Below are 56549 nucleotides of genomic sequence, written 5' to 3' on the forward strand. Positions count from 1 at the left end.
CGCCATGCTGCCGTTCATCGGCTACAACGCCGGCGACTACTTCGGTCACTGGGTGGACACCGGCAAGCAGCACGACGCCAGCAAGCTGCCGAAGATCTTCTACGTCAACTGGTTCCGCCGCGACGAGGACGGCGGCTTCCTGTGGCCGGGCTTCGGCGAGAACAGCCGCGTGCTCAAGTGGGTCATCGAGCGGCTCGAGGGCACCGCGGCCGCCGTCGAGACCCCCGTCGGCCACGTGCCCACCGTCGACTCGCTCGACGTCTCGGGCCTGGACATGACCCCGGAGCAGGTCGAGGCGGCCCTCGCCGTCAAGCCCGAGGAGTGGCGCGAGGAGATCCCGCAGATCACCGAGTGGTTCGAGAAGTTCGGCGACAAGTTGCCCAGCACCATGTGGGACGAGCTGGAGATCCTGAAGAGCCGGCTCGTGTAAGGCGACCGACCTGGAGGGCCCGGACCGCAGCTGCGGTCCGGGCCCTCGTCGTCCGTGCCCCGCCCCGCCGCCTGCCCGCCACGATCAGCTGACTCGGGCCCAGGGGGTGGTCGCGGCACGGGTCGCCGTCACAGCGCGTCGGCCCCGGGTCGGTTAGCGTGGCTGGGCCCCTTCCAGCTCCCGGAGGCATCCCCGCTCGTGCCCAATCCCTACCTGCAGGTCCTCCGGACGCCGCACGCCCTGCCCATGGTGCTGGCCGCGTTCGTCGGACGGCTGCCGCTGTCCATGGTGGGCCTGGGATCGGTGCTGCTCATCGCGTCGGAGACGGGTTCCTACGGCCTCGGCGGTGCCGTGGCCGCGGTGGGTGCGGTGACCACGGCGATCGCGGGGCCGCTGCTCGGCCGCTGGGCCGACACGCACGGCCAGCGCCGGGTCCTGCTGCCGGTGCTGCTGGTCTTCGTCGCCTCCGGACTGGTCTTCCTTTTCTCCGTGCGCGAAGCCTGGCCGCTCTGGATCGTCTTCGCCTCGGCCGGGGTCGCCGGGGCCTGCATCCCGCCGGTCTCCTCGATGATCCGCGTGCGCTGGACGCACCTGCTGCGCGGCAGCCACCGGCTGCCCACGGCGCTGGCGATGGAGTCGGTCGTCGACGAGTTCGTCTTCATCGTCGGCCCGGTGCTGGTCACGTTCCTGTCGACGACGGGGCACGCGACCTCCGGCGTGGTCACCGCCTTCACCCTCGCCACCGTGGGCAGCCTGCTGTTCGCCGCCCAGCGCCGGACCGAACCCGAGCCACACGGGCACGCGAGCCGGCAGGGCCCGTCGGCGATCCGCACCAGGGGCCTGCGGGTGCTGTTCGTGGTCGGTGCGGCCGTGGGCGCCATCCTCGGAACGCTGGAGATCGCGCTGGTCGCGTTCGCCGACGAGCTCGGCTACAAATCCCTGTCCGGCGTGCTCATCGCCGGACTGGCGCTGGGTTCGATGGTCAGCGGCATCGGCTGGGGTGTCGTGCACTGGCGCGTCCCGCTGCGGCTGCGGCTGGCCGTCGCCCTGGTGGTCCTGACCGTGCTCACCGTGCCGCTGCTGCTGGTCCGGGACGTCTGGCTGATGCTGCCGTTCGTCGTGGTCGCGGGCATCGCCGTCTCGCCGTCGCTGATCAGCTCGTTCACCCTCGCCGAGCTGCTCGTCCCGCGGGCGGCGGTCACCGAGGCGTTCACCTGGATCGGCACCGCGCTCGGGCTGGGCGTGGCGCTGGGTGCCTCGGTCGCCGGCAAGCTCGTGGACGTCTCGGGAGCGAACACCGCCTTCGTCGTGGCCACGGTGGCGGCCGGGATCGCGGCGGTCGTCGTCGCGTGCTTCCAGCGGCTGCTGCACGTGCCGGCCGAGCACGTCTCCGAGCCCGCGCTGGCCGGCTGACCGGGCTCGTCCGCGCCTGCCCGATGCGCGCCACCGGGATGCCTGTGGTCGCTGCCCGGGTTTCCGCGGCTGCTCCACCTGGACCATCGGTGGCGCCGTCGACGGCCCGGAACAGTCGGGTTTTCGGCACGGAGCCCCCCGAGATAACACCTTGGGCAACCTTTGGTCTGACGGTTGACCCATTTGCCCCGGACAGTGTTGGGTTCCCTCTTATGACTCGGCGCACTGCGCCGCCGACCCCGCTCGTCGAGAGGAACACATGCTGTCCGACGCGATCAGCGGGCTGACGCAGGTCTTCCAGCCCGTGCCGCTGGCGCTCATGTTCCTGGGCATCGCCATCGGCTTCGTGGTCGGGGTGCTGCCCGGGCTGGGCGGCGCGGTCACGCTCGCGCTCATGATCCCGTTCACCTTCGACATGCAGCCGGTCGAGGCGTTCGCCTTCCTGCTGGGCATGTGGGTGGTCACCTCGACGACCGGAGACATCACCTCGGTGCTGTTCGGCGTCCCCGGTGAAGCGACCTCGGCGGCGACGGTCCTCGACGGCCACCCGATGACCAAGCGCGGTGAAGGTGGCCGCGCCCTGGGCGCCGTGCTGTTCAGCTCGGCACTGGGTGCGGTCTTCGGCGCGCTCGTCCTCGCCCTGTCCATCCCGGTCATCCGGCCGGTCGTGCTGGCGTTCGCTCCACCGGAGTTCTTCGCGCTGACCATGCTCGGGCTGACGTTCGTCGTCGCGCTGTCCGGCAAGACGCTGCTCAAGGGCTTCGTCATGGCGGCGCTCGGACTGCTGGTCGCCCTCGTCGGCCTGGACCCCCAGGCCGGGATCCCGCGCTACACCTTCGACCAGCTCTACCTCTGGGACGGGATCGGCATCGTCCCGCTCGTGGTCGGCCTGTTCGGCGGCGCCGAGGTCCTGCAGTTGATGCTGAGCAAGCGCAGCATCGCCAGTGGGGGCTCGGCGATCACGCCGGAGACGTCCCTGTCCGGCATCGGCCAGGGCGTCCGCGACGTCCTGCGGCACTGGGGAGTGGTGCTGCGCTCCAGCGCGATCGGCACCGGAATCGGCATCGTCCCGGGGCTGGGTGGGTCGGTGGCCCAGTTCATGGCCTACGGCGCGGCCCAGCAGAGCTCCAAGACGCCGGAGCTCTTCGGCAAGGGAGCGGTCGAGGGCGTCATCGCCTCCGGTGCCGTCAACAACGCGAAGGACAGCGGGTCGCTCATCCCCACGATCGGCTTCGGCATCCCCGGCGGTGCCGGCAGTGCCGTCCTGCTCAGTGCCTTCCTGATCGTTGGCCTGAACCCCGGCCAGGAGATGCTGACCACCGAGCTCGACGTCACCTTCTCCATGATCTGGGTGACGGTCCTGGCGAACTTCATCGCCGTGGCAGCAGCCTTCCTCCTCATCAAGCCGCTCACCAAGCTGACCTTCATCTCCGGCCCGCTGCTCGTGCCGTTCCTCCTGCTGCTCCTCGCGCTGGGCGCCTACACCGCGAGCAACAACTTCGCCGACGTCGTGGTGATGGTCGCCGCCGCCATCGTCGGGGTGCTCTGCATCCGCTACGACTGGCCGCGGGTGCCGTTCCTGCTCGCCGTCGTGCTGGGGTCGTTGGCCGAGCGGTACCTGTTCCTCTCCTACTCGCTGTTCGAGTGGTCCTGGCTGACCCGGCCGATCGTCCTCGGGATCGGCGCGGTCATCGCCCTTGCCGTCCTCGTGCCGGTCGTGCGCCGGCTGCGCGCGCGGTCGCGCGGTTCCCGGGGCACCGACGAGAAGAACGAGGTGGCGGCATGAGTGGCGGCGACGCGGTGCCCGGAACTCCCGCCGCAGGAGCGGGCGCGCCGGCTGCCGAGCGGGCCGCGCGCCGGCCGGCCGACACGGGGGCCACCCTGGTCATCACGGTCCTGCTGCTGGCGCTGTTCGGCTGGGCCTTCCTGGCGACCGGTGAGTGGCCGTCCCAGGCCGCGTTGTTCCCCCGCATGGTGACCGGCGCCGGCTTCGTCCTCTCGGCGCTGCTGCTCTTCCAGTCGCTGGCGGCGCTGTGGAGCGGGCGGTCGGCTGCTGCGCCTGCACCGTCGGGCCCCGGCGGGGACGGCTCCGGGGTCGAGGAGCTGAACGACGACGACGTCGAGTACGTCTTCCAGACCGCCGGTGCCCGCCGCTGGACCGAGGCGATCGGCTGGTGCGTCGGGTTCTTCGCCCTGCTGTACGTCGCCGGCCTCTTCGTCACCGCGCCGGTGTTCTCGTTCCTCTACCTGCGCTTCGCCGGGCAGCGGACGTGGCTGCTCAGCACCGTCTACGCGGTCGTCGTCGGAGCGTTGCTGTACGTGGCCTTCGAGCTCCTGCTCGCCGTCCCGACGCCGCCGGGGCTGTTCCTGGACTGAGCCAACCGCCCCATCTCGCAGGTCGTCACCCAGAAGGAGAGAACGCATGATGTCTGCAATGCCGCTGCGGCGGAGCCTGTGGCCCCTGGTCACCCTCGGTCTCGGGGCCGGTGTGCTCACCGGCTGTTCCGGCGACTCGGAGACCCCGGCTGCCGCCGGGGGCGACGAGTGCGCCTCTCTGGAGGGAGAGACCGTCTCCCTCGTCGTCCCCTACGACCCGGGTGGCGGCTACGACACCTACACCCGCATGGTCGCGCCCTACCTGGAGGATGCGCTGGGCGCCACCGTCGTCGTGGAGAACCAGCCCGGTGCCGGCGGGCTCCTGGCCCTGAACAACCTGCTGGCCGAGGACCCGGACGGAACGACGCTGGCGATCATGAACGGTGTGGGCGCGGGCGGGTCCTCCATCGCCGGTGCCGAGGGCGCGACCTTCTCGCTCGAGGACTTCACCTACATCGGCCGCGTGGCCAGCGACCCGTCGCTGATCGTCACCAGCGCCACAGGGCCCTACCAGACCTTCGAGGACATCCGGGCCGCCGACCAGTTCCGCTGGGGCTCGACCGGGCCGGGCGCCGAGGACTACGTGACCTCTTCGCTGCTGAGCGCGGTGTTCGACATCCCGGGCGAGGTCATCACCGGGTTCCCGGGCTCGGGCGAGACCGAGCTGGCCGTCATCCAGGGCAGCGTGGACGGCATGTCCGGCAACCTCACCAGCCGACGTGGCGCGGTCGAGGACGGGACGCAGACCCCGGTCCTCGTGGTCGGCGAGGAGAAACCCGACTGGGTGCCCGAGGACGTCCCCACGGTGGGCGAGCTCGACACGACCGAGGAGCAGGCGGCCATCCTGGACGCCCACCTGGCGCTCATCGAGCTCGGCCGGCCGTTCGTCGGCCCCCCCGGTATGGACGAGGACGTCACCTCGTGCCTGCGCGGCGCCATGGATGCGGCCATGAACGACCCGGACCTGATCGAGGAATCGGTGGAGCAGGAGCGCGAGCTGGCCTACCTCCCCGGTGATGAGCTCGAGGAGCTGGTGGGGCGGATCTCCGACGCACCGCCCGCCTACGGTGACCTGCTGAAGACGTTCTACTGATTCGCGAGCGCGGGTGGCCGGGTGGCATCAGCCGCCCGGCCGCCCGGCGCTGCGCGAGCCCCGACGTCGTTCTCGACGCCGGCAAGATCCGCGAGTACCTGCGCGGCCGCTGAGCGGCCGTCCGCCGTCGCCCCGGCTCCGCCTGCCCGGCGGGCCGGGGCGGGCGGCGTCCAGGAGGAGAGACCATGGACCCGATCGTCGAGCGGCACTGCTGGGACGACGTGATCGGCGACGACGAACGCCTGGTCGCCACCCGCTACCGGCCGCGGCCGCCCGGGCGTCGCCCGGCCCTGCTCCTGGTCGACTGCTACCGCAAGGTCTTCGGGGAACGGCCGCAGCCGCTCGCGGAGGCCATCGGGCAGTTCCCGTCGTCGTGCGGCCTGGCCGGCTGGACGGCGCTGCCGCACCTCGAGGCGCTGCTGGAACGGGCCCGGTCGGCCGGGGTGCCGGTGCTGCACACGACGGAGGACGTCCGCCCCGGGTTACCGGGCGGGGGGGTCACCCAGCGGGTGCCGGCAACCGGCCAGGACGACGCGGCCGGCCTGGAGTTCATCGCACCGCTGCGGCCCCGCGACGGCGAGGCCGTGGTGCGCAAGAGCCGGGCGAGCGCGTTCTTCGGTACCCCGCTGTCCACCTGGCTGCGGCAGTTGGACGTGGACACGCTGGTCGTGGCGGGGGAGACCACCAGCGGCTGCGTGCGGGCGACGACAGTGGACGCCTACTCGCACGGGTTCTCGGTCGTGGTGGTCGAGGAGGCGGTGTTCGACCGCAGCCCGCTGTCCCACAAGGTGGCCCTCTTCGACCTGCACCTCAAGTACGCGTCGGTCGTGCACGCGGACCGCGCGCTCGAGCTGCTCACGGCCGCCCGGAGCTGACCGGCACCGGTCAGCGGGTGCCGGCGAACTCCCGCAGGACGGCGCGACGGGCGGACGGGCCGTGCGCGCCGTCGTAGGTGCGGCCGGCGGCGAACGAGCGGCCGACCAGTGCGACGGTGGCGGCGACGCTCGTGCGGAGCCGGGCCGGGAACGTGAACTCCGGCGTCCGGAGAAGACCGGCGGCTACGTGGGGCTGGGCCCCGGTGATGCTCGACAACTCGTGCTCCTCGATACGTCTCCAACCATGTGGACAACCAATGGTAGGACCATTCGAGGGGCTCGTTCGGCCATTGCCGCGTGAGGGTCCTCACGCGGTCGAGGCCCGCCATCGCGCAGGTCACACAATGGCGCCGGAAATGGCTCGGAATCGTGCTCCGGGTCTCAGGCGGCGCCTGTCGCCCTGCCGAGCACGCGCTCCGCGTCCTGCGGTGCGGCGTCCCCGGTCCAGGCCACGAACTGGTCGGGCCGCACCAGGACCAGTCGTGCCCCGTAGTCGACGACCTCCCCGGAGCAGGTGTCGCGCAGCACCGTCAGGGGGACGCCGAGCGCCCGGGCGGCCTCCTGGAACAGCGCCACCGCGGCGTCGTCGACGTCGAGAGCCAGCAGGGTGAAGCCGGCCCCCAGCTCTTCGAACACGGACCGCCCGGAGCTCAGCCTCCGTGGCGGCAGGTGGTGCCCGGCGCGAGCCACGAAGGTGTGCTCGCCGTGCGCGCTGCTCACCCCGCCGGCCGGGCCGAAGACCGCCGGCGAGCCCTCGTAGTGCGGCTCGAAGCTGCGCAGCCGGCGGCCGAACCCACGGGCCGCCTCCTCGAAGGCACGGGCGAACTCCTCGCGGTCGTCCTCGGGGCGGTACTTCTCGAGCATCGCGCGGTCGTCCCGGATCCAGCCGCCGATGATGTCCTCGCCGACGTCCCGGAAGACCGGCTGCCGCTCCAGGCTGTAGGACTCCAGCAGCGCGTCGCCGCCCCAGCCCTGCAGCGTGGCGGCGAGCTTCCAGCCCAGGTTGGCGGCGTCCTCCAGGCCGTTGTTGAGCCCGAAGCCCCCGTACGGCGGGTGCGTGTGTGCGGCGTCGCCGGCGATGAACACCCGGCCGGCGCGGTAGCGGTGCGCCACCTGGACGCGGAGGTCCCAGAAGCCGACGTGGTCGATCTCGAGCGCGAAGGGGAAGCCGGCCGCCCGGTGCAGCAGCTCGACGATCTCCGGACCGTCGGCCGTGGTCCCCGGTGGTACGGGCGCGTGGAAGAAGAACTCGGCGCCGACGTCGACCCGGCCGAAGAACATCCAGTAGCCCAGCAGGTCCGGATGCATCACGCGGTAGGTCGACCGGTCCGGGAAGCGGCTCAGCGCCTCGTGCAGCTCCGGGGAGCGGAAGACCACGAGAGCGACCAGTTCGTCCCAGTCGGTACCGCTCCGCTCGATGTCGGCCTGCTCGCGGACCACGGAGTGGCCGCCGTCGCAGCCGACCACGTAGTCGGCTTCCAGCACCTCGCGCCGGCCGTCGCGCTCGACCACGACGCGGGCGCCGTTCTCGTCCTGGTCGACCTCGGTGGCCCGCCAGCCCAGGCGCAGCTCGACCCCCGGCAGCTCGGCGAGGCGGTCGCGGAACACCTCCTCGGTGCGGTACTGGGGTAGGCGCTCGTTGGCCTGGGCGTAGTAGTCCTGCACCAGTTCGCGGGCCGGCGGAGCGCTCCAGAAGTCGCCCAGGAGGTTGTCGTAGACCGTCACCTGCCCGATGGGGTGCCCCTCCGGCATGGTGCGCGCCGCACGCAGCCGGTCCGCCACGCCCCAGCGCCAGGCGTGCTCCATGGTCCGCTGGGACAGCCCTTGGCCCTTGGGGATGCCCGACAGCTGGGGGCGCCGCTCGATGACGACGCAGTGGACGCCGCGCAGGCCGAGGTCGAGCGCGAGTCCCACGCCGACCGGGCCGCCGCCGACGATGATCACCTGGTGTCGTTCGGTCATGCCGTCCTCGGTCGTCGGCGGGTCCGTGCAGAGCGGGCGAATGATAAGACCTTTCGCACTCTCATGGCGAGGCGCTGATCAGGAGATCGCGCCGACGGGGGTGCCGCGGCGCGGGTCGGGGCCCTCGCGCCCGCACGGCACCGCTCTGCCCTCGCGCGCCGCCGCCGCGCCGTGCGCCCGCGACGGGGAGGGGGGTGTCCTTTGACACACCCCGGGGCTGGTCTTATGGTCCTACCGATCAAGCTCGGCGGCATGCCTGCCGCGCCGTTCGTGGGGTTCACCCCATCCGTCGACCAGGGAGGCCCCATGGCCAAGGATGCCATCGTCAACGAGAGCCTCGCGGCGAAGTTCGCCACCGAGAAGGACTCGCCGTACACCCGCTGGGTGGCCGACGAGGGTCTCGACATCATCGCCGCGCACTACGTGCCGGACCTGAAGACCGTCGAGCTCAAGGACTGGGCCCGCCGCGGCGGCAGGGGCGTCTTCATCAACCACGAGGCCAGCCGCACCTCGAACGACTGCTACGTGGCCGAGATCCCGGCCGGGGGCGAGCTCGCCCCGCAGCGGCAGCTGTTCGAGGAGATGATCCTGGTGCTCTCGGGCCACGGCTCCACCAAGGTGTGGAACGACGCGGGCGCCGAGGTGACCTTCGAGTGGGGCCCGGGTGCGCTGTTCGCCATCCCGCTGAACGCCAACCACCAGCACTTCAACGGGTCGGGCACCGAGGTCGCGCGCTTCGTCTCCTCGACGAACGCCCCGGGCATCATCAACCTCTACGACGACATCGACTTCGTCTTCGGCACCGCCCACGACTTCCCGAAGCGTTTCAACGGTGAGCCCGACTACTTCGCGCCCAAGGGCGAGCAGAAGGGTCTGCTGCTCGACACCAACTTCGTGGCCGACTCGATCAACCTGCCGTTGATCGAGGCCAAGGAGCGCGGCGCCGGAGGCGGGCACATCCGCTTCAACATGGCCAAGGGCTCGATGAACAGCCACATCTCGCAGTTCCCGACGGCCACGTACAAGAAGGGCCACCGGCACGGCCCCGGCGCTCACGTGATCATCCTCTCGGGCGAGGGCTACAGCCTGATGTGGCCCGAGGGCGAGGAGCCGCGGCGTTACGAGTGGCAGGCCGGCAGCATGATCGTCCCGCCGAACATGTGGTACCACCAGCACTTCAACACCGGCACCGAGCCGGCCCGCTACCTCGCCTTCAAGCACGAGGTGGTCTCGATCCGCAACGCGCAGGGCGTGCCGAAGGCCTGGATCAGCCAGCGCATCGGTGGCGACCAGATCGACTACGCCGACGAGTCCTCCTACGTGCGCGAGACGTTCAAGGAGGCCCTGGCCAAGCACGGCCTCGAGCCGCAGATGGAGACCGCGTACGAGCAGGAGAAGGAGAACCTGCCGCCCAAGTCGGCTGCCTGATCACTCTCCCGTCCCACCTCGACGTGCGGTCCGCCTCCTGCCGGCGGGCCGCACGTCGTCGTTTCTCCCCGTCCTCTGGAGCGCACCCGTGACGCACACCCACTCCGCCGAGCCGGTCTACGGCCGCGAGCACGCCCCGCCGCGGACGGTGCACTCGCCGCACACCCCTGACCACGACCACGACCACGACGACGCCGAGCTGCCGCTCGAGGACAACCCGATCTGGCAGCAGGACAACGTCACCCTGCACAGCGTCGGGATGGACATCGGCTCCTCGGGCACCCAGGTGGTCTTCTCCCGGCTGCACCTCCGCCGCATCGGCGAGGACCTGACCAGTCGCTACATCGTCGTGCGGCGGGACACGGTCTACCGCTCGCCCGTGGCACTGACCCCCTACGCCAGCGCCGAGCACATCGACGCCGAGGCCCTCGGCACGATCATCGACCGGGCCTACGGCGAGGCCCGGATCGGTCCGGAGGACGTGGACACCGGTGTCGTGATCCTCACCGGGGAGGCGCTGCGCCGTCGCAACGCCGAGGCCATCGCCGGGGTCCTCGCCGAGCGCGGCGGAGAGCTCGTGACCGCGACCGCGGGGCACCACATGGAGGCGATGCTGGCCGGCTACGGCTCCGGAGCGGCCCGGACGTCCTACGAGACCGGTCTGCGCATCCTCAACGTCGACATCGGCGGCGGCACGACGAAGCTCTCCGTCCTCGACCGTGGTCGCGTGGTGGCCACCGCGGCGGTCCACATCGGCGGTCGGCTGCAGGTCGTCGACCGGACCGGGACGATCGTGCGCCTCGATCCCGCCGGCCGGGCGCACGCCGCCCGGGCGGGTTTCACCTGGGACCTGGGCGACCCCACCCGCCCCGAGGAGGTCGACCGGGTCGCCGAGGGGATGGCCGACGCGCTGGTCGCCGCGCTGGGCGACGCCCCGGCGCCGGACGTGGCCGCGCTGTACCTCACCGACCCCCTGCCCGACGTCGGCCCGATCGACGGGGTGGTGTTCTCCGGCGGGGTGGCCGAGTACGTCTACGGGCGGGAGGCCGAGTCGTTCGGCGACCTCGGCCGGCCGCTGGGCGAGGCGGTCCGGCGGCGGGTCGACGCCGGCATGCTGCCCTACCCGCTGCTGCCCGCCGGAGAATGCATCCGCGCGACCGCACTCGGTGCGTCGGAGTACAGCGTCCAGCTCAGCGGCAACACCGGCTGGATCTCCGACCCGGACGCCCTGCTGCCGCGCCGCAACCTCCAGGTCGTGCGCCCGGTCCACGAACTCGGCGAGACCGTGGACGCCGCGGAGGTGGCGGCTGCGGTCCGCCGGCACCTGGTCGCGCTCGACGCCGCGGACGCCGACCAGGACGTGGCGCTGGCGATGTCGTGGTCGGGCCTGCCGAGCTACCACCGGGTCGCCGCCTTCGCCCGCGGGGTGCGCGACGGCCTCGCGGAACGGATCGCCGCCGGCCGGCCGGTGTACGTCGTGCTCGACGGGGACGTCGCGATGACCCTGGGCCGGCTGCTCCAGCACGAGCTCGGGGTCACCTCGGACCTGCTGGTCGTCGACGGGCTCACCCTGCGGGATTTCGACTACATCGACATCGGCCGGCTGCGGCACCCGTCGCGGACCGTCCCCGTGACGATCAAGTCGCTGGTCTTCGGGGAGGAACCGGGCGCCTGACGGGCGGTCCCGGGCTCAGCTCGGGGCTGCGCCGTCCATCGCCCCGACCCGCTCGGCCGTTCGCATCAGGTGGGTGCGCATCAGGGTCGTCGCCGCCTCGATGTCGCGGTCGGCGATCGCGTCGACGAGGGCGCGGTGCTCCTCGACGCCCTGCCGGCCGTGCAGCGGCGCCGCCTCGCGCGCCCGCTCCAGGGAGTGCACCAGCGGATCGTGCAGGGATTCGACCAGCATGGCGACGGCCCGGTTGTGCGTCGCGACCGCGAAGCGGGTGTGCCACTCGGCGGAGAGCTCGAGGGGGTACTCGTCGCCTTCGAGCGCGGCGCTGCTGCGATCGCAGATCTCGCGGAGCGCGGCGATGTCCTCGGCGGTCGCCCGCTCGCACACCAGGGCGACGACGCCGAGCTCGAACACCATGCGCGCCTCGGTGACCTCCACGGCGGTCAGGGTCGCCAGCGAGATGAGATCTGCGATGCCGGCTCCCACCAGGCGGCTGCTGGGGGCGGTGACGAAGGCGCCACCGCGCGCGCCCACCCGGATCTCGACCAGGCCGTTGGCCTCCAGCACCCGCAGGGCCTCGCGAACGGTGACCCGGCTGACGCCGAACCGCTCGCAGAGCTCCCGCTCGGAGGGCAGGCGGTCGCCGGCGGTCAGCTGGCCCTGGCGGATGAGCACGCGGATCTGGTCGACGATGACCTCCGAGATGCGCCCGACGCTGACCCGGCTGAGCAGGTCGCCCTTGTCGGCCGCGGAGCTTCCGGGGGTCTCTACTGCGAGGGGTCCCTGCATCGTCACCCTCGCATCCTAGGTGACCGGCGGGCGAGACCGTTCCGTCCGCCGGGGTCCGGTCACGCTCCCGGGTGGACGGTCGGTGCCGTTCCGCCCGGTTCGGGCTCGGCGCGGACGTACCGGCCGCCGGGGACGACGGGGCGCAGATGGCTGTCCAGCGCGTAGTGCAACGGGGTCGCGATCGGCACCTCCAGGTCGACCACCTCCTCCGGGCCGAGGTCGTCCAGGAGGGCGATCAGGGCCCGCAGCGAGTTGCTGTGCGCGGTCACCAGCACGGTGTGGCCGGCCCGAAGATCCGGGGCGAGCACGTCCTTCCAGCAGGGCAGCAGCCGGGCGGCGACGTCCGCGAGGCTCTCTCCGGGCCGGTGCGTGCCGCCGGCGCATCCCGGCGGCGGCGCGGCGTCCCAGGACCGCCGCCACCGCCGGTACTGCGCGCTGCCGTGGCGAGCCAGCACCTCGCTGCGCGCCAGGCCCTCGAGCACGCCATAGCCGCGTTCGTCGAGCCGCGGGTCCTGGCGGGCCGGGACCCGCGGTCGCCCCGCGGCCGCCAGCGCCAGCTCGCCGGTGCGCACCGCACGGGTGAGCGTGGAGGTGTGCAGCCGGTCCGGCAGCAGGCCCGATTCGCGCAGCAGCACCCCGCAGCGCCGGGCCTGGTCCTCGCCGCGCGTCGTGAGATCGACGTCCACCCGGCCGGTGAACCGGTCCTGCGCGTTCCACGCGCTCTCGCCGTGGCGGAGGAGGACGAGCGAGAACATGTCGTGACCCTAGCCACACATGTGGTCTAATGGACATACCAATGAGCAGGCCCGGAAAACGGGTACGGGACGACGGAGGGGGCAGGGCGTGCCGAAGGTGGTCTACGTCGGGGACGCCGGTCAAGAGCACGCGGTCGATGCGACCGTCGGGGAGTCGGTGATGGCCGCGGCGGTGAAGAGCGGTGTCCCCGGCATCATCGCCGAGTGCGGCGGGAACGCTTCCTGCGCGACCTGCCACGTGTGGGTCCGCGACGAGTTCCTGTCCGCCGTCGGCGAGCCGAACGAGCTCGAAGAGGACCTGCTGGAGATGGCGGTGTCCGAACGCCGCGACGGTAGTCGGTTGAGCTGCCAGATCCCCGTGTCCCCGGAGTTGGACGGGCTCATCGTGGACGTCCCGCCGCAGCAGCCGTGAATCGACAGTTGACGCCGTCCACGATTGGTATGACAGTCAGCCCAACGCGCGGCTGAGGAGAGAGAGACACCGGTGCTTCGTCAGGACATCAACGAGCTGCTGACCCGGACGGGTCCCGGGACGCCGATGGGCGAGCTGTTCCGGCAGTACTGGATGCCCGCCTGCCTCGCGGAGGAGCTCCCGGAGGACGGCGCCCCGCCGATCCGGCTCAAGCTCCTCTCCGAGCGGCTGGTCGCCTTCCGGGACAGCTACGGCCGCTACGGCCTCATCGACGAGTTCTGCGCCCACCGTGGCGCGTCCATGTGGTTCGGCCGGAACGAGGAGGGCGGCCTGCGCTGCCCGTACCACGGCTGGAAGTACGACACCACGGGTCAGTGCATCGAGGTGCCCTCCGAGGCCGACAACTCGAGCTTCGCCGAGAACGTGCGGCTGACCTCGTACCCGCTGGTCAAGATCGGTGACGTCCTGTGGACGTACATGGGCGACCCGGCCAAGCAGCCGCCCCTGCCGGAGTTCGAGTTCGCGCTCACCCCGGCGGAGCACCACTACACCTCCAAGCGCTGGCAGCAGAGCAACTGGCTGCAGGCCTTCGAGGGCGGGATCGATTCCAGCCACGTGACCTTCCTGCACTCCGGTGGTCTCAAGAGCGATCCGCTGTTCAAGGGCGCCAAGGGCAACCAGTACAACCTCAACGACAAGAAGCCGTTCTTCGAGGTGGCCGACAGTGACGGCGGTCTGTTCGTCGGCGCCCGGCGCAACGCCGAGGAGGGGTCGTACTACTGGCGGATCACGCCGTGGGTGATGCCGTCCTTCACGATGGTCCCCCCGCGCGGTGACCACCCGATCCACGGGCATTTCTGGATCCCGATCGACGACGAGAACTGCTGGGCGTACAGCTTCGACTACCACCCCATGCGGCCCCTGACCGAAGCCGAGCGGCAGGCCATGATCGACGGCCACGGGGTGCACAGCAAGAACATCCCGGGCACGTACCGGCCCGAGGCGAACATGGACAACGACTACCTGATGAACCGCGAGAAGCAGCGGACCGGGGAGTGGTACTCCGGCGTCGAGGGCATCGCGATCCAGGACTCATCCCTGCAGGAGAGCATGGGCCCGATCGTCGACCGCACGAAGGAGCGTCTGGTCCCGGCCGACAGCGGGATCATCAAGGCCCGGCAGAAGCTGTACCGGGCCGCGGTCGGGCTGCGCGACAAGGGCGTGACCCCGCCCGGGGTCGACCCGGCGCACCACCACGTCCGCTCGGCCGCCGTCGTCCTGCCGCAGAAGGAGGCGTTCCTCGACGCCGCCCGCGATGACGTCACGGTGCGCCCCGGCATGCCGATCTCCTCGGTCTGATCATGGCTGTCGAAACCCAGACACTGAGCAGCTGCGCCCGGGCGGCCACGGCCGAGGAGGCGCGTTACCGGATCGACCGGCCGATCGCCCCTTCCCGGGCCGGGAGGGTCGTCGCCCTGGACCCCGGCGCCGCCGAGGTGCTGCGCCGGACGGCGCAGCAGGAGTGGGCCAACGCCCGCTTCTACATCTGCGAGCCGGCCGGGTCCGGCGCCCAGGACGTCGTGCTGCGCGGCATCGACGGCGGCCCCGCAACGCTGGCCGACGAGCTGGCCAGTGCCTCGGTCGTCGTCATGGTCGCGACCAGCGACGCCGGCGCCGACTGCGCCTACACGCTGGGCAAGGCGTGCTGGGAGCGCGGCATCCAGACGGCCGGCCTGGTCGTCGGCGACGGCACGCAGGCCGGAACCGCGGCCTCGGCGGCCGTGGCGGCGCTGCGGCCGCACGCCCGGGTGCTGCTGCCCTCGGCCGACGAGGCCGACGTCGTGGACCTGCTGAGCGCGCTCCGTGTCTGAGCGCGTGGGGCTGCGCGACCTGCAGCGGATGAAGGACGACGGGCGCAAGATCGTCGGCGTCGTCGCCTGGGACTACCAGATCGCACGGATCATCGACCGCGCCGGTGTCGACCTCGTCTCCGTGGGCGACACGGTGGGCGTCAACCTCTGGGGCCACTCGAACCCCTTCGAGGTGACGATGGAGGAGATGCTCGTCGTCGCCAAGGCCGTGCGCCGCGGCGTCTCGCGGGCGCTGGTCAGCGTCGACTTCCCGTTCGGCCCGCTGCAGGAGGGCGCCGACAGCGCCGTCCGCGCGGCGATCCGGTTCGTGAAGGAGGCCGGCGTGGACATGGTGAAGCTCGACGCCGCCTCGGACTACCTCGACGCGGTGGAGGCGGTGAACCGCGCCGGTATCCCGGTGTTCGCGCAGTTCGGCATCACGCCGCAGACGGCGCTGCGCTACGGCGTGGAGTACAAGTCCGTCCCCTCGGCGGCCGACGCGGTGCCGGCCGAGCTCCAGGACGAGATGGTCGCCGAGGCCAAGCGGCTCGAGGAGGCCGGAGCGGCCCTGCTGAACTTCACCAACTCCGGCCCGGTCGTCGGTGCCGCGGTCGCCGCGGCGGTCTCCATCCCGGTCGTGGGCGGCTTCGGCGGCGGCCCGTGGCTGGACGGCCGCATGCGGATGGTCAACGCCGCGATCGGCTACGCGGCCACGGCTCTCGACGGGGCGTCCGACACGTACGTCAACGTCGCGCGGCTGACGCTGGACGCCATGACCACCTACGCCGACGACGTCCGCGCCGCCCGGCAGCTGCCCGGCGGCATCCCCGTCCCGCCCGCGCCCTGACCCGACCGACCGAGAGGACGCCCATCGTGCCCACCGCCGTCATCGACGGGATCGAGACCCGCTACGAGGTGAGCGGCTCCGGGCCGGCGCTGCTGATGTTCTCCCCCGGGGGGTTCGACTCCACGCTGGAGAGCTGGCGGACGGTGGGCGTCTACCGGCGGCTGTCCCTCCTGGACCACCTGAGCGGCAGCTACACCTGCATCACCTTCGACCGGCGGGAATCGGGCCACTCCGGCGGGCGGGTGCAGCGGATCCGCTGGGCCGACTACGTCGCCCAGGCCGTCGGGCTCCTGGACCACCTCGGCATCGCGTCTGCCCACCTCATGGGCGGCTGCGTCGGCTGCTCCACGGCCGCCGCCGTCGCCGTCGCGCACCCGGAGCGGGTCGCCAGCATGGTGCTGTACTCGCCGGCAGGTGGGGTCAAGTACCGCATGAAGCAGCACGCCCGGTTCGCCCAGCACCTGTCCTTCGTGGAGGAGCACGGCCTCGGGGCGCTGGTCGAGCTGATCCGCGGCACCGACCTCGGCTTCAGCAAGGACCCGCGGGTGGGTCCCTGGAACAGCGTCGTCCGGACCGATCCGGGGTTCGCGGTCCGGTACGCCGAGCTCGACCCGGAGCGGTACGCCCTGCTGGTCAGCGGGACGGCGCGGCTGATGTTCGACCGCGACACCGTGCCCGGCGCCGAGCCGGAGGACCTGCTCGACCTGGCCACGCCGACGCTGATCGTGCCCGGCCAGGACGACTCGCACGCCCCCTCGGCCGCCCGCTACCTGCAGGAGTGCCTGCCGCACGCCGAGTACTGGGACGCGCCCGTCGCGGAGCAGACCGAGGACACCGCCCCGGCGCGGATCCTGCAGTTCCTCGACGCGGTGCGGTCGCCCGCCGGCTGACCACCCACTCGGTCCCGGCGACCGCCGGGTCCGGCTGCCCACGACGAAGGAGCACGATGGGAACGATGACGACGTCCAGGCGGTCGGCCGGCCGGAGCGCGGCCGTGGCGGTGGCGCTCGCCGGAGCGCTCACCGCCTGCGGGTCCGACGGCGGCTCCGGCGGCGGGGCCGAGGGCGGCTCCGCGGCGGCCGAGGGGCTGTTCGAGGGCGAGGATCTGGATCTCGTCGTCCCCTACGAGCCCGGTGGCGGCTACGACGCCTACGCCCGGGCCATCGCTCCCTACCTGGAGGAGTGCACGGGCGCGCGCGTCGTCGTCCGCAACGAGCCGGGTGCCGGCGGCCTGGTGGCCACCAACCAGACCGCGGCGGCACCTGCCTCGGAGAACCGGCTGCAGATCGTGAACACCGTGGGTCTGGTGTCCGCGCAGATCGCCGGCGCCGAGGGCGCCAACTTCGACCTGAACGACCTCAACTGGATCGGCCGGGTCTCCGCGCCCCCGAACGTGGTCGTCGTGTCGCCGGACAGCCCTTTCCAGACCTGGCAGGACATCGTCGACGCCGAGGAGGCGGTGCGCTTCGTCGCCCAGGGGCCGGGTGCGAACGACTACATCGCGCCGACGATCCTGGGCGAGGCCTACGGCTTCCCCTACGAGATCGTCACCGGCTTCGCCGGCTCGACGGAGGCCCGCCAGGCCGTCGTCGCCGGGAACGCCGACGCGCACGCGTTGCCGGTGGACAGCCAGCTGGGTGCGATCGAGTCCGGTGATGTCCGCCCGGTCGTGACCGTCGACGACGAGCCGGACCCGCTGCTGCCCGACACCCCCGCGATCAGCGACACCGAGGCGGCCGACGCCGACGCGCAGACCATCGTCGACAACCTCATCGCGATGGGAGAGACCGGTCGCTCGCTGATCGTCTCCCCGCAGATGGAGGAGGACCGGGTCGCGGCGCTGCGCGAGGGCTACCAGTGCGCGATCGAGAACCAGGAGCTGGTCGAGGAGCTGGAGAGCCAGCAGCGGCCGCTGGACCCGCTCAGCGGCGAGGAGACCGCGCAGCTGGTGCGCGAGGTGCTCGACTCGCCCGAGGAGTTCCAGCAGCTGGTCGTCGACAGCTACTGATCCACGGGCGCCAGAGGGGGTGGTTCCCCCGGGTCGGTGACCCGGGGGGACCACCCCCTCTGACCGTGTCCGTGCCGGAGCAGGCGGGGACGACGGACCGCGTCAGGAGGACGCAGCCGGGCCCGACGCGCGACGGCGCCCCGCGGGAGTTCCGCGGGGCGCCGTCCGGTCGGGCAGTCGGCGGTCAGGCCTGGCCGGCGAGCTCGCCGATCTGGGCGGCCGACGAGGTGTACTCCGGCGCGTCCTCGAGGTAGGCGACGTTGTCGTAGCCCAGGTGCTTGAAGAGGCGGTTCTGGAAGGAGAGCACCCGCAGCGGCGTGCCGTCGGCGGCGAAGATCTGGCAGATGTGGTTCTGCGGCACGTAGACCGTGTCGCCCTGGCGGAACTCGTGGCGGGTGGGCTCCTTGGCGATGCGGGCGTAGTACTTCTCCGCGATCTCCGCCTCCACCTCCCACATCAGGGCGTAACCGTCGCCCTCGAGGATGTAGTGGACCTCGTCGGCCATCTTCCAGTACTTGCCCGAGCGGCTGCCGGCAGGCACCTGCAGCTCCAGGGCGTCCACCGAGAACTGGCGGGCGTCGGTGCGCTCCGGGGCGTTCATGACCCGGACCCGGCCGAGCTGGGTGGTCTCCCACGTGCAGTCGGAGGGCTTGATGACCTTCTTGCGGTCGAGGACGCCCGGCGTCCAGATGGCCGACCAGTCCTCGCGGGGCCCGAACTTCTCCTCGTTCTCCACCGGGCCGCTGCGGCCCTGCTGGATCAGGCCCATGAACATCCAGGAGCACTTCGCCTTGACGACGAGGGCGACGGCCTTCTCCGGGTAGGGGTTGAAGTGCCGGTGCACCGAGTCGGTGTGGACGAAGACGAGGTCGTCCTTCTCCCACTCGTAGCGCTGGTCGTCGTGGATCTCGTAGCCGCGGCCCTCGAGGATGTAGAAGGCGGCCTCGTTCTGGTGGCCGTGGCCGTGGTTGCTCGTCTCCCCGGGCAGCTCCACGAAGTGGACCTGCAGGGTCTGGGTGAGGAAGTCCTCGTCACCCGGGCCGATCCGCCACCAGGTGCGGCTCTGCTCGCTGTCGCCGGAGTGCCCGATCTTGGCGTCGTCGGTGACGATGCTGTCGTCGCGCACCCGCTCGGCGGCCAGCTGCGCCTTGCGGAAGTGGCCCAGCCCGTAGGTCTCCGAGGTCAGTCCCCTGACGAAGACGCGGCCCTTTTTCCCCATGTCTGCCTCCTTGTCGACCCGGGGCACGCTCGTGCGCGTGACCTCCCGTGGCCGCCCTGTAGCCTGCGTGTGAATGGTATGACCATCATGTCATGTCGTCCGTCACACTCCAAGACCTCGGCGACAGTTGGTGGGTGACGGCCGGGCGCCGGGCACCCCCGCGCGCCGACCGGCCCAGGCCGGGCGACCGGACGAGTCGGACCGCGGCGGCCGTCGGCATCACTCGTCCCGCCGTCACCTCTCCGGCGAGCAGGTCAGCCTGCGGCGGGTCCCGCCGATCGGGGGACGGTGGGCGGCCGGATGGGCATCGATCCCTGCGCGAGCGCGTCGTCGAGACCAGGCCCCGGAGTGAGGGTTCCGATCGATCCCCCTTCCTGGAGCCCGCGGGCTGACGGTATAACCATCAGACCGAGAGCCAGATCACAGGTGTGACCGTGCGCGAGGTGGCGCGCTGTGCGGCGTCTTCCGGTCCGGCCCCGACAGAACACCCCGCCGTCCACCGACGGCTTCCACCGCCACTCCTGAGACGAGGAGCTCGATCCCGTGCTGCTGATCGACAACGCGACGACAGCGAGCGTCCTGGAGACGCCCGCTGTCGTGGAGGTGCTGGAGCGGTCCTATCGCGATCTGGCGGCGGGGGAGGTGATCTGCCGGCCGCGGATCGACATGCGTTTCCCGGTCGACGGGGAGTCGATCTACCAGTGGGGGACGATGGAGGGTGGTTCGGCTTCCACCGGTTACTACGCGATCCGGATGAAGTCCGACGTGCTGACCGAGGTCGAGTACGGCGGGACGCGCAGTCAGGAGAAGCACTGCGTGCAGCCGGGAACGTTCTGCGGGCTGGTGTTCCTGTTCTCGACGCGGACCGGTGAGCCGCTGGCGATCCTCAACGACGGTGTCCTGCAGCACATGCGGGTCGGGGCGGACTCGGCGATCGGGGTGAAGTACGCCGCGCGAGAGGGCGCGCGGGTGCTGGGGATGCTGGGTTCGGGTGGGATGGCGCGCAGCCACCTGGAGTCGATGCTGACGGTGCGGCCGCTGGAGCGGGTGCAGGTGTACAGCCCGACGAAGGCCAACCGGGAGCGGTACGCCGCGGAGATGAACGAGAGGCACGGCATCGATGTGGTGGCGGTCGGCGAGGCCCGGGATGCCTTCCGCGGTGCCGACATCGTCTCCGGCTGCACCGACGCCGCCGGCGACGTCATCGTCGGCGACTGGCTGGAGCCGGGCACCCACGTCACCTCCATCGGCGGCCGCCCCGACCCCCGCGCCCGGGAGATCTTCGACGTGTGGTTGCGGCTGGGCAACGTGCCCGCCCCGCTGAACGACCCGACCTGGCGGCCGACCGACGAGTACCTCGCCTACGCCGCCCGCCCGCAGGACCCGGTGTGGGCCCACCACACGCATGGCAAGGGGCGGCGCCCACCGGAGGGTCCGGGCACGCCGCGGGTGGTCAGCCTCGAGGACGTCCTCAGCGGTGCGGACAAGGCTCGCACCAGTGACACGGAGATCACCTTCTCCGAGCGGGGCAACATCCAGGGCGCACAGTTCTTCGCCGTCGCCGGCCACGTCTACGAGCAGTGCCGCGAGCGCGGCCTCGGCCGCGAACTGCCGACCGGGTGGTTCCTGCAGGACATCCGGGACTGAGGCATGCGACTGCTGACCAACGCCGACGTCGCTTCGGTGCTCACCATGGCGGAGGGCATCTCAGCGCTGCGCACCGGTTACGACGACCTCGCGCGCGGCGACGCCGCCTACGTCCCGCGCATCGACCTGTACGCACCGACCGGGCGGGAGGACGACTACTACCAGTGGGGCTCGATGGCCGGCACCTGCCGGTCCTACGGCGTCGTGGCCGTGCGCATCAAGTCCGACGTGACGTCGTGGCCGGCCGGGCGGACGAGCGAGAAGTACTGCGTCGAGCCGGGCACGTACTCCGGGATCATCCTGCTGTACAGCATCGCCAACGGTGAGCCGCTGGCACTGCTCCAGGACGGGTACCTGCAGCACGTCCGCGTGGGTGCCGCAGCCGGCATCGGCGTCGACCTCATGGCCCGCGAGGACGCCGACACGCTCGGCCTCATCGGCTCGGGCGGGATGGCGCAGACGTACCTGGAGGCGATCGCCGAGGTTCGACCTCTGCGCCGGGTCCGGGTCTACAGCACCACGCCGGCCAACCGGGAGAGGTTCGCGGCCGCGGCCCGCGAGGAGCTGGGGCTGGACGTGGCGGCCGTCGGCTCGGCGCGGGAGGCGGTGGAGGGGGCAGGAATCGTGGCGACGGCCACCGACTCCATGACGGCCACGTTCGACCCGGCCTGGCTCTCGCCCGGCACCCACGTCACCTGCGTGACCCGCCGGGAGCTCTCGCACGAGCTGATCGACCGGGCCGACCGGACGCTGCAGCTGGGGATCAACACCATCCCGCACGGCACGCCGGTGCCCGGGATGGAGTGGAAGGCCGGCGGGATCGCCTCCTACGTCGCCGGCCAGCCGCACGAGCGGGCGCGGATCCCCGCCAGCAGGGGCGCCCAGACGGGGGTGTTCCCCACGCTGGCCGACGTCCACCAGGGCCGGGCCCAGGGGCGGACGAACGACGACGAGATCACGCTCTTCGTCACCACCGGGACGCAAGGGCTGCAGTTCGCCGCCGTCGGCGGCCGGGTGTGGCAGCTCGCGCGGGAGCGTGGCCTGGGGCATCCCTTCCCGACCGAGTGGTTCCTGCAGGACATCCGTGACTGAGTCCACACGGGACTGGGCGCTCGAGGCCCGGCCGGACCCGGTCGTGGCCGTGGTGCGGCCGGCGTGACCGGTTTCCGCCGGCACCTGGGCGTGTTCGGCACGTTCCTCAAGGTCGGCGCCACGACCTTCGGCGGGATGTGGGCAGCCACCGACAAACTGGAGCGCGACCTCGTCGACCGCACCGGCTGGCTGCCCAAGGAGGAGCTGCGGGCCTCTTTCGTGCTCGCCACGCTGATCCCGGCGCCGCGATTCCTCGGCCTCGGCGGGCTGGTCGGGTTCCGCGTGGGCGGCTGGCTCGGGTCGTTCCTGGGGGCGCTCGGCCTGATCCTGCCGGCCTCCCTGCTGGTCCTGGCCGGGGCGGTGCTCGTCGGCCCCGAGCTGCTGGCCGGCCCCCTGGAGCCGATGACCCGGGCGGTCAGCATCGCGATCGTCGGCATCCTGTTCGGCAACGCCTACCGGCAGGTCCGCGGCGAGAAAGGCAGCCGGCGGCACCGGCAGATCGGTACCGCCCTGAGCGTGGCGATCTTCGCATCGGTCGTGCTCGGCGTGCCGTTGGTGGTCTCGGCGGTGGTCGGCTTCGTCGTCGGCGCGCTCCTGCTGCGCCCGGAGCCGAAGGAGGGCGACCGGTGACGGACGACGTCGGTGTGGTCGAGATCTTCCTGCTCATGCTGTTCTCGGCCCTGTTCTCCTTCGGTGGCGGCAGCGGCCAGATCCCGCTCATCCAGGGGCGCTGGGTCGAGACCGGGAAGCTGCCGCCCGAGCTGTTCTCCTTCTCGCTGGCGATCACCTACCTGGCCCCGGGCCCGCGTGCAGGCTTCCTCGCCGGCGTCGGGTACTACCTCGCCGGCCTGCCGGGAGCGGGTGCGGCCATGCTCGGCATCCTCGTGCCGACCGTGCTCGGGGCCGGAGCGGTCAATGCGGCGCTCGGCCGGATGCAGCGGATCCTGCGCCGGCTCAAGCCGTCGTCCGGATTCGTCATCGCCGGGCTCATCGCCGCGGCGGCCTGGGGCACCGCCCGGCCGTTGGACCTGCTGCCGGTGGAGATGCTGGCCGTGGCCGCGGTCGCCGTGGCGGTCGCCTGGCGGGACGTCGAACCGCTCAAGCTCGTGCTGGCGGCGCTGTCCCTCGGCCTCCTCTGGTCGCTCGTGGCGGGATGACCGCCGCGGCCGCGAGGCGCGGCCGTTTCCCCGGAAGGAACCCGCTACGGGGAATCCGGGAACGGCGGCCGCCCGAGGGGTCGCTGCCCATCCGGCTCGATCAGGTCGCCCCCGTCCGGACGGTCCTCGGCGAGCAGATCCAGGAGCCGCCGGGCCGGCGCCGCGAGCGGTCGCCCTCGGCGCCAGATCGCCCGCAGTGGCCGGCGCAGGTCCACACCGGCCAGAGGCACCTCGACCAGGGAGCCCCTCGACAGTTCCGTCTCGACCGCCAGAGCGGAGAGGACGGCGGGTGCGAGACCGGACAGCACGGCACTCTTGACCGCTGTGGTGGATGCGGCCTCCAGCGCGGGGGGCGCCAGCGGCCCCGCGTCGTCCAGCGCCAGCGCGAGGGTCTCGCGGGTGCCGGAGCCGCTCTCCCGCACCACGAGGCTGGTCCGTGCCAGCTCTCCGGGTGACAGTGGCTGGTCCAACCGGCTCCAGGGATGGTCCGGAGGAACGACCAGCGTCAGCCGGTCGGTGGCCACGGTCCGCCAGGACAGCTCTTCCGGCAGCGCGCCGAGGGTCTCGACGAAGCCCAGATCGGCCTCGTCGCGGCGCACCGCCTGCACGGTCGTCGCGGAGTTGCCCATGGCGAGGCCGATTCCCAAGGTCGGGTAGGTACGGCGCAGCTCCACGAGCCACCTCGGCAGGAGGAACTCCGCCGTCGTCAGACTGGCGACCAACCGCAGGGGCGCCGAGTTCCCCTCCCGGAGCGCCTCGGCACCGGAGGTGAGCCGGTCCCGGGCGATCAGCACCGATCGTGCCCATCCCACGACGAGGGCACCATGGGCGGTCAGCTCCGAGCCTGTCCGATGCCGGTCCAGGAGGGTGAGCCCCAGGGCCGACTCCAGACCGCGCAGGCGCTGGCTCGCGGCCGGTTGGCTGATGCCCAGCTGCCGGGCACCCAGGCCGAGACTGCCGGTCTCGGCGACGGCGACCAGCAGCTCCAGCTCCCCCAGCGTGGCGCCGGTCATAACCGCCGCTTGGCGGTGAGTGGCGGAGGCGATGGGCGGTTCGGCCGCCCATCGCAGACTGCCTTCATGACCGGACGAGCCGTAGCGGAGGGGCGGGCGCTCTCCTCGGCGCGTCCACTCCTGCCTGGGCTGGCCGTGGTCGCCGCAGCCGTCGTCGCCGCCATGTCGGTCACGGCCCTGCTTCCCACGGTGAGTTCGCTGCTCGTGGCCGTCGCCCTGGGTGCCATCATCGCCAACTGCGGTGCCCTCCGTGCCGGGATGCGTCCGGGTCTGGCATTCACGCAGCGTCGGGTGCTGCGATTCGGCATCGTCCTCCTGGGGCTGCAGCTGGCGGTCGGGGACATCATCGGTCTCGGCGCCTCAGGCATCGGCATCGTGGTGATCACCGTGGTGCTCACGTTTCTCGGCAGCCTCCTCCTGGGCCGGCTGCTCGACGTCGGCAGGGATCTGTCGGTCCTGGTGGCCAGCGGTTTCTCGATCTGCGGTGCGGCCGCTGTCGCGGCCGTGCAGGGGGTCACCGACTCCGACGAGGAGGACGTCGCTCTGGCCGTGGCGCTCGTGACCGTCTACGGCACCCTTGCCATGGTGGCGTTCCCGGCGCTCGGCATCGCGCTGCGCCTCTCCACCGAGGAGTACGGCGCCTGGGCGGGTGCCGCCGTGCACGAGGTGGCCCAGGTGGTGGTCGCCGGGTCCGCCGTTGGGTCCACCGCCCTGGCGGTGGCCGTCGTGGTCAAGCTGAGCCGGGTGGCGCTGCTGGCGCCACTGGTCCTGGGGCTGGGGCTGTTCCGGCGCTGCCGCGCAGCCCCGAACGCCGGCAGGCCTCCGCTGGTACCGCTGTTCGTCGTCGGCTTCCTGCTCTCGGCCGGTCTCCGCAGCACGGGGCTCGTGCCGGACGCCGCGCTGGACGTCGCCGCCACCGTGCAGCGTCTGGCGCTCACGGCCGCCCTGTTCGCCCTCGGCACCGGCGTACGGCTCACCGTCCTGCTCGGAACGGGCCGGCGCGCGATGCTGCTGGGCGCCGGATCGACCCTGCTCGCGGGCGGGACCGCCCTGATCGCCGTGCTGGTCCTGCTGTGACGCGGCACCCTCCGCTCCCGGGCTGATCAGGTCGGGGTCGTGCGGGTTCCCGGTTCGACCACGGCCGGAGGACCGGCCACCTCGGCCCGTCGGCGCAGGCGCCGGAGCGTGGGCAGCAGGGCGAGGGCCGCGGCGGCGGGTGCCAGGCCGCTGAGGAGGAGCCCCACCCGGGAGCCGAACTCCTCGCAGACCCACCCGAGCAGCGGCCCTCCGATCGGCGTGCTGCCGAGGAAGACGGTCGCGTGCAGGGCGATCACCCGGCCCTGCATCGAGGCGTCCACGCTCAGCTGCAGCAGCACCCGGGCGAGGGTGTTGAAGCTGATGTTCGTGATGCCCAGCCCCACGAGCAGCGCCAGGGCGACGACGAGCCCGGGGGCTCCGGCCAGGAGCACGCTCACGACGGAGAAGCCCCCCGCCCACAACAGGAGCGACCAGGAGCTGATCCGCTCCCGGCCGGCGTTCGCGAGGGCGCCGATGACCGCTCCGGCCCCCATCGCCGACGTGAGCCACCCGTAGGTCGCCGCGCCACCGCCCAGGGCGTCCCGGGCGAACAGCGGCAGGACCACCCGGAAGTTCTGGCCGAAGAGGGCGATGACGGCCACGAGCAGCATGCAGGCCCGCAGGTCGGGGCGGTGCCACACGTAGCGCAGGCTCTCCATCGCCTGGCCCCGCCGGCGGGGGACGGGCGCACTGCGGCGGAGGCGGTGGGCGTCGACGCGCCACAGGCTGAGCAGTACTCCCACGAACGAAGCGGCGTTGACGGCGAAGGCCAGTCCGCTGCCTGCCGAGGCGATCAGGATCCCCGCCGCGGCGGGACCGAGCAGGCGACCCAGGTTGTGGATCGTGGAGTTGAGCGACTGCGCGTTGACGTAGTCCTCCGGGCCGACCATCTCGGTGACGAAGGCCTGTCGCGCCGGTACGTCGAGCACCGTGACCAGACCCAGGCCCAGAGCCAGCCCGAAGACCATCCACAGCTGAACCGTCCCGGTGAGGGTGAGCGCCGCCAGGACCGCGGCGAGGACGGCGCTGGCCGCCTGGGTGCCCATGATGGTGCGGCGCCGGTCCAGCCGGTCGACGAGCACGCCACCCCACACCCCGAACAGCAGGGTCGGCACCGCCTGGAGAGCGGCGGCCACTCCGACGGCGACCGCGGAGTCGGACAGCTCCAGCACGAGCCAGTCCTGTGCCACCCGCTGCATCCAGGTGCCGATGACGCTGACTGCGTGGCCGGCGAAGAAGGTGCGGTAGTTCGGCACCTTCAGGGACCGGAACGTGCGCCGGCCCCAGGAGCGGAACCGGCCGGTGCCGTCGGTTCCCGGCGGGCGTCGCCGGCTGGACGAGGGACACCGCACGATCGGGCCCCCCTCTTGACGCCTGGTCTGAAGGTATTACCTTAAGCGCAATGTGACGGTGCACACGCTGCCGCCCCGCTCGAAGGAGATCTCATCGTGGCTGATCCCGCGCTCGTCGCCGTCATCGGGCTGGGCGCGATGGGCGCTCCCGTCGTGCGGCACCTCCTCGGCCGCGGCGTGCCGGTGCAGGTCCACGACGTCGACCCCGCCGCCGTCGAGCGAGCCGTCGAACTCGGGGCGCGCCCGGTCGCCGCACTCGAGGACGTGGCGCGGGGGGCGGGCCTCGTGGCGATCTTCGTCCCCACCGACGACGACGTGCGCAGCGTCTGCCTCGGCGAGGGCGGGCTACTGGCCGGCTGTGCGGAAGGAGCGGTGGTGCTCCTGTGCTCCTCGGTGCGACCCGAGACCTGCCAGGCGGTCGCCGAAGCCGCGCCCTCCGGGGTGGCCGTCCTCGACGCCGCCCTGACGGGTGGGGTGCGCGGAGCCGAGGCCGGCGAGATCAACCTCCTCGTCGGGGGTGACGCCGACGTGCTCGCCCGGATCGGGTCGTTGCTGGAGCCGTGGACGAAGGCGGTGCACCACCTCGGTCCCCTCGGCGCCGGCCAGGTCGGGAAGACCGCCAACAACCTGGTGCACTGGGCGCAGATCTCCGCGATCACCGAGGCCCTGGAGCTGGCGCGGCGCGGTGGGGTGTCGGTGCCGGTCCTGCGGGCCGCTCTGCAGGACGGTCCGACCGACTCCCGCACGCTGCGGGAGCTGGAGCAGATGCGCCTGACCTGGCACGCCAAGGACCTCGCCAACACCGCCGACCTGGCCGCGCGGGTCGGCATGGACATCCCCGTCGCGGAGACCGCCCGGGAGGTCATGGCCGCGACGACGGTCAGCGACGTCGCCCGCCTGCTCGCGGACGGGCCGTTGCGCGCACCGGAGGCGGTGTAACGGTCCCATAACGGCCTGGTCGAATGGTTAGACCATGTCGACTTCGGTGTGTTGACTGCATCACACCCCGCACGAGAGGGACCCGGGCCGCGCCCGGGACGGCACAGGAACTACCCCCGTTCACGGGCCCACGGGCCCCGTCCTCGATGGAGAGGCACATGCGGAACCGCACCCTGGTCCCCCTGGTCAGCCTGACTGCAGTGGCATTGGTGACATCGGCGTGCGGCGGTCCGCCGACCGCCGCCCCCGAAGCCGGCGGGAACGACCGGGAGTCCTCCGCCGAGGCCACCGCCGCGGTCGAGACCTACGACCGGATCAACGGCCTGTCCGGCCAGGAGCGGACGGACGAGCTGGTCGCCTGCGCCGAGGAGGAAGGCGAGCTCAACGTCTACACCTCCAACACCGACATGGACGACCTCGTCGACGCGTTCCAGGATCTCTACGACATCGACGTCAGCGTCTACCGTGCGGGCTCCGAATCGGTCCTGCAGCGGATCCTGCAGGAGGACAAGGCCGGCTACTACGGCGCCGACGTCTTCGAGACCAACGCGCTCGAGCTCGGCGTGGCCGAGCAGGAGGGGCTGCTGTACCCCTACAAGAGCGAGCTGCGCGACTCCGTGCAGGAGGAGGGCCGGGAGGCCGAGGGCTGGACCGCGACCCGGTTCAACGCCTTCGTCGTCGGCTGGAACACCGACCTCGTCCCCCCGGGGCAGGAGCCCACGTCCTTCGAGGAGCTCGCCGAGCCGCAGTGGAAGGGCCGGGTCTCGATGGAGCTCGGCGACGTCGACTGGTTCGCGGCGCTGCACGACTACTACGTCGACGAGCAGGGCTGGACCGAGGACGAGTACATCGACATGATGACCCGCCTCGCCTCGAACTCGCAGGTCGCCAAGGGGCACACGACGCAGGGCGAGCTGCTCTCGGCCGGCCAGTTCGACGTGGCGGTGTCCTCCTACAGCCACACCATCGACAAGGCCGCCGCCGGCGGCGCCCCGGTGGCCTGGCGCCCGGCCAACGGCGAACCGGTGCAGCCGATCGTGGTCCGCCCCAACGGCATCGGGCTGGTAAAGACCGCGACCAACCCCTGCGCGGCCACGCTCTTCGTCGACTTCGAGCTGACCGGCGGCCAGGAGGTCTTCGCCGAGAAGTTCCGCATCGGCTCCATCGAGGGCACGGAGAACCCGCTCACCGAGCTGGACCGCTTCCCTGTCCCCGAGGAGAAGCTGCTCGAGGACCCCGACACCTGGAACAAGGCGTACGAGGACGTCGTGGCCAACGGCCAGGCGCTCGAGTGATCGCCCGATCCACTGCCCGACCGTCATCCCTCCTGAACTGCCCGAGAAAGTGAGCACATCCATGCGGAAGCCCCGCACCCTGGCCCGTACCGCTCTGGCCGCCGGCGCCGTCATGGTCCTGGCCGCCTGTGGCGGCAACCCGACCGCGTCACCGGCCGCCGGCGACGCGGTCGGCACCGAGGCCTCCGGCCCGACCGAGGCCGAGCAGCTCTACGAGGAGATCGCCGGGCTGTCCGGCCAGGAACGTCGTGACCGCCTGGTCGAGCTCGCCGCCGAGGAGAACGGCCTCAATCTCTACACGTCGATGAACGCCGACATGGTCGACGCCGTCACCGAGGCCTTCGAGGACGAGTTCGACATCGAGCCGAGCGTCTACCGCGCCGGGTCGGAGACGGTCCTGCAGCGCGTCCTGCAGGAGCAGGACGCCGGCTTTCCGGGCAACGACGTGGTCGAGACCAACGCCACCGAGCTCATGGCCCTCCAGCAGGAGGACGTGATGGCACAGTGCGCCTCGCCGGAGCGGATCCAGGAGGTGCCCGAGGCCGGCCAGTACGAGGACTGGGTCGCGACCCGGTTCAACCTGTTCGCCCCGAGCTGGAACACCGACATCATCTCCGACCCGCCGGAGGTGTGGGAGGACCTGGCCGACCCGAAGTACGACGGTCAGCTCGCCCTCGAGCTCGGCGACTACGACTGGTACATGGCCCTGACCAACTACTGGCTCGACCAGGGCAAGACCCAGGAGGAGGTCGACCAGCTCTGGGCCGACATCGTCGACGGCGCCAAGGTGGTCAAGGGCCACACGGTCATGGCCGAGCTGATGAGCGCCGGCCAGTACGGCCTCGCCTCGTCGAACTACACCTACATCGTCGAGGCAGCCAAGGCCGCCGGTGCCCCGCTGGAGACCCAGCCCTACGTCAACCCGATCATCGCCCGCCCCAACGGCGGCAGCTGCATGAAGACCGCGGAGAACCCCGCGACGGCCATGCTGTTCATGGACTGGCTGCTCACGGAGGGCCAGGAGGTCCTCGCCGCCGCGGAGGCGACCCCGTCGACCGCCGAGGTCGAGGCGGAGCTCATCGCGGTCGACGGCCAGAAGCTGCTCGACGAGGGCTCCGAGTGGAGCCAGCGCTACGACGCCGGCGAGCCGGGCCGTCCTCTACCCGCACCACCACAGACGAAGGAGTGATCCCCCGGGATGACCGCCAACCTGGCCGATCCGGCGGTGACGCCGGAGGAGCTGCGCCGGCCTGACGACGACACGCCGGAGCCCCGAGCGGCCCGGTGGCGCTGGCCGCTGACGCCCAAGATGTTCATCGTCGCCGGTGTGGCCGCAGCGATCGGCTACCTGGCGCTGGTGCCGCTGGGCTACCTCATCTGGGGCACCTTCTTCGACGCACAGGGCCTCGACCTCGGCAGTTTCCAGCGCGCCTACGGCGATGGCCGGATGGGGGAGCTGTGGGGCAACTCCCTCGCCTTCGCCGGCGGTGCGGCGCTGCTGTCGATCACCGTGGGCACGACCCTTGCCTACCTGAACGTGCGGACGGCGGTGCCGTTCAAGGCCCTCTTCTTCGCCGCGTCGATCGTGCCGCTGATCGTCCCGGGCATCCTCTACACGGTCTCGTGGATCTTCCTGGCCAGCCCGCAGATCGGACTCCTCAACGCCTTCCTGGAGCCCATCTTCGGTGCGGCCCCGTTCAACATCTTCACCATCTGGGGGATGATCTGGGTCGAGGGCCTGCACTCCTCGCCGATCGTCTTCCTGCTGATGGTGGCGGCGTTCCGGTCGATGGACCCCTCGCTCGAGGAGTCCGCACTGATGTCCGGCGCCTCCCGGATGCAGACCCTGCGCAAGGTGACCCTCCCGCTGGTGCGGCCGGCCCTGCTGTCCTCGATCCTGGTCATCCTGATCACCAGCCTCGAGTCCTTCGAGGTGCCGGCGCTGCTCGGGCTGCAGAACGGCATCTACGTCTTCACCAGCCGCATCTACTTCGTGCTCCGGAGCTACCCGCAGGACCTCGGCGCGGCCGGCGCCCTCGCGGTGAGCCTCCTCGCCGTCGCCGTCATCGGTGTCGCCGTCACCCGGCTGCTGGCCGGTAAGGGCAGCAAGACCTACCAGACGGTCACCGGCAAGGGCTTCCGCCCGCGGCCGCTGGACCTGGGCAAGTGGAAGCCGGTCGTCGGCGTCGGCATCCTGTTCTACTTCTTCGTCACCGTGGTGGGGCCGCTGCTGGTCCTCCTCTACGCCGCCCTGCTGCCCTTCTACCAGGCGCCGTCGTGGGAGGCGTTCGCCTCCTTCACCTTCGACAACTTCGCCCAGGTCTTCGAGATGAACTCCGCGGCACGGGCCCTGAAGAACAGCCTGATCCTGGGCCTGAGCTCCGCGGCGATCGTGATGAGCCTGATGGCGGTCGCGGCCTGGATCTCGGTCCGGTCCACCATCCCGGGGCGCGGCATCGTCGAGCAGCTGAGCTTCGTGCCGCTGGTCATCCCCGGCATCGTGCTGGGCCTGTCCATCTCCTTCGTCTACCTGCGCTTCCCGCTGCCGATCTACGGGACGATCCTGATCCTGCTGATCGCCTACTGCACCAAGTACATGCCGTACGGCATGCGCTACGCCTCGACGTCGATGACCCAGATCTCCGCGGAGCTCGAGGAGTCGGCGATGGTCAGCGGCGCCAGCTGGTGGACGACGTTCCGCCGGGTCCTGCTGCCGCTGCTCTCCCCGGGCATCACGGCCGGGTTCATCTACATCCTCGTGGTGAGCTTCCGCGAGCTGTCCAGCTCGATCCTGCTGTACAGCCCCGGCAACGAGGTGCTCTCCATCCTCATCTGGGAGCAGTTCGAGAACGGGTCCTTCAACGTCCTGGCCGCCATCGGCGTGCTCATGGTGCTGGCCCTGATGTTCATGGTCACGGTCGCCTACAAGCTGGGCGCCAAGGTGGGCCTCCGTGAGGACTGACCCGACCGCCGGCATCCCTGCCGGGCCCGCGAACCGCCCATTCCCCCCGCACGTGCTCCGAGTCGGAAAGGAATCCTGACCCCCATGCTCAGGATCGACAACCTCGTCAAGTCCTTCGGTGGCGAGAAGTCCCGAGGCAAGAAGAACGCCGCGAGCAACGCCGCGGTCTTCGCCGTCAACAACGTCACCTTCGAGGTCAAGGAGGGGGAGCTGTTCACCCTGCTGGGCCCCTCGGGCTGCGGGAAGACCACCACGCTGCGGTCGATCGCCGGGCTGGAGAAGCCGGACAGCGGCACCATCGCCGTCGGTGACCGGGTCATGTTCTCCTCCAGCGGCAACGGCCGCACGGTGAACATGCCGGCCAACAAGCGGGGCCTGGGCATGGTCTTCCAGTCCTACGCCATCTGGCCGCACATGACCGTGTTCGACAACGTCGCCTTCCCGCTGCAGGTGCGCCAGCGCTCCGAGCGACCGTCGAAGAAGGTGATCGCCGAGAAGGTCGAGCGCGTCCTCGCGACCATGCAGCTGTCCGAGCAGTCCGGCCGGCAGGCGACCAAGCTCTCGGGTGGCCAGCAGCAGCGTCTCGCGCTCGCCCGGGCGCTGGTGATCGAGCCGCCGCTGCTGCTGCTCGACGAGCCGCTGTCGAACCTGGACGCCAAGCTGCGGGAGTCGCTGCGCTACGAGCTCAAGCGGCTGCAGCGCGAGCTGGGGATCACCTCGGTCTACGTGACCCACGACCAGGTGGAGGCACTCGCCCTCTCCACCCAGATCGCCGTCATGGAGCGTGGCGGGGTCGTCCAGCTCGGCAAGCCGCGCGACATCTACGAGCAGCCGGCCAACAAGTTCGTCGCCGAGTTCATCGGCACCTCGAACTTCATCCCCGGCACGGTGGCTTCCCAGCGGGCCGGCCGGCACTGCGTCGAGACCTCCAACGGCATCCTCTACCTCGAGTCGGCATCCCAGCTGCCGGTCGGTTCGGAGGTCGTCGTCTCGATCCGCCCGGAGGCCGTCGAGCTCTCCACCACGAGCCGGGGCGAGCAGGCCGCCAACGAGTGGCAGGGCAAGGTCGTCACCCGCGCCTTCCTGGGCGACGCCGTCGACCACGTCGTCGCCGTCGGCGAGCACGAGGTCCGTGCCCGGGTGAACCCCTCGGTGTCCATCGAGTCGGGCACCCCGGTGTACCTGCAGCTGGACCCGTCGAAGATCTCGCTGGTCCCGGTGAACTGAGTGCCCCGCCCGGCGGTCTTCAGCAACCGCGACTTCAACCTCTACTGGGCGGGGGTGGTCCTCAGCCAGATCGGCACCCGCGGCACCGTTGCGGCGAACTACTTCCACGTCTACGCGCTGACCGACTCGATCGCCTATACCGGGCTGGTCGGCGCAGGGCAGGCGATCGCGCTGCTGCTGCTCAGCCCGCTGGGCGGGGCACTGGCCGACCGGTACGACCGCCGGCGGCTGCTGCAGGGGGCGCAGGCGGTGGCGCTGGTCGTCGCGCTGGCGCTGACCGTGGTGACCCTGTCCGGGGCGGTGGAGGCCTGGCACGTCATCGTGAGCGTGCTGTTCACCACGGCGGCGGCGACGTTCGACCAGCCGGCCCGGCAGGCGCTCATCCCGGCACTGGTGGGGCGCAAGCACATCGGCGAGGCGATCGCGCTGCTCAACCCCTCCCGCGAGGTGGCGGTCCTGGTCGGCCCGCTGCTGGCCGGGCTGCTCATCGCGGTGGGCGGCCCCGGCCTGATGTACCTGGTCGACGTCGTCACCTATGCCGTGCTGGTCGTGGTGCTCGCCTTCATCAGGACTCCACGGCTGGTGAGCGACAAGGCCCCGCCGACGTCGATCTTCGGCAGCATCGCGGAGGGGGCCCGCTACGTCGTCCGCCGGCCGCTGATCACCAGCCTCATGGGGCTGGACCTGTCGGCCACCGTGCTCTCGGCCTACCGGGTCCTGCTGCCGGCGATCGCCACCGACGTGCTCGCGGTGGGCGCGACCGGCTACGGGGTGCTCTCCAGCGCTCCCTCGGCGGGCGCGCTGCTGGCCACCTACACGATCTTCCGGGTGGTGCGGGACTCACGTCGGCAGGGCCGGATCCTGCTGACCGCGACGTTCCTCTACGGCATCGCGGCGATCGGCCTGGCACAGGCACCGGTGATCTGGCTGGCCGTCGGCGCGGCGCTGCTGGTCGGCGCCTTCGACGCGATGGCCACGACGATCCGGCACGCGGCGGTCCAGATCGACACCCCCGACGAGATCCGGGGGCGGGTCACCGCGTTCTACCAGATGTCGTCCCGCGGTGGCCCGGCGATCGGTGACGTGGTCATGGGTGCCTTCGCCGGGGTGGTCGGCCCCGTCGTGGCGCTCACCGTCGGCGGCGTCGGCCCGATGCTGGTGGCCCTGGGCTTCTGGTCGCGGCCCAACGTCGTCCGGAACTACGAGGGCGTCGTCGAGGAGGAGTCGCCGGTGGAGCCGGTGGCGCCGCCCGATGCGCGGCCGCTGGCCGGCGAGACCCGCAAGCCCACCTGACACCCCCCCCGAATCAGCGGGGCCCGGCTGCCGAACGGCGCCGCTCTCATCGAACATCGGAGAACCAGATGTCGTTCCGACTCCGCCCCCCGCTCGCCGCGCTGACCGCGGTCGGCCTGCTGACCGCCTGCGGCGGCTCTCCCACCTCCACCGGCGGCAGCGGAGGTGGGGAGGGGCGTGAGGACTCCGACGCCGCGGCCGCGGCCGCGGAGGTGTACGACACGTTCAACGGCATGTCCGGCCAGGAGCGCACCGACGAACTCGTGGCCTGCGCGGAGGAGGAGGGCGAGCTCAACGTCTACACCTCGAACTCCGACATGGACGCCCTCGTCGAGGGCTTCACCGATCTGTACGACATCGACGTGAGCGTCTACCGCGCCAGCGGCGAGACCGTCCTCCAGCGCCTGCTGCAGGAGGACGGCGCCGGCTACTACGGCGCCGACGTGTTCGAGGTCGACTCCATCGAGCTCGATGCGGCGGAACAGGAGGGGCTGCTCTACCCGTACGAGAGCGAGCTGCGCGATTCGGTGCGCGAGGAGGGCAAGCCGTCGGAGAACTGGACGGGTACCCGGTTCAACGCCTTCGTCGTCGGCTGGAACACCGACAACGTCAAGCCGGGCGAGGAGCCCACCACGCTCGAGGAGCTCGCCGAGCCCGAGTGGAAGGGCCGGGTCTCCATGGAGCTCGGCGACGTGGACTGGTTCACCGCCATGCACGACTACTACGTCGAGGAGCAGGGGATGAGCGAGGAGGAGTACACCGACCTCATGACCCGGTTGGCCTCGAACTCGCAGGTGGTCAAGGGCCACACCGTCCAGGGCGAGCTGCTCGCGGCCGGCCAGTTCGACGTCGGCGTCTCGATGTACAGCCACACGGTGGACAAGGCCGCCGCCGACGGCGCCCCGGTCGCGTGGCAGCCGGCCGACGGTTCGCCGGTCGAGCCGATCATCCTGCGTCCGAACGGCATCGGCCTGCTGAAGACCGCCACCAACCCGTGCGCCGCGACGCTGTTCGTGGACTACGAGCTGAGCGAGGGGCAGGACCTCGTCCGCGAGGCGAACCGGATCAGCTCCATCGCCGGCGCCGAAGACCCGCTGGAGGGGTTCGAGGTCTACCCGGTGCCCCTGGACAAGCTGCTCGAGGAGCCGGCGAGCTGGGACAAGGCGTACGAGGACGTCGTCGCGAACGGCCAGGCCATCGAGTGACGTCGGCGGTGCGTCGGCCGGGGCCCGTCGCACCGTGGACCCGGGCCGTACCGCACGGCCGCGCTCGCACACCGACGAGGGAGGTTCGCCCCACCGAATGCCGACGCTTCGGCCGCCCGGGTCTGCAGGTCAGCGCCTGCGGCCCCGGCGGCGGTGGGGAGAGCCGGCTCGGGCTGCGGAAGGGCCCGACCGAGGACGAGGCGATCGACCTTGTCCGGCGAGCGGTCGACCTCCGCACCACCTACTTCGACACGGCACCCAACTACGGCACCGAGGGTGTCATCGGGCGCGCCCTCGAGGGATGCCGCCACGAGGCGGTCGTCTCCTCCAAGACCGTGGCACGCCGGCCGGACGGGTCGATGGTCGACGCGGCCGGTGGTGACCTTCGAGCGGGGGATCGGCGTCGAGATCATGGCTTCGGCGCGCAGCTACTTCAGCCGGGCCCGAGCAGCTGGCTGCGGAGATCGCGCGGCTGGCCGACGACGGTGTGGTGGACCGTGGCGAGGTCGACCTCGGGAGCCCGCTCGGTTTCCTGCTCGACGAGGTGGACGTGGCCTCCCTCACGAGGCGTCCTACCGGTTCGCCGCCCACGAGCCGGTGCTCTCCGGCCGGACCTTCGGCGAGGACTGAGGATCCCGGCCGTCCGGTCGGGGTTCTCCGCAGGAGTTCCCCACCGGTGGTGGACGGGTGCCGGCGACGGGCCGGCGCCGCCCCGTCCCCTGCCCAGGCGGACGATCATGCTGCCGGCCCGTCAGTCGTCGCGCCGGGACTCCTCCCCGTCGGGCCACATCAGGCGGTAGCCCTCGCCGGGCAGGATGATCACGTGGGCCCACCGCTGAACCGCTTCGGGGAGTCGCGCGCCGTGCCGAAAGGGATTCCACGTCGTCGTAGAGGTCCAGCGCGGGTGGCAGGTTCGACGTCGCCACGAAACGTGCCGGCTCGGTCCGGATGGCCCCGGCCCGGCCCCGCCCTGCGCTCGCGAAGGTGGGGAGGGCGGGGTCCTTCTCCTACTTGGGCTGGCAGATGACGTCGACGAGCGCCGGCGTGCCCGTCGCGAGCACGTGCTCGGCCGCCCGGCGAACGGCGTCCTGGATCTGGTCGGGATCCTCGATCGGCCCTTCCGCCCACCAGCCGAACGACCGGGCCAGCGCGGCGAAGTCCGGCGCCGGGGTGTCGATCGCCATGCCGATGTGCGCGCGGGCGACCGGGGTCCCGCGCTGGCGGGCCAGCCGCTCCTGGTGCTCCCAGTCGTTGTAGTACGCGCGGTTGTTGAACATGACCACCAGCAGGGGCAGCTCGTAGCGGCTGGCCACCCACAGGGCACCCGCGTCGAACATCAGGTCGCCGTCGGGCTGCAGGTCGACGACGAGCTTGCCCGAGCCCTTGTGGGCCAGCGCCACACCCAGGGAGATGCCGATCTGGGTGGCGGTGCCCAGCTGCTTGCCGGGGTGCCGGTAGGGCTGGTCGAAGTCCCACGTGCGCAGCGCCCACTCGGCGGCGGTGCCGGCGGTGAGCACCCAGTCGTGCTCCTTCACGACCTCCCACACGTCCGAGGCAAGGCGGGAGGTCGCGACCGGCACCTCGTCCCGCTTGGCGTCGGCCTTGGCGCGCCAGCCGGCCCAGACCTCGTCGTGCCGGCCGGCCAGGTCGTCCCGCCAGGCCTGGCGCTCCGCCGCTCGGACGTCGTCGTCGCCGGCCACGACCGCCCGGCACTCCTCCAGCAGGAGCGGCAGGGCGATCGCGGTGTCGGCGGTGACCGACAGGTCCGTGGGCAGCAGCTCGGCGTAGTCCTCGCTCCATGACGAGATGCCGACGTCGTTGAACCCGATGTCCAGAACTGTGGTGCCGGGCGCCAGCTTGGAGGAGATGGTGCGGGTGGTCGACTCGAGCTTCTGGGTCGGCTTGCCCATGTCCTTGACGTCGACGAACAGCACGCAGTCGGCGTCCTCGAGCACTGCACTGCCCGTGACGTTGAGCGGGTGCCGGTTCGGGAAGTTCAGCCGCCAGTGCGTCTCCACCACGCCGATGCCGACGGTCTCGGCCAGCTCGACCAGCGTGAAGAAGCTCTGCGGGTCGCGGCCGGCGTAGGACGGCACGAGCACCGGACGACGGGCGGCGCAGAGCTTCTCGGCCAGCTGCCGGAGCGCGGTGGGCTCGGGCGCCAGGGGCGAGGGGACGGCGGCGAGGCGGGGCAGGTCGGAGAGGTCGACCGGCGCGTCCAGGGGCGTCTCCTGCAGGCCGGCGTCCAGCGCGACGTAGACCGGGCCGCGAGGCTCCTCCATGGCGATCCGGTAGGCACGGGCCAGCACCGTCTGCACCGAGGCCAGGCTGCGCGGCTCGTGGTCCCACTTCGTGTAGGCGCGCACCGCTTCGCCCTGCACGTTCGCCGCGTGGATCCAGTCGATGTTGGGCCGGCGGCGGTCGTGCTCGGCCGGCCCGGACCCGCCCAGCACGATGACCGGGGTCCGGTCGATGTAGCTGTAGTAGACGCCCATCGTGCCCTGCAGCAGGCCCACGAGGTCGTGCAGGATCACGCCCATCGGCCGGCCGGTGGCCTTCGCGTAGCCGTGCGCCAGGGCGACGGCGATCTTCTCGTGCGGGACCTCGATCATCTCGATCGCGTCGCCGCCGTAGTTGACCAGCGAGTCGTGCAGCCCGCGGAACGACGACCCCGGGTTGAGCGCGACGTAGCGCAGGTCCAGGCCGCGCAGGACGTCGACCATGACGTCGGAGCCCCACTCCGGCTTGTCGTAGGGGGCCATGTTGTCGCCGCGCTCGTGGTGCTTCTCGTACGACGCGGGGTGCTTGCCGCTGGCGTCGGGCTTGTCGGTCATGCGGGAGCTCCTGTCCGGGACGGGTGGCGGTCGAGTGCGGTGAGGATTTCGTCGGTGCTGCGGACCCGCGCGGTGCGCGGGAACACCTCCTGGGCGAAGAAGGTCCGCTGCTCCTCTCGGCCGGTCAGGCCCTCGGGGACGATGAACACCTGGAGGTCGAGGTCGCGTGCCGCGTAGGCCGTGGACGCGACACCGACGTGCGTGGAGCCGCCGACCAGGATGAGCGTGTCCGCGCCGCGCGAGCGCATGGTCGGGTGGAGGCAGGTGCCGTGCAGCGCCGACCAGCGGTGCTTCGGGACGTCGAGGTCCTCGGGCTGCTGCCCCAGCTCGGCCAGCGTGCGGTAGCCCGGGTCGCCCTGGCCGTGGGGCGGCCGGGTCGGCCGCGGGTGGTCGGGCCCGAAGACCCGGTGCTTGCCGTCCATGTCGGTCAGCGCGCGGGCGAAGTCCAGGCCGTCGGCCCGGTGATCGGCCCGCGCCCAGGCGACGACGACGCCCCGGGCGCGGCACTCGTCGGCCAGCCGGCGCACGTGCGGGATGGCCCCGGCCGATTCGGCGCCCTCGCGGTAGTTCTCGAGCATGTCGAAGGCGCACAGGAACGTGCGGGCGGGATCGAGCACCTCCTCGCCGCGGAACAGTGTCGGGTCGGACGCGCTCATGGGGTTCCTCTCATCGTGGGGCTGTTCGGACGTGCACCACTGCGGTGGCGTCGCCGCCTGGGCCGGCAGGGTTCACAGCAGCGTCACGGTGACGGCCTTCTCCCGCGTGTAGGACACCAGCTCCTCCGGCCCGTTCTCCTGGCCCAGCCCGCTGCGCTTCCAGCCGCCGAAGGGCATGCCGGTGGGCCGGCGTCCGGTGCCGTTGACGTACACGTAGCCGGCCTCGACGGCGGCGGCGGTGCGCACCGCGGTGCTCACGTCGTTGGTCCAGATGTTGGCGGTGAGCCCCAGCGGCAGCGCGTTGGCCCGCCGGACGACGTCGTCGACGTCGCGCCACCCGAGCACCGCCATGACCGGGCCGAAGATCTCCTCCCGGACGACGGTCATCCCGTCCTCGAGGTCGGTGAGGACGGTCGGCCGCAGGTAGAACCCGCGGTCGAGCCCGGCGGGACGGTCGCCCCCGTAGGAAACCGTGGCCCCCTCCCGGCGTGCCGTGTCCACGAAGCCGGTGACCCGCTCGTAGTGGGCGCGGAAGGACAACGGGCCGACCTCGGTCTCCTCGTCGTGCGGATCGCCGATCCGCAGCTCGTCGAGGCGGCGGTGGAGGGCGTCGAGGAACGGGCCGCGCACGTCGTCGTGCACGAACAGCCGCGTGCCCGAGCCGCAGGACTGCCCGGTCGAGCGGGCGATGTTCATCCCCGCCACCGCGGCCCGCGCGGCCCGGTCGGGGTCGACGTCCGGGAAGACCAGCACCGGGTTCTTGCCGCCCAGCTCCAGGGACACGTGCTTGATCTCGTCGGCCGCGGCGTGCAGGACCGCGCGGCCCGTCGGCACCGAGCCGGTGAACGCGATCCGGGGGACGTCGGGGTGCGCGACCAGCCGGTTGCCGACCACGTCCCCGGCGCCGGTGACCACGTTGAGCACGCCCGGTGGGAGGACGGCGGCGGCGATGCGGCCCAGCTCCAGCGCCGAGAGCGAGGTCTGCTCGCCGGGCTTCAGTACGACCGCGTTGCCGGCGGCCAGCGGCGCGGCGCACTTGCCCGCGGCGAACTTCAGCGGGTGGTTGTACGGGACGATCCGGCCGACGACCCCGTAGGGCTGGCGCAGGGTGTAGGAGAGGGAGCCGGCGTCCGGCGGCGCCGTGCTGCCGCGGGTCTGCGAGGCGATCCCCGCGAAGAACTCCAGCTCCTTGACGGCACCGTCCACGTCGGCCCGCATGGCCGTGATGGGCGAGCCACCGTCGCTGGTGTCCAGGCGGGCGAGCAGCTCGCGCTCCTCGCGGAGGGCGCCGGCCAGTTCCCGGATGAACTCGGCCCGCTTCGCCCAGCCCAGCGCCGCCCATGCGGGCGCGGCCTCCGCCGCGGCGGCCACCGCGGCGTCGACGTCGGCGGCCGTGCCCGCCGGGAAGGTACCGATGACCTCCTCGGTGGCCGGGTTCTCGGCCTCCAGGACGGCGCCGTCGGCGGCGTCGCGCCACTGGCCGCCGACCATCATGCGGCGGTGGACGGCCGGCCCGGTCATCGCGGCGCCGTCCGGGCGTGCACGACGGCGACCGCACCGCCGAGGGCGGCGTCCCGGCCGCGGGCCAGCGCGTCGGCCAGGTCCGCGGGGTCCTCGACCGGGCCCTCGGCCCAGCAGCCGTAGGAGCGGGCGAGGCCGGCGATGTCGACGGCGGGGTCGCTGATGCGCATGCCGATCCAACTGTTCTGCTCGGGACGGCCACGGTGCCGGGCCACCTCGGCCTGGTGCGGCTCGTCGTTGTAGAAGCTCGAGTTGTCGTTGACCACCAGGAGCGCGGGGATGCGGTAGTGCACGGCGGTCCACAGCGCGGAGGAGGCCATCAGCAGGTCTCCGTCGCCGACGATGCCCACGCCCAGCTGGCCGCGGTCCCGTGCGGCGAGCGCACCGCCGACCAGCGCGCCGGGCCCGTATCCGACGCCGCCGCCACCGGAGTGGCCGAGGTAACTGCCGGCGCCCGGCAGCTCCCACACGCCGTCGGGCCAGGTACGGGTGTTGCGCAGGCACAGCAGGTGGTCGATGTCGCGCACCGCGGCCCACGTCTCGGCCACCAGCCGGGCGGGGGAGATCGGCCGGTCGTCCCACCGGCGGCGCAGCTCGTCGGCCTGCTTCTCCCGCAACGCGCGCCCGCGCGCGACCACAGCACTGCGACGGTTGCCGACGGCCGCGTCGTCGAGCCGGTCGCGCAGGGCCGCCACCAGCTGCGCCACGCCGGTGAGCGGGTCGGCGAGCAGCTGGACGTCGCGTGCCAGCGGGGTGCCGAACGCGTTGGTCCACGAGGGCTGGGCGAGGTCGCCGTGCGAGAGGTCGACGACCAGCGGCCCCGCCCGGCGCTCGCCGGCGTCGGCACCGCGCGGTCCGCGGTGCCGGGTGCTCAGCAGGGCGTCCAGGTCGACGACGTCGATGGCGAGCACCACGTCGGCGTCGGCCAGCAGCTGCGCGTCGCCGGTGCAGTTCTGCGGGTGCCGGGTCGGCAGGACGACGACGTTGCGGTCGTCCCGGTAGGCGGCGCCGAGCAGCTCCACCAGCTCGCCGACGGCGGCGGTGGCCCGCGGGTCCAGCCCGACCCGGCCGGCGACGACCACCGGGTAGCGCGCGTCGGCCAGCACCTCGACGGCCCGCTCCACCGACGCCGGGTGGGCGGCCATGGGTGGCGCGGGTGCGTGCCGCGCGAGGTCGGGAAGCGGGACCGGCCGGTCGAGCGCGGCTTCCTGGACCCCGGCGTCCAGGCTGACGTAGGCGGGGCCCTGGGGAGCCGACATCGCCCGCTGCCGCGCCCGCGCGACATCGCTGACGAAGGCGGCCGGCGTCATCGGCTCGGCGTCCCAGACGGTGTAGTCCCGCACCAGCTGCGCCTGCGTGGTCGCCGAGTGGATCCAGTCGATCGGCCGCCGCTGCGCCGGATCGGCCGGGCCGCTGCCGCCGAGCAGCAGCAGCGGCGTCCGGTCGCAGAAGGCGTCGTAGACGGCCATCGAGGCGTGCTGCAGGCCGACCAGGTCGTGCACCGCGGCCACGCCGAGCCGGCCGGTGGCCTTGGCCCAGCTGTGCGCGAGGGAGACCGCCACCTCCTCGTGCAGGCACAGCAGCAGCTGCGGGTCGCGGTTGCCGCCGTGGTTGACCAGCGAGTCGTGCAGCCCCCGGAACGACGACCCCGGGTTGAGCGGCACGTACGGGACGTCCAGGGCGGCCAGGAGGTCCACGACCAGGTCGCTGCCCCAGGCTGCGGCGGGACGCTCGGCGGGCAGCCCGGCCGGCTGCTCCACCGTCACTGCGGGCGAGCCGGGAGCTCGGCGTCGACCGCTGCCCGCAGGTCCGCGGCGGTCAACAGTCCGGGGTCGAGCGCGACGTCGGGGCGCGAACCCATGGCCGAGAGCACCAGCTTGCGCACCCGCCGTCCGTCGAGCCCGGTGCAGCGGTCGGCGAGCTCGCTGATCAGCGCCTCGTCGGAGGCCACCCCGAGCAGGCCGGGGAAGACCGTGGCGGCCTCGGCCAGGGCCTCCCGCAGGATCCGCTCGACCGTCGGGCGGTCCGGCAGGCCGAGGCGCAGGACGAGGTCGGCCCGGTCCAGGAACGCTTCGTCGACGGCGGCCGCGAAGTTCGTCGTCCCGAGGACGAGCACCTGCGGGCAGGACCTGCGGAGCAGATCCAGCCCGGACAGCAGCGCGTCGGTCGCCCGGTGCACGTCCACCGGGTTGGTCTCGAAGCTCGCGGTGCTGCGCCGGACGGCGAGCGCCTCGATCTCGTCGACCAGCACGATGGTGTGCGGACGGCGGGCCGCCAGTTCCGGCAGCGTGTCGGAGAACAGCCGCCCGACCGCCCGCGGGCCCTCCCCGAGCATGTCGCTGGGGAAGGCGTGCGGATCGATCTCCACGAACGTCGTCGCCCCTCGCGGCGCCAGGGCCAGCGCGACCTTCTGCGCGAGGCCCTGGCACAGCGTCGTCTTACCGGTGCCGGGCGGGCCGGAGAGCAGGATGAGCCCGTGCGGGGCGCCGTTGAGCTGCCCCAGCGCCCGTCCGTGCCGCAGGATCAGCAGCCCGGTGCCGAGCAGCCGCTCCTTCAACCCCGGTGGCGTGATGATGCTGTCCCAGGGCCCCTCGTGGTGGTCGGCCGGCAGCGTGTGCACCCCCACGATGCCCGGGGGGTAGTTCGCTGCCGGCCGGACCGAGCTCAGCGCCATCCCCTCACGGCCAGGTCGGGCGCTCGAGCGGCGGCCACTCGATCGTGGTCACGTCACCGGCCTGGGCGTCGCGGATGTGGTTCGGCGGCTCCTCGAAGAGCACCAGCGGGTCGCAGAGGACGCGCATGGTCTCCAGCAGGCTGTCGAACATGTGGATGCGGACGACCTTCGCGGTGTTGTCCGGATCGTCGTTGAAGTGCTGGTGCCACAGGAAGTGGTCGACCACGATCAGGTCGCCCTTCTTCCACTCGTGGTTCTCCCCGCCCTCGGGCTCGGTGCCCAGGTAGGAGTGGCCCCGGCCCTCCAACACGTACAGCCAGGCCTCGCCCGGGTGCCGGTGCATCGACTGGCGCCGGCCGGGCCCGATCTCGAACATCGCCATGGTGATGCCGGAGGCCTGGTAGCCGATGGCCTTGTCCAGCAGGAACGTCGTGCGGGTACCGCGGGGGCTGTTGAGCAGCTCCAGGGAGTCCCAGTCGGTGTGCAGCCGGCCGGTGCGCCGCTCGTCCTGCTGACGGGCCACGCGGCGCAGCCGGCGGGCGTAGGGGTCGTCGCCCTGGGGGCCGTCGGACACCGGTGGCCGGGGCGGGAGGGTGGCGAACTCGGCGTGACCGGCGTCTTCCAGGACGGACATGCCCATCGTCTCGAGCATCGGCTCGCTGGAGAACGTCAGGTAGCGGAGCGGTGCCGCGGCCCCACCGTCGACGCCGGTGCGGTGCCAGGCCCAGGAGGGGAGGTGGACCGAGTCACCGGGGGCGACGTCGATGCGCTCGCCGTCGATCTCGAACCAGCCGCGCCCGCCGACGACGAGGACCATCGCGTCCCACGAGTGCCGATGGACCGTGGTGGTGACGCCCGGGTCGATCTCGTGCACCAGCGCGTCCATCGTCCGCGTCTGCCGGTCGCCGTCGGCACCGACGTAGACGCCGACGCGCGAGCCGCGGGCGGTCTCCACGAGCTCCGCGTCCTCGACCGCGACGACGGTGCGCCAGTTGGCCCGCCAGTCCTCGACGAACTGCGCGCGGCGCTTCTTCTGCACGTAGTAGTGGCTGACAGCTGTCGTCGTCTTGGTGCTCATCGCGGGCATCGACCTCTGGAGTAACGGACAGACCATTAGTCCGCTGATCCTGTCAAAGCCGCGTCCGCGTGTGCAAGACCACAGCGTGATCAAACCCACCGCCCCTCGTGCCGCAATGCGCACGAGGTCACATCCGGAGGCGCATTTCCGCAGGCCAGCGAGGGGTTCAATGGAGGGGTGGCCCCATCCGGGTCGACGAAGACGGGAGGCCGATCGCACCACCGTGCGGTCGAGCCCACTCGAGATCGCGAGGAGATCTGCCATGAGCACCGGAATGCCCGCCCCCTGGTTCGTCAGCGAGGGCGTCAGCGCGGAGATGATCGGCAGCGGCGAGCCGCGCCTGCGCCGGTACCGCGGCGGGAACGGCTCGTGGTTCACCAGCGCCGCCGCGTTCCTGGGCCGCCTGCGCCCGGTGACGACCCGGGTGCCCGCGCTCGGCCGCTGATCCACCGCGGGGGCGAGCCGCTCAGTGCAGCGACTCGCCCCGCTCCAGCGCCTCGATCATCGCCACGCGGCGGGCGTGCACGTCCCCCTTGAACGGCGTCGCCAGCCAGGTGCGCAGCACGAGCTCGGCGGTGTCGGGCGGGATGACCTTGGCCCCGAGGACCAGCACGTTGGCGTCGTTGTTGCCGCGCGAGATCTCCGCGTGCCAGACGTCGGGACACAGCCCCGCGCGGATGCCGACGATCTTGTTGCAGGCGATGACCTCGCCCTGTCCGCTGCCGCCGACGACGACGCCGGCGTCGGCTCGGCCGTCGACGACGCGGCGGCAGACGTCCTCGCACAGCGGCGGGTAGTCGACCAGCTCCTCGTGCGAGGCCGCGCCGCGGTCGTCGACCTCGTGGCCGCCGGCCCGCAGCGCCTCGATCAACCGGTCCTTCAGCGCCACGCCGTTGTGGTCGGCCGCGATCGCGATCCGCACGGCCGCCGCCCTCAGCCCACGACGTCGCGGGTGTCGGCGGTGAAGACGTCCTCGAGCTTCGGCGCACGGTCGAGGATCTTCTGGTCGACGGCGCTGCGCAGCAGCTCCTCGAGCACCTGCCGGTTCGGCTCGATGCCGTAGGGCAACGGGTCGTCCCAGCCGGTCAGCTCCATCACCGTGCGGTGCATGCGGTCGGTCGCCGTCTCCTCCGGCAGCGTGCCGGCCCGCAACTGGTCGACGTAGCGCCGCTTGGACTCGGCGAAGGCGTCGAACACCCGCCGCCCCAGGTCGGGGTGCTGCTCGAGCAGCTCGTCCCGGATGACCACCAGGTGGTTGATCGGCCACAGCCCGCGCTGCTCCAGCGCTGCATGGGCAGCGTCGTCCGGCAGCAGCGGCCGCGCGTCGGGGGAGTCGATCTCCACCCCGACCACCGCGGCCAGGTCACCGCTGGCGAGCATCTCGTCCAGGGTCCGGCCCGCGTCGACGGGGACGACGTTGGCCGGCGGTCGGTAGGCGGCGACGTGCTCGTCACCGGAGAGCACCCAGGTGATCGAGTCGAGGTCGACGCCGTGCTCGTCGGCGAGGACCGACCGCGCCCACACGCCGGTGGTCACCGTGTAGCCGCGGTTGACGCCGACCTTCTTCCCCTCCAGGTCCTTGGGCGAGGTGATGCCGTGCCGGGTGTCCACCGTGATCGCGTTGTGGTGGAAGCCGCGGACGAGGAACGCCGGGACGGCGGTGAAGGCCACGCCGTGCGCCTTGGCGGTGAGGTAGGTCGTCAGCGCCATCTCGCAGACGTCGAACTCCAGGGTCCGCACCATCCGGCGGAAGCCCTGCACCAGGACCGGGACCTCCTCGAAGTCGAAGGTCGCGCCCTCCGGCGTGACGGTCCCGTCGAGAAGGGCGCGGTTGTTCCCCTGGGGGCGCGTGACGGTGCGCAGGTGCAGGTCGGTCATGGGCGCGGACGGTAGCAGGGGCTTGGTCTGACCAATAGACCTTGACTAAGGTGGGCGGGGCGCACGCCGCGAACCGTCCGGGACCTGGTGAAGGCGCTGAAGCGGAGGCAGGGTGGAGCAGTGCCAGCACCGAAGACGTGCCCCGACGAGCTGCGTGAGCGGGCGATCCGACTCGCCCTCGGCTTGGTGGACGGTCCGGTGGAGTCGAGTGTGACGCCGCCTACCGGCAAGTGGGCGAGGTGCTGGGGATCGTCCCGACGCCCTGCGGAACCAGGTGCAGCAACGCCAGTCCTCCCACCACATCAGCCAAACCGGGTGGGTTGGTGAGCCGACCTATCGCGCCCGACACCCCACACCCAACTTGACCTCGAACTCATAGATTGGTCGGTCGAGGATAACCAGTCGGGTCGCCGCAGGAGCGCCACGCGCGCGGACCGCCGAGGAACCCACCGACCAGCCGACTTCGGCCGGCTGGCGTTCATCGCCCCGCCCCGACCTCCGCAGTGAAGGTGGCGGGCAGGCTGGAGAGGCCACGGAGCACGTTATTGATCTTACGCACCGGCTCGCCCACGCTGATGGTGTCCAGCTGGCCAAGCAGGGCGTCGAGGACCGCACGCAGCTCGATCCTGGCCAGCGCCTGACCGGCGCAGGCATGCGGCCCCATCCCGAAGGTGAGGTGGCCGGCCGGGTTGCGGCGGACGTCGAATCGGTCCGGGTCCGGGTACTGCCGCTCGTCCCGGTTGGCGCTGGCGTACACCACGGCCACTCGCTGCCCCTCATCGATCTGTACGCCGGCCAGCTCCACCCGTTCCGCGGCGACCCGGGAGAACAACTGGGCCGGGGCCTCCATGCGGAACACCTCGTTGATGGCCGACGGCGCCAAGGTCGGGGCGGCCTTCAGCTCGCGCCACGCGTCCGGGTGGCTGCCCAGGAGCTGGATCATGGCGCTGAGCGCGTTGACGGTGGTGTCCATGCCGGCGGTCAGGTAGGCCGAGAGCAGGTGCAGGCAGTACTCCTCCGGAATGAGGCCGGCGTCCGCGGCCTCGTACACGGCGGCACCCATGCTGCCAGGAGTCAGCTGCTCCCGGGTGGCTACCGTGCGGATGTACTCGAATTGTTCTCCAATGGCCTCCATGCCAGCCTCGGTGCGCTCGTTGAGCGGGCCGAACGCGTTGAAGGCACCGTTGGCCCACAGCAGGAGCTGACTGCGGTGGTCCTCGGGCAGCCCGATCAGCTCACCGACGACCTGAACCGGGAAGATCTCCGCGAACTCCCGAACGGCGTCGAAGGAGTCGCGCCGGGCGACCTCGGCGACCAACTCCGCGGCCCGGGCGCGGATAGTTTTCTCGACGTCCCGCAGCGCCCGCGGGCCGAGTCGCGGCTCGAGGACCGAGCGGAGCATGCCGTGCCGCGGCTGGTCCGACGCGATAATACTGCTGGACCGGACCTCGTTGAACCCGGCGTTGAATCCGACCCCACGACCGGAGACGAAATGCTCAGCGTCGAGCAGGACCGCCCGGACCTCGGCGTAGCGCGTCACCGCGAGGAAGTCGTACTTCGGCACCCGCACGACCGGACCCATCCGCCGCATCTCTGCATACGTCGGGTAAGGATCGCGGAGCACGTCCTCGTCGAAGAGGTCGACGTCGCACTCCGGAATCGTCACTGACACCACTGGGCTACCTCCATCGTCACCCGGCGGGAAGAGGCGGACCCGATCCAACCGGCCCGTTCACTCAGAGCCGGCGCCGATGTGCGGACATGTGTAGAGCTTCGGGTGGCTCCTGCTGTGCAGAGCATCTTACCGGTACGCAGAGCTCCGATCGCCACCCCGGCGCCTAACCGCCCTCGGACGCGTTGCCCAAGGGGGTGGCGATGCCCACCACCCTGCCGGTGACAGTGACGGCCACCCGCCGGGCCGGTTCGGTCCGCTGAAGTGATCCCCGCGAGTCGAACACAGGCAGGCGGCGATGCTTGTCGTTGACGGCGGCCGTGGCGTACGAGACGTCGCCCGCCAGCTCGACGTCAACCAGGAAACGCTGCGGAGCTGGGTCGGCGCGCTCACGCGTGAGCGGGCCACGCCCGGTGGGCCGGTCAGCGGCGACGAGTGGGCCGAGCTGACCCGACGGCGCCGCCGCGTGGCCAAGCTGGAACCCGAGAAAGAGATCTAGGAAAAGCCGTGTCTTCTTCGCGCGGGAGATCGCAGAGCAGCGCGCATACGATCCACACCACCCACAGGGCGCGGCAGACGGTCGTGTCATCGTGCGCCAGCGCATCGGTCGCCCACATGACTGCCCCAGTGGTCAGCGCCGCCCCGCGGCGCGACGAGATCGGGAACGTGCCGCCAGATCCACAATCTCATGCCAGGTGATGCCATGCGGCGACCGAAGTGCTACACAGCACACCACTATGTACGGCGCACCGCGGGACATGGTGGCCGCAGCGGGACTCACCCTGCACTTCAGATGAGGGCGACTGTCGGTGCACCCCCCGGGAATGCCCTCGGTACCTCCTGCGAATGTCCGGATAATAGGTGGACCGGAGCGCCGACTGCAGCTCCGATACACGCCGGCGGCGACTCGGGCAGTACTGAAGGGCTTCCTGATGTCGTCAAGGCCGGGTCGGGCTCCCATCGGAACGCGGTGGAAGACTGCGCTGCCCCGAGTGTGTCGACATCTGAACGAACTGTGGGCCGGGACGCCAGCGCAGTCTCGACCCCGAGTGGAGGCTATGACCATGACCCAGGACCGCCGCGAGATGTTCGTCGACGGGAAGTTCCGGCCGGTAAGCACGTCAGATCACATCTCGATCATCGACCCCGCCACCGAGGTGACGATCGGGAGCATCGCTGACAGCAACGAAGCCGACGTCTCCCGGGCAGTCGCAGCGGCGCAGACGGCTCTGCCCGGGTGGAAGGAGACGTCGCCGCAGGAACGTGCGGCTTACCTGCGTGCGTTGGCGGACTGCTACGCAGAACGGGCTGAGGACATGGCCGCCCTGGTGACACATCAGAACGGAGCCGTGATCAAGCGATCCCGCCGTACCAACGGCACGCGCCCGGTGGCCATATACCGCTACAACGCCCAGCTGGCCGACACGTTCGAGCCCGAGTCGGTATTGAGCCCGGATGACCCCTCACTCGTCCGCCGGGAACCGCTCGGCGTGGTGGGTGCGATCGTTCCGTGGAACGCCCCGCAATCCCTCCTGGCATCGAAGCTGGGCCCCGCCCTCGCGGCCGGTTGCACGGTAGTGGTCAAGCCGTCGCCCGAGACCTCACTGGACACCTTCATGCTTGCCGAGATGTTGAACGAGATCGGCCTTCCGCCGGGCGTTGTCAACGTCGTGACGGGGGGCCGTGAGGCCGGTACCGCCCTCGTCCGGCATCCCGGCATCGACAAGGTCTCCTTTACGGGTTCGACAGCCGCCGGCCGGGTGATCGCGGCGACCTGCGGCGAGATGCTGAAGCATGTGACCGCTGAGCTCGGAGGGAAGTCGGCGGCCGTGGTCCTCGATGACGCCGACCTCGACGTGTTCGCGGCCAACCTGATCTCGACCTGCCTGCCCAACACTGGACAGGTCTGCTATTCCTGCACTCGAATCCTTGCGCCCCGGTCGCGATTCGCCGAGGTCGTGGACCTGGTGGTCGAGACGCTGGGCAATGCTGTCATCGGCGACCCGAAAGACCCCACGAGCGACTTCGGGCCCTTGGTATCGGAGGTCCAACGCCAGCGGGTCGAGTCATACATCCAGTCGGCGATTGCAGCCGGCGCTCGTTCGGCCCTGGGTGGCGGAAGACCTATGGGCCTTCCGAACGGGTACTACGTGGAGCCGACGGTGCTGGTGGACATCCGTAGGGAAATGCGCGTCTTCCGTGAGGAGATTTTCGGTCCGGTTCTGGTTGTCGTCCCATTCGACGACGACGCTGACGCTGTCAGGATGGCCAACGACTCGTCTTATGGCCTTGGGGGAAGCGTATTCAGCAAAGACATTTCCCGCGCCACTGCGGTGGCGCGCCAAATGGAGACCGGAAGCATTGCCATCAACGGGCACGACCGCAGTGACGCCGCCCCCGCGCATGGTTACAAGGATAGTGGCGTCGGAGGCGATCCCGGCCTCGCGGGGTACTTGCAATTGAAGAGCATCAGTCGGCCCCGCAGCTGAACGCTTGCTTGTCGTTGTCAACTTAGATTGATCGGCGTACGGGTGGCGTCGATCGGGGCATCGCCATGAACGTTGGACGATCGGCCGCCTTGTGTTCGTAGAGAGGCCCACTGATCAGCGTCCGCTCCCCGGGCTTGGTCCGGGGTTGTCGGCCTGGGGTAGCGGTGTCACTCTTCTGGTGCCGACCGACTCCTTGGGTGACCGCCTTTCCGCGTCCCCGTCTCGTCTTTCCTGCAATACGCCTCTTCTTTCCTAAAGTACGACGAGTCCGGCCCGACGCCGCATTCGTTGCAGTCGGGGTGCGCTATGCTCCCCGGCATGGATGACATGCCCGGTAAGGTCGTCATTGTGACTGGTGCGGCACGCGGCATCGGGGCCAAGTATGCCCTCGCGTTCGCCGCCCATGGCTGTCGGGTGGTGGTCGCCGATGTGGCCTCCACGGACGAAATCTCGGAAAAGGTGGGTGCCACGGGCGCGGAATGCGTGTCGGTGCACGCCGACCTGAGCTCCCGAGTTGACGCCGAAGCGATGGCGGCTGCCGCGATCGACCGGTGGGGCCGCGTCGATGTGCTCGTAAACAACGCAGCCCGATACGCCGGGTTGTATCGGGGTCCCCTCGAGGACATCCCGCCGCAGGAATGGGATGACGTCATGGCGGTGAACGTCCGAGGGGTGTGGAACGCCACGGCGGCGGTGCTTCCTCCGATGCGGGCTCAGGCATCGGGTGCCATCGTGAACATCTCTTCCGGCACCGTTCTCAAGGGCACGGCCGGGGCGCTGCACTACGTTGCGTCCAAGGGTGCGGTCCTCGCCATGACCAGGGCCGTGGCGCGAGAGGTCGGCGGCGCAGGAATTCGAGTCAACTGTGTCACCCCCGGCCTTGTGAGCAACGAGGCGAGCCGGGAAGGCAGGGAGGCGGAATTCGCGGAGCGGGTGGCTCAGCGGACACAGGAGCGCAGTCTGCCGCGCGAGATGCACGAGGAAGACCTCGCCGGGGCAGTGCTGTTTCTTGCCTCTGACGCCAGTGGGTTCATCACCGGGCAGAACCTGAACGTTGATGGCGGAACCGTATTCTACTGACTCCAGCGCCTTTCACTGCGCGAGCCCCGCTGCGGGTATCGCTCGGCGTACGCCATGCGTTCAGGGCGGTCGGCGGCAGGAGGGCACTCCCGCCCGGCAGAAAACCTGGTCTTGCCCGAGCGAGACGGGGCCGGCGGTCTGATGTGCTGATCCCCTACCGTGAAGATCTGCGTGGGGAGGGTCATGGTGAGCTTCTCGGGGTCGGGCTCGGAGGCTCGGCCTCGGTGAGGACCCCAGTGGCGTGGTCCGCACGAGTCACATCTGCCCTGATGGCGTCAGGACCCGTGTCCGTGACGGTCTGTCCGGCCGCAGTGGCGGGTGAGGCGAGGAGAGGGACCTCGCCGTGTCGGCCCGGCCCCCAGGGAACGCCCGGGACTGGAGGAGGGGGCGGGGAGGAGCGGTGCGCCCCGGTCGGCGGTCATCACCTAACTGGGAAGCGAGAGCTCGGCGATGTGGAACTCGTCGCAGCATCCGAGGAGGGTCTCTTCAACGGTCAGGTCGAACAAGTTCAGCAGGGCTCCATCGACACGCGCCGCGCCGTCGCGCAGCGGCTGGATGTGGTGCTAGACCTGAGAAGCCATGGTGGACAGTGACCGTCGCCGCAAGAGCTCCGCTCACCGGCGCGAGGCTCGTCCGGGACGCGACCCGATCAGCCGCTGGACGGCGGGAATTCCCAGATATACGGCCAGCGGGACGAGCACGGCCGTGGTGAGCACGGTCCGCGGGAGAACGGGGATCGCGGCGAGCGGCGACTCGGCGGCGACGTTGAGCAGGAGCGCGAAGGGCAAGAGGCCGGCCCAGACCACAAGCGCGGTCTTCCATCGGGCCTGCTGTGGCCCGCCAACGCCCAGCGGCGCCGCCACGATGGCTCCATCGGTGAGCTCGTCGCCGAGTGCGAGCAGGTCGGTCCGCGCAGGGCTGCTCTCCCACGCCGAGGCCGCGGCCGCACTGGCGAACGTCAGGGCCACCGTGACGAGGAACGCGCCTTTGTCGCGGCGCAGCCAGATCTTCGAGTCGACATGCCCGTGAAACGTGGCCGCCGTCGCGCTCAGGGTCGTGGCCCAGCGGTGCAGATCGTCCTCGTGGGCGGGACGGGCTTGCCGGGTCGCGGCCACCGTCACCGGGAGAGCGGTCATCACTGCTTCTCCGTTCACTGCCGGGTCCGGCGACGGGGGCAGGAAGCTGGCGCAGCCGTCCGGCGTTGACAGCCTCGGGTTCGGTGGCCTAGAACACCGTCTGTGCAGAGCAAGATTCTGCGTTGCGGAGCAAGGGGTTGCAAATCGGCCCCCGGCGCGCCTCTCCGTACAGTCGAGCGACGGGACGTTAGCCATGGACAACCAGCTGTTCTCGTACAGTCCAATCACCGAACGGCCTCCGATGACCTGGCCGGGCGGGGCGCGGGTTGCCTTCTATCTCGCGTTGAACATCGAGCACTACCAGGTCGACAAGCCGTCGACGAGCATCTTCGGAGGAACGGCCGGCCTGGCCCCCGACCCGCTCAACTACGGCTGGCGCGACTACGGCGCCCGGGTCGGGATCTGGCGCATGATCGAGAGCCTGGACCGCCACGGCGTCCGGGCCAGCGCGCTGATCAACTCCGACGTCTGCAGCCGATATCCGCAGATCGTGCGAGCCGGCCTGGACCGGGACTGGGCCTGGGTGGCGCACGGCCGGGACAACTCGACCTTCCAGGCGGGGATGGACCGGGAAGAGGAGCGGGCGTACCTCACGGAGGTGGTCGACACGATTGAGAGGGCTACCGGACGTCGTCCGCAGGGCTGGCTCGGGCCGGCCCTGACGGAGACCTTCGAGACGCCGTCCCTGCTCGCCGAGCTGGGCCTGCGCTACACGTTGGATTGGACCAACGACGACCAGCCCTACGAGCTCGACGTCCCCGGCATGTGCAGCGTCCCCTACTCAATCGAGATGAACGACGTCACGCTCTTTGTGACCAAGAGCTATACCGGCCCAGAGTTCCTGCAGGCGGTCCGCGACCAGCTGGACCAGCTGTATGCAGACTCCGCCGACTCAGGCCGAGTGATGGCCCTGTGCGTGCACCCGTTCAGCGTCAACCAGCCGTTCCGGAACAAGTACATGGACCAGGCCCTGGAGTACGTCGCCGGCCACGAGGGTGTGTGGCTCGCCACCAGTGACGAGATCGCCGAGGCCTATCGCGTGCAGCGCGGCGCCGCGGTGCAGCAGTCTGCCGGTGCGGGGACTGGGGCCGCACAGTGAGCACGGTGGTACAGGAGTACGCCCGGCTGCGCCAGGAGTTCCGTGAAAAGGGGCTTGGCCGCCGGGTTGGCTTCGGGCAGCGACCGGCGCTGCTGGCGGTGGACTTCATCACCGGCTTCACCGATCTCCGTTCGCCGCTGGCGGGCGAGCTCGATGCCCAGCTGGAGGCGACCAACGCGCTGCTGGAGCCGGCGAGGGCGGCCGGGATCCCGGTCGTCTTCTCGACGGTGGCCTACGACGCCGACCTGCAGGAGGCCGGCATCTGGCTCCGCAAGATTCCGGCGAACAGTTGGCTGGTCGAGGGCAGCGAGTGGGTCGAGGTGGACAAGCGACTCAACCAGCGGCCAGGGGAGATGACGCTGGTGAAGAAGTACGCCTCGTGCTTCTTCGGCACCGACCTGGCGGCCCGCCTGATCTCCCGCCGCATCGACACCCTGATCATCACCGGCTGCACCACCAGCGGCTGCGTGCGCGCTACTGCCGTGGACGCCTGCTCGTACGGGTTCCACACGATCGTGGTGGAGGAGGCGGTCGGTGACCGGGCGGCGCTGCCGCACGCCGCCAGCCTCTTCGACATCGATGCAAAGTACGGCGATGTCGTCGGTCTAGAAGAAGCCTGCACTTACCTCCGCGGACGGGTGCCTCCGCCGTGACGCGGCAGCCGCCCCCCGCCGAGTGAGCCGCGCGCACCTACCGAGTCGCCGATACCCAGGAGTGGTGGGGGACCGACGTGGTGACCCGCGTCGGCGGTGGGCGGTGGGCGGCGGGCGGCGGGCGCCGGCTGCGGCAGCGGCCCGGTCACCGAGCAGTTGCTCGGCCACTACCCGGACCCCCGGGTGGTGGTTCTCGACCGCTCTCCAGCCAGATGCTGAGCGCCGCACGCCAGGCGGCGGTCCAGCCACGAACCTGTAAGCGGCCACGTTGCCCGGACCGCGCCGGTCGCGGTGCGTGACGTCAGTGTCCGGTCACCATCGACGCCGGCGGTGGTCAGTGGGCGACCAGCCCCGACCAGCATGTCGGGCAGCGCCCGAGCTCTCGACCGACCACAACAAGTCTCGCAAGGTGCTGGAGAGCCCCATATGTCCAGAAGCACATTTCGCAATGCGCCGGGGATGACCGCGCTGATCGTTGTGGACGTGCAGAACGACTTCTGCGACCCGGCTGGCGTCTGCGGAGTGGCAGGCAGCGACACGTCCGGCGTGGTGGACATGGTGCCCCGTCTGGAGCGCCTCCTGAAGTCGGCGAGAGCCGCAGGCGTCTTCGTCGTATTCGTCCAGACTACGCATGACGAGACCACCGACAGCGTCGTCTGGCTCTCCCGCCGGGCGGTCGACACGGCACTGGCAGGTACACCGACATCCACATGTCGCCCCGGGTCGTGGGGAGCAGAGTTCTATAAGGTGACGCCGGCTCCAGACGAGCCGGTGGTCATCAAGCACCGGTATTCAGCGTTCACGGACACAAACTTGGACGCGGTCCTGCGCGGCGGGGGGATCACGTCCCTCTTGTTCGCCGGTGTGTCCACCGACGTGTGTGTGGAGTCCAGTTTGCGGGACGGGCTTTTCCACGACTACCACGTCACGCTGGTGGAGGACTGTTGTGCCAGCTACCACCCGGAAGGCCACGCTGCGACGATCAGGACCGTGAGTCGATACTTCGGGGCAGTCACCACAAGCGGGGAGCTGGCGCAGGCATGGACGTCCGTGTCCGGATCCGTATGAGGGGGCGGGTGTTGAGCGTCGTCTGCCTGGCCACCTCGCCTGGAGCGTCGGGGTCTGCACATCTGAGACGCCATGGGCCTACCCGACCCCGCCCCCAAGGATGAAGATCCTGGATCGTGGTGCACCAAGGATCTTGGACACGGCGCTGTCGGCGTGCCTGAGGGCGGCTGGGGTGCCGCTGCACTCGCGCTCGGAGGCCGGACCGGCCACCGCCGCCGGGTGGACAGACCCCTAAGCAGGAGCTCGCCCGGGTGTGCGCCGGGGTCGCTGAGCCAGAGGCGGCCGAGTGGAAGCTGAACAGCGAGCGGGACATCCTCCGCACGGCGGTCAAGTACTTCGCCGGGGAGAAGCGCTCGTGAGCTGCTTCCAGTTCGTCGCCGACCACCGACACGCCTTCGAGGTGCAGCGGCTGTGCCAGACCGTGGAGATCTCCCGGTCCTCGTTCTACGCCTGGGCAGCCGACACTGAGGCGCGGTCGGCCCGCGCCCAGGCCGACCAGGAGCTCGCGCAGCGGATCCGTGTCCTTGCACGCCGCCGACCGGGCCTACGGGGCGCTGCGGGTGACCGCCGAGTTCAACGACGGGGCCCCAGCCGAGGCGCGGGCGAACCACAAGGGGGTCGCCCCCGTGGTGGCCGACAACGGCATCGCCGGCATCCGGCTGCGCGCACCACCATCCCCAAGCCGGCCGACCAGGTCGTGCCTGACCTGCTCCAAGGCAACTTCGGCGCCGACGCACCCAACAGCGTCTACGTCGGGGGCGTAATCTGCCTGCTCTGCGGTGGTGGCCGGAACCTGTACCTGGCGACGGTGATCGACTGTTTCTCCCGCCGACTGGTCGGCTGGTCGATCACCGACCACATGCCCACCAAACTGGTCACCGAGGCGCTGAGCGCGGCCGCCGCCGAGCGCGGCAGCCTCACCGCCCTGTGCGCGATCTTCCACAGCGCCCAGCACACGTCTCGTGCCTACGCCGACCTGTGCACCCGCCTCGGCGTGTCCGGATCGATGGGCGCGGTGGGCTCCAGCGGGCCGGCAACGCTCCGGCGGAGTCGTGCAACGCCATCCTCAAGCGGAGACCCTCGCCGGCGCCCGCGGCTTGGACAACCCCGCAGCCGCCCGCCGCGCGGTGTGCGCCTGGATCACACGCTACGACACCCGCCGCCGGCAGTCCTGGGCCAGACCAGCCCGATCACCTACGAGAACAGCACCGCCGCTCCACGCTGCCAATCGCTGCGTAGGCACATCCCGAGCCGAGGCCAGGGGCAGTCCCGCCCGACATAACGGCTCTGCAACACAGAGCACGCCACTGGACACCGGAAATC

At 71.2% G+C, this 56549-nt stretch carries 52 protein-coding genes (1 of these 52 cut by a window edge); 35 read left to right on the plus strand and 17 right to left on the minus strand.

Annotated features, from left to right (window positions below; translation table 11 throughout):
* From QOZ86_RS02625 to QOZ86_RS02650, 6 genes are all read left to right on the plus strand, one after another.
* Positions 1-430 carry the 3' portion of a phosphoenolpyruvate carboxykinase (GTP) gene (locus tag QOZ86_RS02625; protein WP_284490394.1) on the plus strand. The gene continues 1385 nt to the left of window position 1, outside the view, so only the last 430 of its 1815 coding nucleotides appear in the window; its start codon lies off the left edge, out of view; the stop codon is at positions 428-430.
* Positions 431-628: 198 nt separating this feature from the next.
* Complete coding sequence (locus QOZ86_RS02630; RefSeq protein ID WP_284490395.1) at positions 629-1843, plus strand: MFS transporter; 1215 nt, start codon at positions 629-631, stop codon at positions 1841-1843.
* 259 nt (positions 1844-2102) lie between these two features.
* Positions 2103-3629 carry a tripartite tricarboxylate transporter permease gene (locus QOZ86_RS02635; protein WP_284490396.1) on the plus strand — a complete coding sequence of 509 codons (1527 nt, stop codon included), beginning with the start codon at positions 2103-2105 and terminating at the stop codon, positions 3627-3629.
* The gene (locus tag QOZ86_RS02640; RefSeq protein ID WP_284490397.1) at positions 3626-4219 is read left to right on the plus strand and encodes a tripartite tricarboxylate transporter TctB family protein; all 594 of its coding nucleotides are present in this window, start codon (positions 3626-3628) and stop codon (positions 4217-4219) included. The genes QOZ86_RS02635 and QOZ86_RS02640 overlap by 4 nt, the downstream gene beginning before the upstream one ends.
* Before the next feature lie 46 nt (positions 4220-4265).
* Positions 4266-5312, plus strand: a complete 1047-nt coding sequence (locus QOZ86_RS02645; protein ID WP_284490398.1) for a Bug family tripartite tricarboxylate transporter substrate binding protein — start codon at positions 4266-4268, stop codon at positions 5310-5312.
* A 185-nt stretch (positions 5313-5497) separates the two neighbouring features.
* Complete coding sequence (locus tag QOZ86_RS02650) at positions 5498-6187, plus strand: isochorismatase family protein (protein WP_284490399.1); 690 nt, start codon at positions 5498-5500, stop codon at positions 6185-6187.
* Between the two features lie 10 nt (positions 6188-6197).
* Here QOZ86_RS02650 and QOZ86_RS02655 read toward each other — a convergent pair whose 3' ends face one another.
* Both QOZ86_RS02655 and QOZ86_RS02660 read right to left on the minus strand, forming a co-directional pair.
* Positions 6198-6404, minus strand: coding sequence for a hypothetical protein (locus QOZ86_RS02655; RefSeq protein ID WP_284490400.1), 207 nt, complete (start codon positions 6402-6404; stop codon positions 6198-6200).
* Between the two features lie 164 nt (positions 6405-6568).
* A complete protein-coding gene (locus QOZ86_RS02660) occupies positions 6569-8149 on the minus strand; it encodes an FAD-dependent monooxygenase (protein WP_284490401.1) in 1581 nt (526 codons plus the stop codon).
* Between the two features lie 306 nt (positions 8150-8455).
* Between QOZ86_RS02660 and QOZ86_RS02665 the strand changes: the two genes are divergently transcribed.
* On the plus strand, positions 8456-9577 hold the full coding sequence (locus tag QOZ86_RS02665; RefSeq protein WP_284490402.1) for a cupin domain-containing protein: 1122 nt from the start codon (positions 8456-8458) through the stop codon (positions 9575-9577).
* Positions 9578-9665: 88 nt separating this feature from the next.
* Positions 9666-11252, plus strand: a complete 1587-nt coding sequence (locus tag QOZ86_RS02670; protein WP_284490403.1) for an ethanolamine ammonia-lyase reactivating factor EutA — start codon at positions 9666-9668, stop codon at positions 11250-11252.
* Positions 11253-11267: 15 nt separating this feature from the next.
* Here the strand turns inward: QOZ86_RS02670 and QOZ86_RS02675 are convergent, their stop codons facing one another.
* Positions 11268-12038: a FadR/GntR family transcriptional regulator gene (locus tag QOZ86_RS02675; protein ID WP_284490754.1), complete on the minus strand. Its 771-nt coding sequence runs from the start codon at positions 12036-12038 to the stop codon at positions 11268-11270.
* Between the two features lie 59 nt (positions 12039-12097).
* Positions 12098-12793: a 2,3-bisphosphoglycerate-dependent phosphoglycerate mutase gene (locus QOZ86_RS02680; protein ID WP_284490404.1), complete on the minus strand. Its 696-nt coding sequence runs from the start codon at positions 12791-12793 to the stop codon at positions 12098-12100.
* An 88-nt stretch (positions 12794-12881) separates the two neighbouring features.
* Between QOZ86_RS02680 and QOZ86_RS02685 the strand changes: the two genes are divergently transcribed.
* From QOZ86_RS02685 to QOZ86_RS02710, 6 genes are all read left to right on the plus strand, one after another.
* Positions 12882-13205: a 2Fe-2S iron-sulfur cluster-binding protein gene (locus tag QOZ86_RS02685; RefSeq protein ID WP_284490405.1), complete on the plus strand. Its 324-nt coding sequence runs from the start codon at positions 12882-12884 to the stop codon at positions 13203-13205.
* 72 nt (positions 13206-13277) lie between these two features.
* Positions 13278-14564, plus strand: coding sequence for an aromatic ring-hydroxylating dioxygenase subunit alpha (locus tag QOZ86_RS02690; protein WP_284490406.1), 1287 nt, complete (start codon positions 13278-13280; stop codon positions 14562-14564).
* Between the two features lie 2 nt (positions 14565-14566).
* The gene (locus QOZ86_RS02695) at positions 14567-15076 is read left to right on the plus strand and encodes a hypothetical protein (protein WP_284490407.1); all 510 of its coding nucleotides are present in this window, start codon (positions 14567-14569) and stop codon (positions 15074-15076) included.
* On the plus strand, positions 15069-15902 hold the full coding sequence (locus tag QOZ86_RS02700) for a 3-methyl-2-oxobutanoate hydroxymethyltransferase (protein ID WP_284490408.1): 834 nt from the start codon (positions 15069-15071) through the stop codon (positions 15900-15902). Before QOZ86_RS02695 ends, QOZ86_RS02700 begins: the two co-directional genes overlap by 8 nt.
* Positions 15903-15928: 26 nt before the next feature.
* Positions 15929-16792, plus strand: coding sequence for an alpha/beta fold hydrolase (locus tag QOZ86_RS02705; protein ID WP_284490409.1), 864 nt, complete (start codon positions 15929-15931; stop codon positions 16790-16792).
* A 65-nt stretch (positions 16793-16857) separates the two neighbouring features.
* Complete coding sequence (locus QOZ86_RS02710) at positions 16858-17910, plus strand: tripartite tricarboxylate transporter substrate-binding protein (protein ID WP_284490410.1); 1053 nt, start codon at positions 16858-16860, stop codon at positions 17908-17910.
* A gap of 184 nt (positions 17911-18094) precedes the next feature.
* On the opposite strand, the gene QOZ86_RS02715 is transcribed toward QOZ86_RS02710, so the two are convergent.
* On the minus strand, positions 18095-19129 hold the full coding sequence (locus QOZ86_RS02715; protein ID WP_284490411.1) for a cupin domain-containing protein: 1035 nt from the start codon (positions 19127-19129) through the stop codon (positions 18095-18097).
* A gap of 543 nt (positions 19130-19672) precedes the next feature.
* Here QOZ86_RS02715 and QOZ86_RS02720 point away from each other — a divergent pair.
* The 4 genes from QOZ86_RS02720 (at position 19673) to QOZ86_RS02735 (ending at position 23025) form a co-directional block, all read left to right on the plus strand.
* Positions 19673-20776: an ornithine cyclodeaminase family protein gene (locus QOZ86_RS02720; protein ID WP_284490412.1), complete on the plus strand. Its 1104-nt coding sequence runs from the start codon at positions 19673-19675 to the stop codon at positions 20774-20776.
* 3 nt (positions 20777-20779) lie between these two features.
* Positions 20780-21868: an ornithine cyclodeaminase family protein gene (locus tag QOZ86_RS02725; RefSeq protein WP_284490413.1), complete on the plus strand. Its 1089-nt coding sequence runs from the start codon at positions 20780-20782 to the stop codon at positions 21866-21868.
* A 63-nt stretch (positions 21869-21931) separates the two neighbouring features.
* The gene (locus QOZ86_RS02730) at positions 21932-22498 is read left to right on the plus strand and encodes a chromate transporter (RefSeq protein ID WP_284490414.1); all 567 of its coding nucleotides are present in this window, start codon (positions 21932-21934) and stop codon (positions 22496-22498) included.
* Positions 22495-23025, plus strand: coding sequence for a chromate transporter (locus QOZ86_RS02735; protein WP_284490415.1), 531 nt, complete (start codon positions 22495-22497; stop codon positions 23023-23025). Before QOZ86_RS02730 ends, QOZ86_RS02735 begins: the two co-directional genes overlap by 4 nt.
* Before the next feature lie 44 nt (positions 23026-23069).
* Here QOZ86_RS02735 and QOZ86_RS02740 read toward each other — a convergent pair whose 3' ends face one another.
* The gene (locus QOZ86_RS02740) at positions 23070-24038 is read right to left on the minus strand and encodes a LysR family transcriptional regulator (RefSeq protein ID WP_284490416.1); all 969 of its coding nucleotides are present in this window, start codon (positions 24036-24038) and stop codon (positions 23070-23072) included.
* Positions 24039-24104: 66 nt separating this feature from the next.
* On the opposite strand from QOZ86_RS02740, the gene QOZ86_RS02745 reads away from it, so the two are divergent.
* A complete protein-coding gene (locus tag QOZ86_RS02745) occupies positions 24105-25115 on the plus strand; it encodes a YeiH family protein (RefSeq protein WP_284490417.1) in 1011 nt (336 codons plus the stop codon).
* 26 nt (positions 25116-25141) lie between these two features.
* On the opposite strand, the gene QOZ86_RS02750 is transcribed toward QOZ86_RS02745, so the two are convergent.
* Positions 25142-26371 (minus strand): MFS transporter, encoded by a 1230-nt coding sequence (locus QOZ86_RS02750; protein ID WP_284490418.1) that lies wholly within the window; start codon positions 26369-26371, stop codon positions 25142-25144.
* Positions 26372-26563: 192 nt separating this feature from the next.
* Between QOZ86_RS02750 and QOZ86_RS02755 the strand changes: the two genes are divergently transcribed.
* The 8 genes from QOZ86_RS02755 to QOZ86_RS21115 all read left to right on the plus strand — a co-directional run bounded on the left by QOZ86_RS02755 (position 26564) and on the right by QOZ86_RS21115 (position 36188).
* Positions 26564-27406: an NAD(P)-dependent oxidoreductase gene (locus tag QOZ86_RS02755; RefSeq protein WP_284490419.1), complete on the plus strand. Its 843-nt coding sequence runs from the start codon at positions 26564-26566 to the stop codon at positions 27404-27406.
* 158 nt (positions 27407-27564) lie between these two features.
* Complete coding sequence (locus tag QOZ86_RS02760; RefSeq protein ID WP_284490420.1) at positions 27565-28701, plus strand: ABC transporter substrate-binding protein; 1137 nt, start codon at positions 27565-27567, stop codon at positions 28699-28701.
* Between the two features lie 61 nt (positions 28702-28762).
* Entirely contained in the window at positions 28763-29890 is a 1128-nt protein-coding gene (locus tag QOZ86_RS02765; protein ID WP_284490421.1) for an ABC transporter substrate-binding protein, read from the plus strand.
* A gap of 9 nt (positions 29891-29899) precedes the next feature.
* Entirely contained in the window at positions 29900-31663 is a 1764-nt protein-coding gene (locus QOZ86_RS02770; protein WP_284490422.1) for an ABC transporter permease, read from the plus strand.
* Between the two features lie 84 nt (positions 31664-31747).
* The gene (locus QOZ86_RS02775) at positions 31748-32890 is read left to right on the plus strand and encodes an ABC transporter ATP-binding protein (RefSeq protein WP_284490423.1); all 1143 of its coding nucleotides are present in this window, start codon (positions 31748-31750) and stop codon (positions 32888-32890) included.
* On the plus strand, positions 32891-34183 hold the full coding sequence (locus QOZ86_RS02780; RefSeq protein WP_284490424.1) for an MFS transporter: 1293 nt from the start codon (positions 32891-32893) through the stop codon (positions 34181-34183). It begins immediately after the preceding gene.
* 68 nt (positions 34184-34251) lie between these two features.
* The gene (locus QOZ86_RS02785) at positions 34252-35388 is read left to right on the plus strand and encodes an ABC transporter substrate-binding protein (protein ID WP_284490425.1); all 1137 of its coding nucleotides are present in this window, start codon (positions 34252-34254) and stop codon (positions 35386-35388) included.
* Between the two features lie 8 nt (positions 35389-35396).
* Positions 35397-36188, plus strand: coding sequence for an aldo/keto reductase (locus QOZ86_RS21115; RefSeq protein WP_431521198.1), 792 nt, complete (start codon positions 35397-35399; stop codon positions 36186-36188).
* Positions 36189-36395: 207 nt separating this feature from the next.
* Here QOZ86_RS21115 and QOZ86_RS02790 read toward each other — a convergent pair whose 3' ends face one another.
* From QOZ86_RS02790 to QOZ86_RS02815, 6 genes are all read right to left on the minus strand, one after another.
* Positions 36396-38222 (minus strand): thiamine pyrophosphate-binding protein, encoded by a 1827-nt coding sequence (locus QOZ86_RS02790; protein ID WP_284490426.1) that lies wholly within the window; start codon positions 38220-38222, stop codon positions 36396-36398.
* The gene (locus QOZ86_RS02795; RefSeq protein WP_284490427.1) at positions 38219-38878 is read right to left on the minus strand and encodes an isochorismatase family protein; all 660 of its coding nucleotides are present in this window, start codon (positions 38876-38878) and stop codon (positions 38219-38221) included. Before QOZ86_RS02795 ends, QOZ86_RS02790 begins: the two co-directional genes overlap by 4 nt.
* Positions 38879-38950: 72 nt before the next feature.
* The gene (locus QOZ86_RS02800) at positions 38951-40399 is read right to left on the minus strand and encodes an aldehyde dehydrogenase family protein (RefSeq protein ID WP_284490428.1); all 1449 of its coding nucleotides are present in this window, start codon (positions 40397-40399) and stop codon (positions 38951-38953) included.
* Positions 40396-42165: a thiamine pyrophosphate-binding protein gene (locus tag QOZ86_RS02805; RefSeq protein ID WP_284490429.1), complete on the minus strand. Its 1770-nt coding sequence runs from the start codon at positions 42163-42165 to the stop codon at positions 40396-40398. Before QOZ86_RS02805 ends, QOZ86_RS02800 begins: the two co-directional genes overlap by 4 nt.
* Positions 42162-43073 (minus strand): AAA family ATPase, encoded by a 912-nt coding sequence (locus QOZ86_RS02810; RefSeq protein ID WP_284490430.1) that lies wholly within the window; start codon positions 43071-43073, stop codon positions 42162-42164. The genes QOZ86_RS02805 and QOZ86_RS02810 overlap by 4 nt, the downstream gene beginning before the upstream one ends.
* 4 nt (positions 43074-43077) lie before the next feature.
* Positions 43078-44151, minus strand: a complete 1074-nt coding sequence (locus tag QOZ86_RS02815; protein WP_284490431.1) for a cupin domain-containing protein — start codon at positions 44149-44151, stop codon at positions 43078-43080.
* A 262-nt stretch (positions 44152-44413) separates the two neighbouring features.
* Between QOZ86_RS02815 and QOZ86_RS02820 the strand changes: the two genes are divergently transcribed.
* Entirely contained in the window at positions 44414-44596 is a 183-nt protein-coding gene (locus QOZ86_RS02820; protein WP_284490432.1) for a hypothetical protein, read from the plus strand.
* A 21-nt stretch (positions 44597-44617) separates the two neighbouring features.
* On the opposite strand, the gene QOZ86_RS02825 is transcribed toward QOZ86_RS02820, so the two are convergent.
* From QOZ86_RS02825 to QOZ86_RS02835, 3 genes are all read right to left on the minus strand, one after another.
* Positions 44618-45073, minus strand: a complete 456-nt coding sequence (locus tag QOZ86_RS02825; RefSeq protein ID WP_284490433.1) for an RpiB/LacA/LacB family sugar-phosphate isomerase — start codon at positions 45071-45073, stop codon at positions 44618-44620.
* Positions 45074-45084: 11 nt separating this feature from the next.
* Entirely contained in the window at positions 45085-46029 is a 945-nt protein-coding gene (locus QOZ86_RS02830) for an ABC transporter substrate-binding protein (RefSeq protein WP_284490434.1), read from the minus strand.
* Positions 46030-46507: 478 nt separating this feature from the next.
* Entirely contained in the window at positions 46508-47701 is a 1194-nt protein-coding gene (locus tag QOZ86_RS02835) for a cytochrome P450 (RefSeq protein ID WP_284490435.1), read from the minus strand.
* 298 nt (positions 47702-47999) lie between these two features.
* On the opposite strand from QOZ86_RS02835, the gene QOZ86_RS02840 reads away from it, so the two are divergent.
* From QOZ86_RS02840 to QOZ86_RS02850, 3 genes are all read left to right on the plus strand, one after another.
* Positions 48000-48200: a transposase gene (locus tag QOZ86_RS02840; RefSeq protein WP_284490436.1), complete on the plus strand. Its 201-nt coding sequence runs from the start codon at positions 48000-48002 to the stop codon at positions 48198-48200.
* 565 nt (positions 48201-48765) lie between these two features.
* Positions 48766-50190, plus strand: a complete 1425-nt coding sequence (locus QOZ86_RS02845) for an aldehyde dehydrogenase (protein WP_284490437.1) — start codon at positions 48766-48768, stop codon at positions 50188-50190.
* Positions 50191-50508: 318 nt separating this feature from the next.
* Positions 50509-51270: an SDR family NAD(P)-dependent oxidoreductase gene (locus QOZ86_RS02850; protein WP_284490438.1), complete on the plus strand. Its 762-nt coding sequence runs from the start codon at positions 50509-50511 to the stop codon at positions 51268-51270.
* Positions 51271-51884: 614 nt separating this feature from the next.
* Here QOZ86_RS02850 and QOZ86_RS02855 read toward each other — a convergent pair.
* Entirely contained in the window at positions 51885-52406 is a 522-nt protein-coding gene (locus tag QOZ86_RS02855; RefSeq protein ID WP_284490439.1) for a putative antibiotic biosynthesis monooxygenase, read from the minus strand.
* A 193-nt stretch (positions 52407-52599) separates the two neighbouring features.
* Here QOZ86_RS02855 and QOZ86_RS02860 point away from each other — a divergent pair, with 193 nt between their 5' ends.
* The 4 genes from QOZ86_RS02860 to QOZ86_RS02875 all read left to right on the plus strand — a co-directional run bounded on the left by QOZ86_RS02860 (position 52600) and on the right by QOZ86_RS02875 (position 56508).
* Positions 52600-53505: a polysaccharide deacetylase family protein gene (locus tag QOZ86_RS02860; protein ID WP_284490440.1), complete on the plus strand. Its 906-nt coding sequence runs from the start codon at positions 52600-52602 to the stop codon at positions 53503-53505.
* On the plus strand, positions 53502-54158 hold the full coding sequence (locus tag QOZ86_RS02865; protein WP_284490441.1) for an N-carbamoylsarcosine amidohydrolase: 657 nt from the start codon (positions 53502-53504) through the stop codon (positions 54156-54158). The genes QOZ86_RS02860 and QOZ86_RS02865 overlap by 4 nt, the downstream gene beginning before the upstream one ends.
* A gap of 459 nt (positions 54159-54617) precedes the next feature.
* On the plus strand, positions 54618-55226 hold the full coding sequence (locus QOZ86_RS02870) for a cysteine hydrolase family protein (protein WP_284490442.1): 609 nt from the start codon (positions 54618-54620) through the stop codon (positions 55224-55226).
* Between the two features lie 697 nt (positions 55227-55923).
* Positions 55924-56508 carry a DDE-type integrase/transposase/recombinase gene (locus tag QOZ86_RS02875; RefSeq protein ID WP_284490443.1) on the plus strand — a complete coding sequence of 195 codons (585 nt, stop codon included), beginning with the start codon at positions 55924-55926 and terminating at the stop codon, positions 56506-56508.
* Positions 56509-56549 lie beyond the last annotated feature (41 nt).

Source organism: Blastococcus capsensis, from assembly GCF_030165005.1.
GTDB classification, from domain to species: Bacteria; Actinomycetota; Actinomycetes; order Mycobacteriales; family Geodermatophilaceae; genus Blastococcus; species Blastococcus capsensis.

Bases quoted from the DNA above. Each gene is read 5' to 3' on its own strand.
- QOZ86_RS02635 (WP_284490396.1), top strand. From the start codon at position 2,103: ATGCTGTCCGACGCGATCAGCGGGCTGACGCAGGTCTTCCAGCCCGTG.
- QOZ86_RS02640 (WP_284490397.1), top strand. From the start codon at position 3,626: ATGAGTGGCGGCGACGCGGTGCCCGGAACTCCCGCCGCAGGAGCGGGC.
- QOZ86_RS02645 (WP_284490398.1), top strand. From the start codon at position 4,266: ATGATGTCTGCAATGCCGCTGCGGCGGAGCCTGTGGCCCCTGGTCACC.
- QOZ86_RS02650 (WP_284490399.1), top strand. From the start codon at position 5,498: ATGGACCCGATCGTCGAGCGGCACTGCTGGGACGACGTGATCGGCGAC.
- QOZ86_RS02660 (WP_284490401.1), bottom strand. From the start codon at position 8,149: ATGACCGAACGACACCAGGTGATCATCGTCGGCGGCGGCCCGGTCGGC.
- QOZ86_RS02665 (WP_284490402.1), top strand. From the start codon at position 8,456: ATGGCCAAGGATGCCATCGTCAACGAGAGCCTCGCGGCGAAGTTCGCC.
- QOZ86_RS02675 (WP_284490754.1), bottom strand. From the start codon at position 12,038: ATGCAGGGACCCCTCGCAGTAGAGACCCCCGGAAGCTCCGCGGCCGAC.
- QOZ86_RS02680 (WP_284490404.1), bottom strand. From the start codon at position 12,793: ATGTTCTCGCTCGTCCTCCTCCGCCACGGCGAGAGCGCGTGGAACGCG.
- QOZ86_RS02695 (WP_284490407.1), top strand. From the start codon at position 14,567: ATGGCTGTCGAAACCCAGACACTGAGCAGCTGCGCCCGGGCGGCCACG.
- QOZ86_RS02710 (WP_284490410.1), top strand. From the start codon at position 16,858: ATGACGACGTCCAGGCGGTCGGCCGGCCGGAGCGCGGCCGTGGCGGTG.
- QOZ86_RS02715 (WP_284490411.1), bottom strand. From the start codon at position 19,129: ATGGGGAAAAAGGGCCGCGTCTTCGTCAGGGGACTGACCTCGGAGACC.
- QOZ86_RS02725 (WP_284490413.1), top strand. From the start codon at position 20,780: ATGCGACTGCTGACCAACGCCGACGTCGCTTCGGTGCTCACCATGGCG.
- QOZ86_RS02740 (WP_284490416.1), bottom strand. From the start codon at position 24,038: ATGACCGGCGCCACGCTGGGGGAGCTGGAGCTGCTGGTCGCCGTCGCC.
- QOZ86_RS02745 (WP_284490417.1), top strand. From the start codon at position 24,105: ATGACCGGACGAGCCGTAGCGGAGGGGCGGGCGCTCTCCTCGGCGCGT.
- QOZ86_RS02760 (WP_284490420.1), top strand. From the start codon at position 27,565: ATGCGGAACCGCACCCTGGTCCCCCTGGTCAGCCTGACTGCAGTGGCA.
- QOZ86_RS02765 (WP_284490421.1), top strand. From the start codon at position 28,763: ATGCGGAAGCCCCGCACCCTGGCCCGTACCGCTCTGGCCGCCGGCGCC.
- QOZ86_RS02770 (WP_284490422.1), top strand. From the start codon at position 29,900: ATGACCGCCAACCTGGCCGATCCGGCGGTGACGCCGGAGGAGCTGCGC.
- QOZ86_RS02775 (WP_284490423.1), top strand. From the start codon at position 31,748: ATGCTCAGGATCGACAACCTCGTCAAGTCCTTCGGTGGCGAGAAGTCC.
- QOZ86_RS02785 (WP_284490425.1), top strand. From the start codon at position 34,252: ATGTCGTTCCGACTCCGCCCCCCGCTCGCCGCGCTGACCGCGGTCGGC.
- QOZ86_RS02790 (WP_284490426.1), bottom strand. From the start codon at position 38,222: ATGACCGACAAGCCCGACGCCAGCGGCAAGCACCCCGCGTCGTACGAG.
- QOZ86_RS02795 (WP_284490427.1), bottom strand. From the start codon at position 38,878: ATGAGCGCGTCCGACCCGACACTGTTCCGCGGCGAGGAGGTGCTCGAT.
- QOZ86_RS02800 (WP_284490428.1), bottom strand. From the start codon at position 40,399: ATGACCGGGCCGGCCGTCCACCGCCGCATGATGGTCGGCGGCCAGTGG.
- QOZ86_RS02810 (WP_284490430.1), bottom strand. From the start codon at position 43,073: ATGGCGCTGAGCTCGGTCCGGCCGGCAGCGAACTACCCCCCGGGCATC.
- QOZ86_RS02815 (WP_284490431.1), bottom strand. From the start codon at position 44,151: ATGAGCACCAAGACGACGACAGCTGTCAGCCACTACTACGTGCAGAAG.
- QOZ86_RS02820 (WP_284490432.1), top strand. From the start codon at position 44,414: ATGAGCACCGGAATGCCCGCCCCCTGGTTCGTCAGCGAGGGCGTCAGC.
- QOZ86_RS02830 (WP_284490434.1), bottom strand. From the start codon at position 46,029: ATGACCGACCTGCACCTGCGCACCGTCACGCGCCCCCAGGGGAACAAC.
- QOZ86_RS02840 (WP_284490436.1), top strand. From the start codon at position 48,000: ATGCTTGTCGTTGACGGCGGCCGTGGCGTACGAGACGTCGCCCGCCAG.
- QOZ86_RS02845 (WP_284490437.1), top strand. From the start codon at position 48,766: ATGACCCAGGACCGCCGCGAGATGTTCGTCGACGGGAAGTTCCGGCCG.
- QOZ86_RS02850 (WP_284490438.1), top strand. From the start codon at position 50,509: ATGGATGACATGCCCGGTAAGGTCGTCATTGTGACTGGTGCGGCACGC.
- QOZ86_RS02855 (WP_284490439.1), bottom strand. From the start codon at position 52,406: ATGACCGCTCTCCCGGTGACGGTGGCCGCGACCCGGCAAGCCCGTCCC.
- QOZ86_RS02860 (WP_284490440.1), top strand. From the start codon at position 52,600: ATGGACAACCAGCTGTTCTCGTACAGTCCAATCACCGAACGGCCTCCG.
- QOZ86_RS02870 (WP_284490442.1), top strand. From the start codon at position 54,618: ATGACCGCGCTGATCGTTGTGGACGTGCAGAACGACTTCTGCGACCCG.